The 55340-nt window shown below is 73.8% G+C and carries 53 protein-coding genes and 1 riboswitch (2 of these 54 only partly in view); of the genes, 27 read left to right on the top strand and 26 right to left on the bottom strand.

What is annotated here, in order from left to right; genetic code table 11:
- The 6 genes in view from sufD to KV205_RS21260 are tightly spaced (at most 9 nt apart) and all read left to right on the top strand, a layout consistent with a single transcriptional unit that may run on beyond the window.
- Positions 1–812: the 3' portion of a Fe-S cluster assembly protein SufD gene (gene sufD / locus KV205_RS21285; RefSeq protein ID WP_265866088.1), read on the top strand. Its footprint begins 367 nt before the window's first position; only the last 812 of its 1179 coding nucleotides appear in the window; its start codon lies beyond the left edge, outside the window; the stop codon is at positions 810–812.
- Positions 812–1129, top strand: coding sequence for a non-heme iron oxygenase ferredoxin subunit (locus tag KV205_RS21280; RefSeq protein WP_128984892.1), 318 nt, complete (start codon positions 812–814; stop codon positions 1127–1129). Before sufD ends, KV205_RS21280 begins: the two co-directional genes overlap by 1 nt.
- A 7-nt stretch (positions 1130–1136) precedes the next feature.
- On the top strand, positions 1137–1901 hold the full coding sequence (gene sufC / locus KV205_RS21275) for a Fe-S cluster assembly ATPase SufC (protein WP_265866087.1): 765 nt from the start codon (positions 1137–1139) through the stop codon (positions 1899–1901).
- Positions 1898–3166: a cysteine desulfurase gene (locus KV205_RS21270; protein ID WP_265866086.1), complete on the top strand. Its 1269-nt coding sequence runs from the start codon at positions 1898–1900 to the stop codon at positions 3164–3166. The genes sufC and KV205_RS21270 overlap by 4 nt, the downstream gene beginning before the upstream one ends.
- A 9-nt stretch (positions 3167–3175) precedes the next feature.
- Positions 3176–3640, top strand: a complete 465-nt coding sequence (sufU, locus tag KV205_RS21265; protein WP_265866085.1) for a Fe-S cluster assembly sulfur transfer protein SufU — start codon at positions 3176–3178, stop codon at positions 3638–3640.
- Positions 3637–3993: a metal-sulfur cluster assembly factor gene (locus KV205_RS21260; protein ID WP_265866084.1), complete on the top strand. Its 357-nt coding sequence runs from the start codon at positions 3637–3639 to the stop codon at positions 3991–3993. The genes sufU and KV205_RS21260 overlap by 4 nt, the downstream gene beginning before the upstream one ends.
- Before the next feature lie 107 nt (positions 3994–4100).
- Here the strand turns inward: KV205_RS21260 and KV205_RS21255 are convergent, their stop codons facing one another.
- On the bottom strand, positions 4101–5168 hold the full coding sequence (locus KV205_RS21255) for an oxidoreductase (protein WP_265866083.1): 1068 nt from the start codon (positions 5166–5168) through the stop codon (positions 4101–4103).
- Between the two features lie 62 nt (positions 5169–5230).
- Here KV205_RS21255 and KV205_RS21250 point away from each other — a divergent pair, with 62 nt between their 5' ends.
- The 3 genes from KV205_RS21250 (at position 5231) to dapD (ending at position 7203) form a co-directional block, all read left to right on the top strand.
- Positions 5231–5551, top strand: coding sequence for a multidrug efflux SMR transporter (locus KV205_RS21250; protein ID WP_265866082.1), 321 nt, complete (start codon positions 5231–5233; stop codon positions 5549–5551).
- Positions 5551–6096 carry a TetR/AcrR family transcriptional regulator gene (locus KV205_RS21245; protein WP_265866081.1) on the top strand — a complete coding sequence of 182 codons (546 nt, stop codon included), beginning with the start codon at positions 5551–5553 and terminating at the stop codon, positions 6094–6096. Before KV205_RS21250 ends, KV205_RS21245 begins: the two co-directional genes overlap by 1 nt.
- 123 nt (positions 6097–6219) lie before the next feature.
- Positions 6220–7203 (top strand): 2,3,4,5-tetrahydropyridine-2,6-dicarboxylate N-succinyltransferase, encoded by a 984-nt coding sequence (gene dapD / locus KV205_RS21240; RefSeq protein WP_265866080.1) that lies wholly within the window; start codon positions 6220–6222, stop codon positions 7201–7203.
- A gap of 72 nt (positions 7204–7275) precedes the next feature.
- Here dapD and KV205_RS21235 read toward each other — a convergent pair whose 3' ends face one another.
- The gene (locus tag KV205_RS21235) at positions 7276–7722 is read right to left on the bottom strand and encodes a GNAT family N-acetyltransferase (RefSeq protein WP_265866256.1); all 447 of its coding nucleotides are present in this window, start codon (positions 7720–7722) and stop codon (positions 7276–7278) included.
- 37 nt (positions 7723–7759) lie between these two features.
- Entirely contained in the window at positions 7760–9601 is a 1842-nt protein-coding gene (locus KV205_RS21230; RefSeq protein WP_265866079.1) for an endonuclease/exonuclease/phosphatase family protein, read from the bottom strand.
- 246 nt (positions 9602–9847) lie between these two features.
- Here KV205_RS21230 and KV205_RS21225 point away from each other — a divergent pair, with 246 nt between their 5' ends.
- Positions 9848–11317: a hypothetical protein gene (locus tag KV205_RS21225; protein WP_265866078.1), complete on the top strand. Its 1470-nt coding sequence runs from the start codon at positions 9848–9850 to the stop codon at positions 11315–11317.
- Between the two features lie 29 nt (positions 11318–11346).
- On the opposite strand, the gene KV205_RS21220 is transcribed toward KV205_RS21225, so the two are convergent.
- Positions 11347–12117: an SDR family NAD(P)-dependent oxidoreductase gene (locus tag KV205_RS21220; protein WP_265866077.1), complete on the bottom strand. Its 771-nt coding sequence runs from the start codon at positions 12115–12117 to the stop codon at positions 11347–11349.
- 88 nt (positions 12118–12205) lie between these two features.
- Between KV205_RS21220 and KV205_RS21215 the strand changes: the two genes are divergently transcribed.
- Genes KV205_RS21215 through KV205_RS21205 form a run of 3 tightly spaced genes read left to right on the top strand, consistent with a single transcriptional unit; the run spans position 12206 to position 15475 of the window.
- Positions 12206–13639 carry an alkaline phosphatase PhoX gene (locus tag KV205_RS21215; protein WP_265866076.1) on the top strand — a complete coding sequence of 478 codons (1434 nt, stop codon included), beginning with the start codon at positions 12206–12208 and terminating at the stop codon, positions 13637–13639.
- 43 nt (positions 13640–13682) lie between these two features.
- Positions 13683–14429, top strand: a complete 747-nt coding sequence (locus tag KV205_RS21210) for a GntR family transcriptional regulator (protein WP_265866075.1) — start codon at positions 13683–13685, stop codon at positions 14427–14429.
- Positions 14430–14455: 26 nt separating this feature from the next.
- Positions 14456–15475: a 1-aminocyclopropane-1-carboxylate deaminase gene (locus tag KV205_RS21205; RefSeq protein WP_265866074.1), complete on the top strand. Its 1020-nt coding sequence runs from the start codon at positions 14456–14458 to the stop codon at positions 15473–15475.
- Positions 15476–15504: 29 nt separating this feature from the next.
- Here KV205_RS21205 and KV205_RS21200 read toward each other — a convergent pair whose 3' ends face one another.
- Together KV205_RS21200 and KV205_RS21195 are read right to left on the bottom strand one after the other, a co-directional pair.
- Positions 15505–16695 (bottom strand): TerD family protein, encoded by a 1191-nt coding sequence (locus KV205_RS21200; RefSeq protein ID WP_265866073.1) that lies wholly within the window; start codon positions 16693–16695, stop codon positions 15505–15507.
- 36 nt (positions 16696–16731) lie between these two features.
- Complete coding sequence (locus tag KV205_RS21195; protein ID WP_265866072.1) at positions 16732–16971, bottom strand: hypothetical protein; 240 nt, start codon at positions 16969–16971, stop codon at positions 16732–16734.
- Positions 16972–17025: 54 nt separating this feature from the next.
- Between KV205_RS21195 and KV205_RS21190 the strand changes: the two genes are divergently transcribed.
- The gene (locus KV205_RS21190) at positions 17026–17991 is read left to right on the top strand and encodes an AraC family transcriptional regulator (RefSeq protein WP_265866070.1); all 966 of its coding nucleotides are present in this window, start codon (positions 17026–17028) and stop codon (positions 17989–17991) included.
- 198 nt (positions 17992–18189) lie between these two features.
- Here KV205_RS21190 and KV205_RS21185 read toward each other — a convergent pair whose 3' ends face one another.
- The gene (locus KV205_RS21185) at positions 18190–19038 is read right to left on the bottom strand and encodes an NAD(P)-dependent oxidoreductase (RefSeq protein WP_265866069.1); all 849 of its coding nucleotides are present in this window, start codon (positions 19036–19038) and stop codon (positions 18190–18192) included.
- A gap of 180 nt (positions 19039–19218) precedes the next feature.
- Here KV205_RS21185 and KV205_RS21180 point away from each other — a divergent pair, with 180 nt between their 5' ends.
- Both KV205_RS21180 and KV205_RS21175 read left to right on the top strand, forming a co-directional pair.
- Positions 19219–20151, top strand: a complete 933-nt coding sequence (locus KV205_RS21180) for a 5-dehydro-4-deoxyglucarate dehydratase (RefSeq protein WP_265866068.1) — start codon at positions 19219–19221, stop codon at positions 20149–20151.
- Positions 20148–21296, top strand: coding sequence for a hypothetical protein (locus KV205_RS21175; RefSeq protein ID WP_265866067.1), 1149 nt, complete (start codon positions 20148–20150; stop codon positions 21294–21296). Before KV205_RS21180 ends, KV205_RS21175 begins: the two co-directional genes overlap by 4 nt.
- Here the strand turns inward: KV205_RS21175 and KV205_RS21170 are convergent.
- Positions 21230–22207 carry a DUF2867 domain-containing protein gene (locus KV205_RS21170; protein ID WP_265866066.1) on the bottom strand — a complete coding sequence of 326 codons (978 nt, stop codon included), beginning with the start codon at positions 22205–22207 and terminating at the stop codon, positions 21230–21232. The genes KV205_RS21175 and KV205_RS21170 overlap by 67 nt on opposite strands.
- A 55-nt stretch (positions 22208–22262) precedes the next feature.
- On the opposite strand from KV205_RS21170, the gene KV205_RS21165 reads away from it, so the two are divergent.
- Positions 22263–22865, top strand: a complete 603-nt coding sequence (locus KV205_RS21165) for a TetR/AcrR family transcriptional regulator (RefSeq protein WP_265866065.1) — start codon at positions 22263–22265, stop codon at positions 22863–22865.
- Here the strand turns inward: KV205_RS21165 and KV205_RS21160 are convergent.
- The 5 genes from KV205_RS21160 to KV205_RS21140 all read right to left on the bottom strand — a co-directional run bounded on the left by KV205_RS21160 (position 22855) and on the right by KV205_RS21140 (position 27862).
- On the bottom strand, positions 22855–23289 hold the full coding sequence (locus KV205_RS21160) for a hypothetical protein (RefSeq protein WP_265866064.1): 435 nt from the start codon (positions 23287–23289) through the stop codon (positions 22855–22857). The two genes, KV205_RS21165 and KV205_RS21160, sit on opposite strands and share 11 nt — an antisense overlap.
- 80 nt (positions 23290–23369) lie before the next feature.
- On the bottom strand, positions 23370–24821 hold the full coding sequence (locus KV205_RS21155) for a penicillin-binding protein 2 (protein WP_265866063.1): 1452 nt from the start codon (positions 24819–24821) through the stop codon (positions 23370–23372).
- A 91-nt stretch (positions 24822–24912) separates the two neighbouring features.
- Complete coding sequence (locus KV205_RS21150; RefSeq protein WP_265866062.1) at positions 24913–25587, bottom strand: response regulator transcription factor; 675 nt, start codon at positions 25585–25587, stop codon at positions 24913–24915.
- Positions 25584–26852, bottom strand: coding sequence for a histidine kinase (locus tag KV205_RS21145; RefSeq protein ID WP_265866061.1), 1269 nt, complete (start codon positions 26850–26852; stop codon positions 25584–25586). The genes KV205_RS21150 and KV205_RS21145 overlap by 4 nt, the downstream gene beginning before the upstream one ends.
- Complete coding sequence (locus tag KV205_RS21140) at positions 26849–27862, bottom strand: hypothetical protein (RefSeq protein ID WP_265866060.1); 1014 nt, start codon at positions 27860–27862, stop codon at positions 26849–26851. Before KV205_RS21140 ends, KV205_RS21145 begins: the two co-directional genes overlap by 4 nt.
- A 106-nt stretch (positions 27863–27968) precedes the next feature.
- On the opposite strand from KV205_RS21140, the gene KV205_RS21135 reads away from it, so the two are divergent.
- Positions 27969–28565 (top strand): hypothetical protein, encoded by a 597-nt coding sequence (locus KV205_RS21135; protein ID WP_265866059.1) that lies wholly within the window; start codon positions 27969–27971, stop codon positions 28563–28565.
- Positions 28566–28587: 22 nt separating this feature from the next.
- Here the strand turns inward: KV205_RS21135 and KV205_RS21130 are convergent, their stop codons facing one another.
- Positions 28588–29358 (bottom strand): IclR family transcriptional regulator, encoded by a 771-nt coding sequence (locus tag KV205_RS21130; protein ID WP_265866058.1) that lies wholly within the window; start codon positions 29356–29358, stop codon positions 28588–28590.
- A 122-nt stretch (positions 29359–29480) separates the two neighbouring features.
- Here KV205_RS21130 and KV205_RS21125 point away from each other — a divergent pair, with 122 nt between their 5' ends.
- From KV205_RS21125 to KV205_RS21115, 3 genes are all read left to right on the top strand, one after another.
- Entirely contained in the window at positions 29481–31028 is a 1548-nt protein-coding gene (locus KV205_RS21125) for an aldehyde dehydrogenase (NADP(+)) (protein WP_265866057.1), read from the top strand.
- Between the two features lie 209 nt (positions 31029–31237).
- Complete coding sequence (locus KV205_RS21120) at positions 31238–31942, top strand: DsbA family oxidoreductase (RefSeq protein WP_265866056.1); 705 nt, start codon at positions 31238–31240, stop codon at positions 31940–31942.
- A 140-nt stretch (positions 31943–32082) separates the two neighbouring features.
- Entirely contained in the window at positions 32083–33171 is a 1089-nt protein-coding gene (locus tag KV205_RS21115; protein WP_265866055.1) for an aminotransferase class V-fold PLP-dependent enzyme, read from the top strand.
- Positions 33172–33198: 27 nt separating this feature from the next.
- Here the strand turns inward: KV205_RS21115 and KV205_RS21110 are convergent, their stop codons facing one another.
- Positions 33199–33705: a MarR family winged helix-turn-helix transcriptional regulator gene (locus tag KV205_RS21110; protein ID WP_265866054.1), complete on the bottom strand. Its 507-nt coding sequence runs from the start codon at positions 33703–33705 to the stop codon at positions 33199–33201.
- 157 nt (positions 33706–33862) lie between these two features.
- On the opposite strand from KV205_RS21110, the gene KV205_RS21105 reads away from it, so the two are divergent.
- The gene (locus tag KV205_RS21105) at positions 33863–34930 is read left to right on the top strand and encodes an alkene reductase (RefSeq protein WP_265866053.1); all 1068 of its coding nucleotides are present in this window, start codon (positions 33863–33865) and stop codon (positions 34928–34930) included.
- Between the two features lie 18 nt (positions 34931–34948).
- On the opposite strand, the gene KV205_RS21100 is transcribed toward KV205_RS21105, so the two are convergent.
- A complete protein-coding gene (locus KV205_RS21100) occupies positions 34949–36052 on the bottom strand; it encodes an aminotransferase class V-fold PLP-dependent enzyme (protein ID WP_265866255.1) in 1104 nt (367 codons plus the stop codon).
- 138 nt (positions 36053–36190) lie between these two features.
- Between KV205_RS21100 and KV205_RS21095 the strand changes: the two genes are divergently transcribed.
- On the top strand, positions 36191–37282 hold the full coding sequence (locus KV205_RS21095; protein ID WP_265866052.1) for an amidohydrolase family protein: 1092 nt from the start codon (positions 36191–36193) through the stop codon (positions 37280–37282).
- A gap of 57 nt (positions 37283–37339) precedes the next feature.
- Here KV205_RS21095 and KV205_RS21090 read toward each other — a convergent pair whose 3' ends face one another.
- Positions 37340–37906, bottom strand: coding sequence for a GNAT family N-acetyltransferase (locus KV205_RS21090; RefSeq protein WP_265866051.1), 567 nt, complete (start codon positions 37904–37906; stop codon positions 37340–37342).
- A complete protein-coding gene (locus KV205_RS21085) occupies positions 37893–40211 on the bottom strand; it encodes a penicillin acylase family protein (protein WP_265866050.1) in 2319 nt (772 codons plus the stop codon). The genes KV205_RS21090 and KV205_RS21085 overlap by 14 nt, the downstream gene beginning before the upstream one ends.
- Positions 40212–40630: 419 nt before the next feature.
- Here KV205_RS21085 and KV205_RS21080 point away from each other — a divergent pair, with 419 nt between their 5' ends.
- On the top strand, positions 40631–41632 hold the full coding sequence (locus KV205_RS21080; protein ID WP_265866049.1) for an SCO1860 family LAETG-anchored protein: 1002 nt from the start codon (positions 40631–40633) through the stop codon (positions 41630–41632).
- 69 nt (positions 41633–41701) lie between these two features.
- Here the strand turns inward: KV205_RS21080 and cobC are convergent, their stop codons facing one another.
- Positions 41702–43339, bottom strand: coding sequence for an Rv2231c family pyridoxal phosphate-dependent protein CobC (cobC, locus tag KV205_RS21075; RefSeq protein WP_265866048.1), 1638 nt, complete (start codon positions 43337–43339; stop codon positions 41702–41704).
- Between the two features lie 6 nt (positions 43340–43345).
- On the opposite strand from cobC, the gene KV205_RS21070 reads away from it, so the two are divergent.
- A complete protein-coding gene (locus KV205_RS21070) occupies positions 43346–44101 on the top strand; it encodes a ZIP family metal transporter (protein ID WP_265866047.1) in 756 nt (251 codons plus the stop codon).
- A 2-nt stretch (positions 44102–44103) separates the two neighbouring features.
- Here KV205_RS21070 and KV205_RS21065 read toward each other — a convergent pair whose 3' ends face one another.
- From KV205_RS21065 to KV205_RS21035, 7 genes are all read right to left on the bottom strand, one after another.
- Positions 44104–45471 carry a cobyrinate a,c-diamide synthase gene (locus KV205_RS21065; RefSeq protein ID WP_265866046.1) on the bottom strand — a complete coding sequence of 456 codons (1368 nt, stop codon included), beginning with the start codon at positions 45469–45471 and terminating at the stop codon, positions 44104–44106.
- Entirely contained in the window at positions 45465–46073 is a 609-nt protein-coding gene (gene cobO / locus KV205_RS21060; RefSeq protein WP_265866045.1) for a cob(I)yrinic acid a,c-diamide adenosyltransferase, read from the bottom strand. Before cobO ends, KV205_RS21065 begins: the two co-directional genes overlap by 7 nt.
- On the bottom strand, positions 46074–48128 hold the full coding sequence (locus tag KV205_RS21055; RefSeq protein WP_265866044.1) for a putative cobaltochelatase: 2055 nt from the start codon (positions 48126–48128) through the stop codon (positions 46074–46076).
- A 49-nt stretch (positions 48129–48177) separates the two neighbouring features.
- Entirely contained in the window at positions 48178–49686 is a 1509-nt protein-coding gene (locus KV205_RS21050; protein ID WP_265866043.1) for a cobyric acid synthase, read from the bottom strand.
- The gene (locus KV205_RS21045) at positions 49683–50687 is read right to left on the bottom strand and encodes a cobalamin biosynthesis protein (protein ID WP_265866042.1); all 1005 of its coding nucleotides are present in this window, start codon (positions 50685–50687) and stop codon (positions 49683–49685) included. The genes KV205_RS21050 and KV205_RS21045 overlap by 4 nt, the downstream gene beginning before the upstream one ends.
- A 54-nt stretch (positions 50688–50741) precedes the next feature.
- A riboswitch (cobalamin riboswitch) is annotated at positions 50742–50817 on the bottom strand.
- A 152-nt stretch (positions 50818–50969) separates the two neighbouring features.
- Positions 50970–51191, bottom strand: coding sequence for a hypothetical protein (locus KV205_RS21040; protein ID WP_265866041.1), 222 nt, complete (start codon positions 51189–51191; stop codon positions 50970–50972).
- A 20-nt stretch (positions 51192–51211) separates the two neighbouring features.
- On the bottom strand, positions 51212–52498 hold the full coding sequence (locus KV205_RS21035; protein ID WP_265866040.1) for an inorganic phosphate transporter: 1287 nt from the start codon (positions 52496–52498) through the stop codon (positions 51212–51214).
- 403 nt (positions 52499–52901) lie between these two features.
- Between KV205_RS21035 and KV205_RS21030 the strand changes: the two genes are divergently transcribed.
- Positions 52902–54029 (top strand): alpha/beta hydrolase, encoded by a 1128-nt coding sequence (locus KV205_RS21030; RefSeq protein WP_265866038.1) that lies wholly within the window; start codon positions 52902–52904, stop codon positions 54027–54029.
- Between the two features lie 150 nt (positions 54030–54179).
- Positions 54180–55340, top strand: partial view of a hypothetical protein gene (locus KV205_RS21025; RefSeq protein WP_374214703.1) — the 5' portion only. 219 nt of this gene lie beyond the right edge of the window; the window shows 1161 of its 1380 coding nt (coding positions 1–1161); its start codon is at positions 54180–54182; its stop codon lies beyond the right edge, outside the window.

Raw genomic sequence — 55340 nt, 5'->3', positions numbered from 1 at the left:
AGGCCGTGCTCACCGAGCCGATCCGGATCTCCGTGCACGGCCAGGGCGGCGTCGCCTTCGGCCACCAGGTGATCGAGCTCGGCGCCTTCGCCGAGGCCCTGGTCGTCCTCGACCACACCGGCGACGCGGTGCTCGCCGCCAACGTCGACTACGTGCTCGGCGACGGCGCCAAGCTCACCGTGGTCTCCGTCCAGGACTGGGACGAGAAGGCCGTCCACGTCGCCCAGCACAACGCGCTGCTCGGCCGCGACGCCTCCTTCAAGTCCGTCGTCGTCACCTTCGGCGGCGACCTGGTGCGCATCCACCCGCGCGTCGAGTACGCCGGGCCCGGCGGCGAGGCCGAGCTGCTCGGCCTCTACTTCACCGACGCCGGCCAGCACCAGGAGCACCGCCTCCTGGTCGACCACAACACCCCGCACTGCACCTCCAACGTGGCCTACAAGGGCGCGCTGCAGGGCCAGGACGCGCACGCGGTGTGGATCGGCGACGTGCTGATCCAGGCCGCCGCCGAGGGCACCGACACCTACGAGCTCAACCGGAACCTCGTCCTCACCGACGGCGCCCGGGTTGACTCCGTGCCGAACCTGGAGATCGAGACCGGCGAGATCGCCGGCGCCGGCCACGCCTCCGCCACCGGCCGCTTCGACGACGAGCAGCTCTTCTACCTGATGGCCCGCGGCATCCCGGAGAAGGAGGCCCGCCGCCTCGTCGTGCGCGGCTTCTTCGCCGAGCTGGTCCAGCAGATCGGTCTGCCGGACGTCGAGGAGCGCCTGATCGCCAAGATCGAGGCCGAGCTGGAGGCTTCCGTCTGATGGCCTTCGTCCGCGCGTGTGCGCTGAGCGAGCTGGAGGAGGACACCCCGAAGCGGGTGGAACTCGACGGCACGCCGGTGTCCCTCGTCCGCACCGAGGGCGAGGTGTTCGCGATCCACGACATCTGCTCGCACGCGAACGTCTCCCTCTCCGAGGGCGAGGTCGAGGACTGTCAGATCGAGTGCTGGCTGCACGGCTCCGCGTTCGACCTGCGCACCGGCAAGCCGTCCGGCCTTCCCGCGACGCGCCCCGTCCCCGTATACCCCGTAAAGATCGAAGGGGACGATGTGCTCGTCTCCGTCACCCAGGAGTCCTGAGTCACCCATGGCAACGCTTGAAATCCACGACCTGCACGTCTCCGTCGAGGCCGAGAACGGTCCGCGCGAGATCCTCAAGGGTGTCGACCTGACCATCAAGCAGGGCGAGACCCACGCCGTCATGGGCCCGAACGGCTCCGGCAAGTCGACCCTGGCGTACTCGCTGGCCGGCCACCCGAAGTACACGATCACCGGCGGCACCGTCACCCTCGACGGCGAGGACGTCCTGGAGATGTCGGTCGACGAGCGCGCCCGCGCCGGCGTCTTCCTGGCCATGCAGTACCCGGTCGAGGTCCCCGGCGTCTCGGTCTCCAACTTCCTGCGCACCTCCGCCACCGCCGTCCGCGGCGAGGCGCCCAAGCTGCGCCTGTGGGTGAAGGAGGTCAAGGAGGCCATGGAGAAGCTCCAGATGGACCCCGCCTTCGCCGAGCGCAACGTCAACGAGGGCTTCTCCGGCGGTGAGAAGAAGCGCCACGAGATCCTCCAGCTCGAGCTGCTCAAGCCCAAGATCGCCATCCTCGACGAGACCGACTCCGGCCTCGACGTCGACGCCCTGCGCATCGTCTCCGAGGGTGTCAACCGCGTCCGCGAGACCGGCGAGGTCGGCACCCTGCTGATCACGCACTACACGCGGATCCTCCGCTACATCAAGCCCGATTTCGTGCACGTCTTCGCGAACGGCCGCATCGTCGAGTCCGGCGGTGCCGAGCTCGCCGACCAGCTGGAGAACGAGGGCTACGACAAGTACGTGAAGGGTGGCGCATCCGCGTGACTTCCGCCCATCAGGGGCTGACCGGCCTCCTCGACACCGAGGCGATCCGCAAGGACTTCCCGCTCCTGGACCGCACGGTCCACGACGGCAAGAAGATCGTCTACCTGGACTCCGCGGCGACCTCGCAGAAGCCGCGCCAGGTGCTCGACGCGCTCAACGCCTACTACGAGCGGCACAACGCCAACGTGCACCGCGGCGTCTACACGGTCGCCGAGGAGGCCACCGCGCTGTACGAGGGCGCCCGCGACAAGGTCGCCGCCTTCATCAACGCGCCGAGCCGCGACGAGGTGATCTTCACCAAGAACGCCTCCGAGTCGCTCAACCTCGTGGCCAACATGCTGGGCTGGGCCGACGAGCCCTACCGCGTGGACCACGAGACCGAGATCGCCATCACGGAGATGGAGCACCACTCCAACATCGTGCCGTGGCAGCTGCTCGCGCAGCGCACCGGCGCGAAGCTGAAGTGGTTCGGCCTCACCGACGACGGGCGTCTCGACCTCTCGAACATCGAAGAGGTCATCACCGAGAAGACCAAGATCGTCTCCTTCACCCTGGTGTCGAACCTGCTCGGCACGTTCAACCCGGTCGAGACGATCATCCGCCGGGCCCAGGAGGTCGGTGCGCTGGTCTGCATCGACGCCTCCCAGGCCGCCCCGCACATGGTGCTCGACGTGCAGGCGCTGCAGGCCGACTTCGTGGCCTTCACCGGCCACAAGATGTGCGGCCCGACCGGCATCGGCGTGCTGTGGGGACGCCAGGAGCTCCTGGAGGACCTGCCGCCGTTCCTCGGTGGCGGCGAGATGATCGAGACCGTCTCGATGCACTCCTCCACCTACGCGCCGGCCCCGCACAAGTTCGAGGCGGGTACGCCCCCGATCGCCCAGGCCGTCGGCCTCGGCGCGGCCGTGGACTACCTGTCGGCGATCGGCATGGAGAACATCGCGCGTCACGAGCACGCGATCACCGAGTACGCCGTCCGCCGCCTCCAGGAGGTGCCGGACCTGCGGATCATCGGCCCGACCACGGCCGAGGACCGCGGCGCGGCGATCTCCTTCACGCTCGGCGACATCCACCCGCACGACGTGGGTCAGGTCCTCGACGAGGAGGGCATCGCGGTCCGGGTCGGTCACCACTGCGCGCGGCCGGTCTGCCTGCGGTACGGAATTCCCGCGACCACGCGAGCGTCGTTCTATCTGTACTCCACTCCGGCCGAGGTCGACGCCCTGGTCGCGGGCCTGGAGCACGTCCGTAACTTCTTCGGATAGGGCTGACCTGTGAAGCTGGATTCGATGTACCAGGACGTCATCCTGGACCACTACAAGCACCCGCACGGCCGGGGCTTGCGGGACGGCGACGCCGAGGTGCACCACGTCAACCCGACGTGCGGCGACGAGATCACGCTCCGCGTGAAGTACGCCGGTGAGCGCATCGAGGACGTCTCGTACGAGGGCCAGGGCTGCTCCATCAGCCAGGCCTCCGCCTCCGTCCTCAACGAGCTGCTCGTCGGCAAGGAGCTGGCCGAGGCGCAGAAGATCCAGGGCACCTTCCTGGAGCTGATGCAGTCCAAGGGCCAGATCGAGCCGGACGACGCGATGGAGGAGATCCTGGAGGACGCGGTCGCGTTCGCCGGTGTCTCCAAGTACCCGGCCCGGGTGAAGTGCGCGCTGCTCAGCTGGATGGCGTGGAAGGACGCGACGGCCCAGGCGCTGGGCTCCGACGCGGAGAGGAAGTCGGCATGACCGAGAACGCGACCGAGACCGAGACCGCCGAGGCCACGATCAAGCCGGCCTCCGAAGAGGAGATCCGCGAGGCGCTGTACGACGTCGTCGACCCCGAGCTGGGCATCGACGTCGTCAACCTCGGCCTGATCTACGGCATCCACATCGACGACTCCAATGTCGCGACGCTGGACATGACCCTGACGTCGGCGGCCTGTCCGCTGACCGACGTGATCGAGGACCAGGCGAAGGCCGCCACCGACGGCATCGTCAACGAGCTGAAGATCAACTGGGTCTGGATGCCGCCGTGGGGCCCGGACAAGATCACCGACGACGGCCGCGAGCAGCTGCGGGCGCTCGGCTTCAACGTCTGATCTCCGACGCCGCAGGCGTACGCGAAGGGCCGCACCCCCGTGCCGGGGTGCGGCCCTTCGTGCTGCTCGGACGCCCGCTGCTCAGCCGGCCTGCTCAGCCGGTCTGCTCAGCCGGTCTGCTGGGCCAGGAGCGGGGCCAGGTTCTCCCTGCGGATCCGCTGGTCGACGTAGACCAGGCCCATGACCAGCGGCTGGAAGGGGGCGATGAGCGCCTGGGTGATCACTCCCGCGATCGAGAGGATCAGCAGCACGCCGCCGAAGGCGGACAGCGCCTCGCCCGGGGTGATGTCGTCGCCCGGCGCGAGGGCCAGCATCGGGACACCGGCCACGGCCTGGATCACCTGCTGGACGGCGAAGCTGACCATGCCGGCGATCAGGCCGGCGGCGAGCAGAAAGCCGAAGGTGCGCCACCAGGAGCCCTTGACCAGGGCGGAGGAGCGGCGCAGCGAGGCCATGGCGCCCTGCTGCTCGATGACGGCGACCGCCGGGGCCAGGCTGAACTTGATCTGCAGCCACAGGGCGAACGGCACGGTCGCCAGCATGCCCAGGAGGACGAGACCGCCGACGATGGCGAGCCCCTGCCCGTTGTCGAGGGTGCTGTTCTCACTGGCCGCGATGGCCGAGAAGATCGCCGCCATCAGGAGGCCGAAGCCGACCAGGGCGAGCAGCATCGGCACCATGACGGCCAGGAAGGTGAGGAAGACCGAGCCGATCACGGCGCCGAGCCGCGAGCAGGCGCGCCGCCAGACCTCGCCGAAGCCGATCGGGCGGCCGAGGACGGCCTCCTGGAGCACGGCCGGGGCGGCGGCGGAGACCAGCCCGTTGGCGACCACCGCCACGATCACGGCGGCCAGCCAGACGATGCCGAAGGCGACGAACAGCGGCGCCGGGTCCGAGACGTCGGGCGTCTGACCGGAGGGTGTGTCGAAGATCCGGGTCAGCGTGTCACCGGCGACGGCCCAGGCGGCCAGGAGCGCCCCGCCCACCACCGCGGCGAAGCCCGTGTAGGCGATCAGGGCCACGCCGACCAGCGGCTTCCAGTAGCGGCCGTAGGTGCTGAAGGCGCCGGTGAGGATCTCGCTGAAGCCGAGCGGCGCCAGGGGTATGACGCCCGGCTTCGGCGGCGGAGGCGGGGGTGGGTAGCCGTATCCGTACGGCCCCGAGGGGTATGTCATGCGCACACCGTATAGGCAGCGGCTGTGTACGGGCGTACACAGCGATGCGTACACTCGTACACATGGGATACGGACTGCTCGCGGGGGCCATAGCGGCCGAGATCGCCGCCACCACCTCCATGAAGTACAGCGAGGGCTTCACCAGGCTCGGCCCCTCCCTGATCACCGGCGCCGGCTACCTCCTCGCCTTCGCGCTGCTCGCCCGCGCCCTCAAGACCCTGGAGATCGGCACCGCCTACGCCATCTGGTCCGGCATCGGCACCGCCGCCGTCGCCGCCATCGGCGCCCTCTTCCTCGGCGAGTCCATGAACCTCGCCAAGATCACCGGCCTCGTCCTCATCATCGCCGGGGTCGCCGTGCTCAACCTCGGCGGAGCCCACTGATGGCACGCCCCCGGCGCCACGACCCCGAACGGCGGGACCGGATCGTCGACGCCGCCCTGCGGGTCGTCGGCCGCGCCGGGATCGCGGGCCTCAGCCATCGCACGGTGGCCGCCGAGGCCGACGTGCCGCTCGGCTCCACCACGTACCACTTCGGCTCCCTCGACGAACTCCTCGTCGCCGCCCTGCGCCGGGTCAACGGCACCTTCGGGGCGCGGCTCCGGCAGGGCCCCGAGATCGCCGCGCCCGACCTGGCCGCCGGTCTCGCCGCGCTCATGGGGGAGTGGCTGGCCGCCGAACGCACCGGCGTGGAGCTGGAGTACGAGCTCTACCTCGCCGCCCTGCGCCGCCCCGCCCTGCGCCCCGTCGCCGCCGAGTGGTCCGACGAGGTCGTCACCGCCCTCGCCCCGCGCACCGGACCCGTCACCGCGCGGGCGCTCGTCGCGCTCATGGACGGCATCTCCCTCCAGGTGCTGCTGACCGGCGCCCCGTACGACGAGGGGTACGCGCGCGAGATGCTGGCCCGGATCCTGAACCCCGGATCCTGAACCCGGGATCCTGAACGAAGGCCCGAAGAGCCGCTCCCCGGGCTTGTCGGAAGGCACGGACGGCACGACCGGCACCTGAGACCGGTTGGCCCGCGCGGGGGCCCGACCGTTAGGTTTTCCGTCATGACCACTGCTCCCCGCTCCACCGGCGCCGTCGCCGCCGGCCTCGCCACCATCGCCGGCGACGGCACCGTTCTCGACACCTGGTTCCCCGCCCCCGAGCTGATCGACGCCCCCGGCCCGGCCGGCACCGAGCGCCTGGACGCCGACGCGGCCGTCAACGCCCTCGGCGAGGGCGCCGCCAAGGCCCTCGGCGTGGACGCCCGCCGCGGTGTCGAGGTGGTCGCCGTGCGCACGGTCATCGCCTCGCTCGAGGACAAGCCGCTCGACGCCCACGATGCCTACCTGCGTCTGCACCTGCTGAGCCACCGCCTCGTGCAGCCGCACGGCCAGAGCCTCGACGGCCTCTTCGGCCTGCTCGCCAACGTCGCCTGGACCTCGCTCGGCCCGGTCGCCGTCGACGACATCGAGAAGGTGCGGCTCAACGCCCGCGCCGACGGCCTGCAGCTCTCGGTCACCTCGATCGACAAGTTCCCCCGCATGACCGACTACGTCGTGCCCGCCGGCGTCCGCATCGCCGACGCCGACCGGGTCCGCCTCGGCGCCCACCTCGCCGCCGGCACCACCGTCATGCACGAGGGCTTCGTCAACTTCAACGCCGGCACCCTCGGCACCTCCATGGTCGAGGGCCGCATCTCCGCCGGCGTCGTCGTCGGCGACGGATCCGACATCGGCGGCGGCGCCTCCACCATGGGCACCCTGTCCGGCGGCGGCAACGTGATCATCTCCATCGGCGAGCGCTGCCTGATCGGCGCCGAGGCCGGCGTCGGCATCGCGCTCGGCGACGAGTGCGTCGTCGAGGCCGGTCTGTACGTCACCGCCGGCACCCGGGTCACCATGCCCGACGGCGAGATCGTCAAGGCCCGTGACCTCTCCGGCGCCGACAACATCCTCTTCCGCCGCAACTCGGTCACCGGCGCCGTCGAGGCCCGCCCGAACAACGCGGTCTGGGGCGGCCTCAACGAGATCCTGCACAGCCACAACTGAGCCGCAGCACGGTGAAGAGCGGCCCGTCGCCTCGGTGGTTCACCGCCCGGGGCGGCGGGCCGCTCCGCGTGCTCAGAGCGCGAGCTTGAAGCCGTCGTGGCTGCGGGCGAAGCCCAGCGAGGCGTAGAAGCGGTGGGCGTCGGTCCGGGACTTGTTGCTGGTCAGCTGGACGAGCGCGCAGCCGCGGGCCCTCGCCCGGTCGATCGCGGCGTCCATCAGCGCCCGGCCGAGCCCGCCGCCGCGCCGGTCGGCCCGGATCCGGACCGCCTCGATCAGGGCGCGCTCGGCGCCGCCCTTGCCGAGGCCGGGGATGTAGGTGGCCTGGAGACAGCCGAGGACGAGACCCTGCTCGTCCACCAGCACCAGCAGCTCGTTGCGCGCGTCGGCCTCGATGTCCGCGAACGCCCGCTCGTACGCGGGGCTCACGGTCACCGAGGCCGGGTCGGTCACCCGCTCCTCGTCGGCGAGGAGCGCGAGGACGGCGGGCAGCTCGGCACGGGTGGCGGGACGCAGCACGATCACGGCCGCAGTCTCGCACACCCGTGCTAGCGGATGATCACGGACGGAAGCGCAGCACCTGCGGGTCGTGGTCGCTGTTCTGGTCGGCGAACTCCGCGTTGATGTGCACGCTGTCGTACTCGAAGTGGTGCACCCCGGGGCTGGTCAGGATCTGGTCGAGGACCTGGCTGTTGCCCTGGTAGACGTACGAGTAGCGCTCGCTCACCGGCAGGGACTTGACGGCCGGGTACAGCGCGCCGCCCGCGGTCAGCGCCTGCGTGGCGCCGGAGAACTCGAAGTCGTTGATGTCGCCGAGGACGAGCACGTCCGCCTGCTTGTCGACCGCCAGGACGTCCTTGACGAAGGCGTTGACGGCCTGGCCCTGGAGCAGCCGCTTGACCTCGGAGGACCGGGTCGGCGGCTGGTGGTGCGAGACGATCGACTCGTCGCCGCCCTTGGAGCCGAAGTGGTTGGCGACCACGATGACCGTCCGGCCGCGGAAGCGGAACTCGCCCGCGAGCGGCTTGCGGCTGTCCTGCCAGGCGGCGTTCGACGGGTCGATCCGGCCGGGGGAGACGGTCAGGTGCGCGTCGCCCTTGGTGCCGGTCACCGCGGTGGCGGTGGTCGCGTCGCCGCCCGGGCGGTCCACGAAGGAGACCCGCGCGGGGTTGAAGAGGAAGACCTGACGGATGTTGCCGCCGGGCTCGCCGCCGTCCTTGAGGTTCTCCGGGTCGATCGAGCGCCACTCGTACGCCGGACCGCCGGCCGCCGCGATCGCCGCGGTGAACTTCTTCAGCGTCTCGCCGGCCGTCACCGTGCCGTCGTTCTTGGCGCCGTTGTCGTCCTGGATCTCCTCCAGGGCGACGATGTCGGGGGAGGCCAGGTTCTCCACGACCGCCTTGGCGAGCGCGTCGAACTTCGTCTGCGGGTCGGACGGGTCGAGGTTCTCCACGTTGTACGTGGCGACCGCCAGCTCGTTCTTGTGCTGGCGCTCGGTCACCTCCCGCTCCAGACCCAGGTCCACGCTCCGGCCGAGCGTGTTGGCGACCAGGGTGTAACCGCCGTACTGGTTGAAGTCCAGCGGACCCTCGGTGGTGCCGGCCAGCCAGTCGCCGACGTTCAGCTTGGGGAAGGGCTGCTGGGCGACCGGGGCGAGCTGCTGGATCTGCAGCCGGCCGGTGTTCTGGGACTCGTACGAGCCGTAGAGCGTGCCGCCGCGGCGGTTGTCGTTCTCGAACGGCTTCACCGTCACCCACAGCTCGTTGTACGGGTCGGTGGCGCCGACCACGCGCGAGGAGCCGATCCGGACGTTGGTGCCCTCCAGGGACTCGTAGTAGTCCAGGGCGTACTTCTCCGGGTCCAGGGTGAGCCCGTTGATCGAGCCGCCGGCCGCCGGGTCGCCCTCGGGGGCGTACGCGCCGGGGACTGAGCCGGACCAGACGGTGACCGGGGCCGGGACCTGGTTGCCCTGGGACAGGACGGTGATCACCGGCTTGGAGATCTGGGTCAGCGACTGGTTGCCCGAGTTCAGACCGCCCGGGACGTACTCGGTGACCGAGCCGTTGACGCTCACGGCGTCGCCGACGGCCACGGTCGGCACCGAGCTGGTGAAGACGAAGATGCCCTCGCTCGTGGCCGGGTCGTCGTCCGCCTGCGGGTCCTGCATCCAGAAGCCGCGCGAGCCGAAGGTGCGCACGCCGGTGACGACGCCGGTCACGCCGGTGACCGGCTTGCCGGCCAGCGGCGAGACGCGGGTGGTGCCCTGGATGTCGTGGATCCGGACGGGGGCCGCGGTGGTCGCCCCGTCGGCCGCGGCGGCCGAGCCGCCGAGCAGGCCGGCGGCGAGGGCGGCGGAGACGACGGCGGCGACGGCGGCCGATCTCGGTATGGAGGAAGACATCAAGGTGCTCCGTGAGGGTTTGGACGAACGGTCGAACGATCTACGCGCGTCAATTTCCTTGGAGAGCCGTTGTCTTGTCAAGGGTCGACGGGTGTACGAAGGCTGACGCCGGTGTGAACCGACGGACCGCCCCCGGAATGCGTCTACGCTGAAGGCCGCCCGAGGCAGCACCGGAACGCTGCCCGAAGCTCCGCCCGCAACACGGCCCGCACACCGCCCGCACACCCGCCGAGGAGAACACCCGAGATGGCACCGGACCGCCCGACCCTTCCCCCCGTTCGGCTGCGCGCGGACGCGGAACTCGCGCGGGACGCCCTGGCGGCCCCTCTCCTCACCCGCGCCGTCCGGCTCGCCCGCTGGGCCGGCCCGGACACCCGGGTGGGCGCGGGCGGCGAGCTCGTCGACGAGCAGCTGCCCGTCGCGGCGGAGTTGCTCGGCCTGGCCGACGACGAGGACGGCGAGGCGTACGCGAGCGAGGCGTGGCGGGTCGCGGTCGACACCGGTCTGGTGGAGGTCGAGGACCCGGCGGAGGAGGGCTCGGCGGACTCGGCGGACGGTGACGCCGGGACGGCTCGGCCCGGCGCGAACCTGGCGCTGCTCACCGGCGGCTCGCCCCACGACGTCCTGTCCATCTGGCTCGACGCCCTGGAGACCGCCTTCGCCGACGCCACCGCGCCGTACGTGGACGACCTGGAGGCGCTGGTCGGCGAGGACGGCACTATCGACTTCGAGGCCCTTGACTGGGACCCGGAGGGCGAGGCGGACTTCCTGGAGGGCGTCCTCGGCAACCTCTATCTGCTGACCGTCAGCGAGGGCGGCCCGGGCGAGGGCCCGGTGCCGCTGCCCGCGCTCGCCGCGTCGATGGTCGTCCCCGACGACATGGGGGAGCCGACCGACGACGTCCTGGAGCAGGTCTCCGACGCGATGATGCGGCTCGACGAGCAGTTCCGGATCCTGGAGCCGATCGGCCTCGTCGCGTACGCGCCGGTCGACGAGGCGCTGATGGTGGAGGCGGGGGCGGAGGGCGCCGCGTCGGAGGTGCCGTTCGACGAGGAGGACGTCAGCCGGTACGGCATGGTCCGGCTCACGCCGCTCGGTCTGTACGGCGTGCGCGCCCGCATGCTGGAGGCCGGGCTCGTGGTGCCCGCGGTCGGCGAACTCGCCGACAAGGGCGCCGAGGTCCTCCTCGACGGCATCGCCCACTACCCGCAGGAGGCGGCGCGCGCCGAGACCACCGGCTGGCTCGCCGGCCGCGAGGCCCCGGCCGCCGCGCGCGAACTCCTCGACGCCGCCCGCGGCTCCGACCCCGGTGCCCCGCTGCGCCGCCTCCACGCCCAGCAGGCCCTCTCCCTCGTCGGCCCCGACGCGGAGCCGGCCGTCCGCGAGGTCCTCGACGACCGCGAACTCGGCGGCCTCGCCCGTGTCTGGCTCGCCGAGCGCGGCGCCGCCGACATCCCGGCGCCGCCCGAGTCCATGATCTTCTGGCTCGCCGTCGACACGATCGCCGCCCACCTCGACGCGGAGGGCGACCCCGAGGAACTGCAGGACCTGATCCAGGGCCTCACCGCCGGCCACGGCGGCTTCTTCGAAGCGGCCTGGCGCGTCGACCACCCGGCCACCGCCGACGTCCTGGACGCGATGGGCCGCCTCCACCCCGACAAGCCCTCGGCGAAGGAGGCCCGCAAGGCGGCCTTCAAGGCGAGGTCCCGCGCCTGAGCCCCGGTGGCCCCCGCCCCGGCGGGCCCTCACGTCCGCAGGTGCGACGCCCCGTTCATGTCCAGGACCGTGCCCGACGCCCACTCCGCCGCCGGCGAGGCCAGCCACAGGACCGCCGCGGCGATCTCCTCCGGCGTGGCCACGCGGCCGAAGGGGCTCTGGGCCAGGATGGCCGCGCCCTCCGGGCCGGTGAGACGGGGGGCCACGCGTTCCGTGGTGAAGAAGCCGGGGGCGACGGAGGCGACGGCGATGCCGTGCGGGGCCAGGGCGATCGCGAGGGACTGGCCGAGGGCGTGGACGGCGGCCTTGGTGGCGCCGTAGGCGGGGTGGTCCGGTTCGCCGCGGAAGGCGCCGCGGGAGCCGATGTTGACGATGCGGCCCGGGGCGCCCGCGGCGATCATGCGACGGGCGGCGAGCTGGCTCACGTACGCCGTGCCGAGCAGGTTCACGGAGACGTGGCGCTGCCAGAGCTCCACCCACTCCTCGTACGGCGTCGTCGCCGGCGGGTGCGGCAGGTTGACGGCCGCGTTGTTGACCAGGACGTCGAGCCGGTCGCCCAGGCCCTCCGCCGCGCCGGAGACGACGGCCTCCGCCGCGGCCGGGTCGGAGAGGTCGCCGGAGACCAGGACGTGGCCGGTGCCGTCCAGGGACGCCAGGGTCGCGCGGGCCTCGTCGGCGCGGGAGCCGTAGTGGACGGCCACCCGGTCGCCGTTGGCGGCGAAGGCGCGCGCGACCGCGCGGCCCAGACCGCGCGAGGCACCGGTGACGAGGACGCTGCGTCCGGAGGCAGGCAGGTTCATAAGGGGTCGCCTTTCTGTTCAAGCGCCGTTTATACGGGGGCGCGAGCGTGTGCCGCGACACCGGGTGACGACAGGAAGAAGAACCGTCATGTCCCTCAACCGCAGAGAGTTCACCAAGCACTCCGCCGCCGCGGGCGCCGCACTCGCGCTCACCGGCGCCGTCGGCGCGCTCGCCACCGCCCCGCAGGCGCTGGCCTCCGAGGACCACGACCACGGCGCCGACAACGGGCACGGCCACGGCAACGGCCACCGTCTCGGCTACGGCGAGCTGATCGCCGACCCCGAGGGCATCCTCGCCCTGCCCGAGGGCTTCACCTACCGCGTCATCACCCACAGCGGTGTCACCCGCCTGGAGTCCGGCGAGTTCACGCCCTCCAACCACGACGGCACCGCCACCTTCGCCGGGCCGCGCGGCACCACGTACCTCGTGAACAACCACGAGCTCAAGGGACCCCGCTCCAAGTGGGCCCACCCGGTCCCGCTCGCCGAGGGCCTGGTCTACGACCCGGCGGCCTCCGGCGGCTGCACGGTCGTCGAGGTGCACCGCGACGGCACCGTCGCCGAGTGGGTCGGCATCGCCGGCACCTCCACCAACTGCGCGGGCGGCAGCACCCCCTGGGGCACCTGGCTCACCTGCGAGGAGAACTCCGACCTGGCCGGGGTCAACGGCATGACCAAGGATCACGGCTACGTCTTCGAGGTCGACCCGCACGACCGCCGCGCCAACCGCGCACCGAAGCCGATCAAGGCCTTCGGCCGCTATGACCACGAGGCCGTCGTCATCGACCCCAAGCGCGGCCACGCCTACCTCACCGAGGACGCCGCCGGCCCCAACGGCCTGTTCTTCCGCTGGGTTCCGCCGCAGGGCTTCGAGCACGGCCGCGGCCGCCTCGCGACCCTCGCCGACGACGCCGGCCGGCTCCAGGCCCCCAAGTGCTACGACTCCGCCGGCACGTTCGTCGACGACCTGTCCCGTGCCACGAAGATCGGCACCGTCTACGGCGTCGACTGGGTCGACGTCCGGGACCGCGACGGCCGCACCACCCCGGTCCGCAAGCAGTTCGGCGCGGCCGACGTCACCCGCGCCCGCAAGCTGGAGGGCATGTGGTGGGCCGACGGCGGCGCCTACATCGTCTCCTCGTACGCCCGTGAGGAGAGCCCCGGCGCCCCGCACGACGGCCAGGTCTGGTTCTACGACCCCAAGCGCCGCACCCTCACCCTCAAGGTGCTGCTCGGCGTCAACGCCAACCCGGACGTGGACGGCGCCTACGACGGCCCGGACAACATCACCGTCTCCCCGTACGGCGGCCTCGTCATCGCCGAGGACGGCGAGGGCGTGCAGCACCTCTTCGGCGCGACCGACAGCGGCCGCACCTACCCGATCGCCCGCAACGAACTGAACGACAGCGAGTTCACGGGCGTGACCTTCTCGCCCGACGGCGACACCCTCTTCGCCAACATCCAGACCCCGGGCATCATGCTCGCGATCACCGGCCCGTGGCGTCGCCAGCCGCGCCGCTGACGCCCCTGTCGCGTCCATGAGCTGACATCTAACATGTCAGTTCATGGACGCCTTGCGGCCCGTGGGCCGGACCCTGCTGCGTGACCGGGCGTACGAGACGCTGCGCGACGCCATCGTGCGCGGCGACCTCGCGCCGGGTTCCGTGGTCAAGGACACCGAACTGGCCGAACGGCTCGGGCTCTCGCGCGCACCCGTGCGCGAGGCCCTGGCCCGGCTCGGCGACGAAGGCCTCGTCGAGACCAAGCCGCAGAGCTACACCCGGGTCACCCGGCTCGTCAGCCGGGTCGTCCGGGACGCCGCCTCCGTGGTGCGGGTGATGCACGAACTCGCCGCGCGCACCGCCGTACCGCTGCTCGGCCCCGAGGGCATCCGGGCCATGCGCGAGGCCAACGAGCGGTTCGCCGCGGCCGTGCGCGCCGCCGACGTCGACGCCGCCCTGCGCGCCGACGACGAGCTCCACCAGGTCCTGGTCGGCGCGAGCGGCAACCACGCCGTCGCCGCCACCGTCGAGCGGTACACCCCGCTGATCCGCCGCGTCGAGCGGCACCTCTTCGGCGACGCGGGCACCTGCGTCTCCGCCGCGCTGCACACGCTCCTCATCGACGCGTGCGAGGCGGGCGACACGGAGGAGGCGGTGCGGGTGACGACGGAGATATGGCGGGCCCTGGAGGAACTCGCGGACGAGGCGACGGAGCCGAGGAATGCGGCGACCAGCCCCACGGGCCCCACGGGCCTCGCAGGTCCCACCGGCCTCGCGACCGGGCCCAGGACCCCGGCGTCCACGACCTGACCCGTCACCTCACCCCGGGAGCCCGTATGCCGACGATCGCCGACCACGACCGCTACCCGCTGCTCTTCGGACCCTCGCCCGTGCACCCGCTGCGTCGGCTCACCGACCACCTCGGCGGCGCCACCCTGTGGGCCAAGCGCGAGGACTGCAACTCCGGCATCGCGTACGGCGGGAACAAGACCCGCAAGCTGGAGTACCTGGTCGCCGACGCCCTCGCCCAGGGCTGCGACACCCTGGTGTCTATCGGCGGCGTCCAGTCCAACCACACCCGCCAGGTCGCCGCCGTCGCCGCCCACGCCGGCCTGAAGTGCGTGCTGGTCCAGGAGAGTTGGGTGGAGTGGCCGGACTCCGTCTACGACAAGGTCGGCAACATCCTGATCAGCCGGCTCGCCGGCGCCGATGTGCGCCTGGTGAAGGCCGGGTTCGGCATCGGGTTCAAGGAGAGCTGGGAGCAGGCGCTGCGCGAGGTCGAGGAGGCCGGCGGGAAGCCGTACGCCATCCCGGCCGGCGCCTCCGACCACCGGCTCGGCGGACTCGGCTTCGCCAACTGGGCCTACGAGGTGGCCGAGCAGGAGCGCGCGCTCGGGGTCTTCTTCGACACGGTCGTGGTCTGCTCGGTGACCGGCTCCACCCAGGCCGGGATGGTCGCGGGCTTCGCCGCGCTCGCCGAGGACGGCGGCCCGGCCCGCCGGGTGATCGGCATCGACGCCTCCGCCGAGCCGGTCCGGACCCATGAGCAGATCACCCGGATCGCCCGCGACACCGCCGCCCTGATCGGCGTCGAGCGACCGCTCACCGCCGCCGACGTGGAGCTGGACGAGCGCTACCACGCGGGCGTGTACGGCGTCCCGGACGAGGCCACCCTGGCGGCGATGCGGCTCGCCGCCCGGACCGAGGGCATGGTCACCGACCCGGTCTACGAGGGGAAGTCGATGGCCGGTCTGGTCGACCTGGTGGAGCGGGGCGAGATCGGCCGCGACGCGACCGTCCTCTACGCCCACCTGGGCGGCCAGCCGGCCCTCAACGCGTACAGCGCGCTGTTCTAGCGCCGTCCGCACACGGGGAGCACCGCGGCTCAGAGCGCCTGGGCCGCGGGCTTCACCATGCCCCGCACGGTGCGGGACTTCACGAACTCGCCCATCGCCGTCATCTCCCACTCGCCGGAGAACTGCTTGATGAGCTTGGCCATCATCACGCCGGTCTGCGGCTCGGCGGTGGTCAGGTCGAAGCGGACCAGCTCCTCGCCGCTGGCGGCGTCGATGAGCCGGCAGTAGGCCTTGGCGACCTCGGTGAACTTCTGGCCGGAGAAGGAGTTGACGGTGAAGACCAGGCCGGTGGTGTCGGCGGGCAGCCGGCCCAGGTCGACCACGATCACCTCGTCGTCGCCCGCGCCCTCGCCGGTCAGGTTGTCGCCGGAGTGCTTGATCGCGCCGTTGAGGATCGACAGCTTGCCGAAGTAGCAGCTGTCGATGTGGTTGCGCTGCGGGCCGTAGGCGATGACGGAGGCGTCGAGGTCGATGTCCTTGCCGCGGTAGGCCGGCTCCCAGCCCAGGCCCATCTTCACCTGGGAGAGCAGCGGGCGGCCGCCCTTGACCAGGGACACCGTCTGGTTCTTCTGGAGGCTGACCCGGCCCTTGTCCAGGTTGATCTTCCCGCCGCCGGCGGGCGGCGCGGGCGGGGCCGGGGGAGCCGCCGGCGGGGCGGCGGGCATCGGGGGAGCGCTGACCGGCGCGGCCGGAGCGGCGGCGGGCGCCGGGGTCGGCTCCTCGTCCACGCTCACGCCGAAGTCGGTGGCGATCCCGGCCAGCCCGTTCGCGTACCCCTGGCCGACCGCGCGGGCCTTCCACTGCCCGTTGCGCAGATAGATCTCCATGACCACGAGCGCCGTCTCGGTGGCGAGCCGCGGCGGCGTGAAGGTGGCGAGCACGCTGCCGTCGTCGGCGTTGCGCAGGGTCGCGGTGGGCTCGATGCCCTGGAAGGTCTGGCCGGCCGCGTCCGGGCTCGCGGTCACGACGATCTTCTCGATGCCGGCCGGCACGGCGGCGGTGTCCACCAGGATGGCGTCCGGCGCGGCGCCGCCGCCCGAGCGGTAGGTGACACCGGGGCCGGCGGGCTGGTTGTAGAAGATGAAGTCGTCGTCGGAGCGCACCTTGCCGTCGGCGCCGAGCAGCAGGCCCGAGACGTCGAGCCGCACCGGGGCGGCGACGTCCACCGCCACGCGCGCGACGGTGAGAGGGATGTTCGAGCCGGGGGTCATAGCGGTCATGACCGGGGTAACGAACGAGACGCCTTTGCCGTTCCCTTACCTTCCCCGGGTTCGGCCACCTTGATTACGCGGGTGGTTCCGGGCCGTCCGCTCGTTGCCGATCTTGTACGCGCCGGTCCAGCGCGCCATCACCAGCTGTTGGTCCCCGGACTCGACCTCGGCCAGGAACTTCTGCGCGCGGGCGCCGCGCAGGGTGGCGGCGGTCCGCCCGTGATGGACGACGACGACCGTGCCGTCGGTGTGCTGCTCGTACGTGAATCCCCGTGGTGGTGGCATGACCGGCATCCTCCCGTTCCCGGTCACGTCCGTCATATGAATATTCTTTCGAACGTGGGTGGGAGCTCTTTCCGGACGCGGGACGTGGACGAGGCGCGCGAGGAGATCGACGCGCGCTATTACGCCAACTTCATGGATGTGATCGACACGCGCGGCCGGCCCTTCGCGGCCCGCTTCGACACCGTCGGCCTCGGTCCGCTGATGATCGGCGACCTCGGCTGCGGGGCCGACGTCCGGATGCGCTTCGGCGAGCTCGGCGCCTTCCATCTCAACGCCCCGCAGAGCGGCACCATGGAGCTGCGCCAGGGCCGGAGCGGGCGGCGGCTGCTCGCCACCCCTGAGGAGGCGGTGCTGCTCGACCCGTCGGGCGACACCTGTCTCGACCGCTGGAGCGGGGACTGCCGCACGCTTTCGGTCAAGATCGACGCGGCGGCGCTGCGGGACCGCCTGGCGGGGCTGCTCGGGCGCTCCCCGGACCGCAGGCTGGTCTTCGAGCCGCGCCTCGACATCACCCGGGGGCCCGGACTGAGCTGGGTGACCTTCGCCCGGCAGGTGGCCGCCGGGGCGCTCGCCGGGGACGGGCTCGCCACCCACGAGCTGGTGTCACGGCCGCTCCAGGAGGCGCTGCTCAACGGGCTGCTGCTGGCCGCCGAGCACCCCTGGCGGGACGAGCTCGCGGACCCCGCGGGACCGGTCAGGCCCGCGCCGGTGAAGCGGGCCACGGACGCGGTGCGGGCCCGCCCCGAGCACCCCTTCACCACCTCCGAGCTCGCGGCCCTCGCCCGGGTGAGCGTGCGCCGACTCCAGGAGTCCTTCCGGCAGTACGTGGGGATGTCGCCGATGGCGTACGTGCGCGAGGTGCGCCTGGAGCGGGTCCACGAGGAGCTCCGGGCGGGCGACCCGGACGGGCTGAGCGTCGGCGAGGTGGCCTGGCGCTGGGGCTTCACCCACCCGGGCCGCTTCGCGGCCCAGTACCGGGCCCGGTACGGCGAGACGCCCTCGCGCACCCTGCGCGGCTGAGCCCAGGACCCCTCGGGTGTCCGGCATGCGAACACGTCGCGTTTTGCGGACAGTTGCCGCGCTCCGCGGATCGCGGCGATCTTGACCGAAACGTATCGTCGGTTCCGTCCGCGGGCGTCATGCGTCGCCCGCGTCGATCCGGGTCCCGGCCGGCTCCCCCGCATAGTCCGGCCGGGCCTGTGTTCTCCCCGCTCGGCCTCAGTGCGGCCAGCGCGGCGGGTTCTCGCAGAAGTGGCCGCCCAGATAGCGGTCGTCGGCGCTGCCGGGGGCCGGCAGCCCGTGCTCCGAGACGATCTTCTCGGCCCAGGCTTCGGAGTCGTCCTTCGGCTCGTAGCCGAGCGCCCGGGCCGAGGAGAGGTCCCACCACTCGCGGGTGTTGGCGGAGGCGCCGTAGACCACGGTGTGGCCGACCCCGGGCGCGGTGAGCGCCGCGTGGAACAGCCGCGCGCAGTCGCCGGGGCTGAGCCACAGGGACAGCATCCGCACCGAGGTGGGCTCGGGGAAGCAGGAGCCGATCCGCACCGAGACGGTCTCGACGCCGTGCTTGTCCCAGTAGAACTGCGCCAGGTCCTCGCCGAAGGCCTTGGACAGGCCGTAGTGGGTGTCGGGCCGGTGCGGGATGTCGACCGGGAGCGGCGGCTCGCCGGGGCGCGGCCGGGGCGTGAAGCCGACGGCGTGGTTGCTGGACGCGAAGAGGACCCGGGGGACGCCCTCCTCCCGCACCGCCTCGTAGAGGTGCTGGAGACCCACGATGTTGGCCGCGACGATCTTGTCGAAGTCGGCCTCCAGGGAGATCCCGGCGAGGTGGATCACGGCGTCGACACCGCGCACGGCCTCCCGCAGCGCCGCGCGGTCGGCGAGGTCGGCGAGGATCGCGTCCGGCGCGCCGGGGACCGGGACCATGTCGAGCGACCGGATCGTGTAGCCGTACGCGGGCAGCAGTTCGCGCATGAGGGTGCCGACGCCGCCGGCGGCCCCGGTGAGCAGGACGGTGCGGGGTGCGGGGTTCAAGGGAGTGATCTCCGTCCGTAGACCGTATTCACGCATGTGGAAGGCCCGTCACGCTAGATACTGCCGGTCGCAGCGTCAAGAACGCCGCCAGTAAAGGGATTTCGCTTCTTGACCGCTCCATTGGAGCTGCCTTAGCGTGCTGCTGTTCAAGAATATGGACGGTAGTCAGAATCCTGTACAGCATCTTGTACGGAATCCGTACCACAGGGAGTGCCCGTGACCACACCCCCGCTCGCCGACCGGCTCGACGGACTGCTCTTCTTCCCCGTCACCGCCTTCGGTCCGGACGGCGCCGTCGACCTCGACGTCTTCCGCGCCCATGTGCGCGCCGGGATCGACGCCGGCGCGGGCGCCGTCTTCGCCTGCTGCGGCACCGGCGAGTTCCACGCCCTGACCCCCGAGGAGTTCCGCGACTGCGTGGCCGCCGCCGTCGACGAGGCCGCCGGCCGGGTTCCCGTGCTCGCCGGCGCGGGCTACGGCACCGCCCTCGCGATCCGCTACGCCCGGCTCGCCGAGGAGGCCGGCGCCGACGGACTGCTCGCCATGCCCCCGTACCTCGTCGTCGCCGACCAGGCCGGACTGCTCCGCCACTACACCGAACTCGCCGCCGCCACCCGGCTCGACGTCATCGTCTACCAGCGCGACAACGCGATCCTCACCCCCGACACGGCCGTCGCGCTCGCCCGCACCCCCGGCGTCATCGGCCTCAAGGACGGCTACGGCGACCTCGACCTGATGCAGCGGATCGTCAGCGCCGTCCGCTCCGCCGGCCTCGGCCTGCGCTACTTCAACGGCCTGCCCACTGCCGAGCTCACCGGCCTCGCCTACCGGGGCATCGGCGTCAGCCTCTACTCCTCCGCCGTCTTCTGCTTCGCCCCCGACCTCGCCCTCGCCTTCCACCGCGCGCTGACCACCGGCGACGACGCCACCGCCGAGCGCCTCATCGACGCCTTCTACCGCCCGCTCGTCGAACTGCGCTCGCGCGGCCGCGGCTACGCCGTCTCCCTGGTCAAGGCGGCGGTCCGGATGAACGGTCTGGACGTCGGCGAGGTCCGCCCGCCGCTGAGCGAGCCGCACCCCGAGCATCTGAAGGAGCTCGCCGCGATCCTCGACCGCGGCCGGGCCGCACTCGCCGAGGGGGCCCGGTGAGAGCGGGCGCGCCGAGGACCGGCGCCTTCCTCTACCCCTGGGACGTCACCGGCGACCCCGCCGCCCCCGGCCGGCTCGCCGCGCTCGGCCTCGACCGGATCACCCTGGCCGCCGCCTACCACTCCACCCGCGCCCTGACCCCGCGCCACCCCCGCCACCGGATCGTCACCGCCGGGCACGCCGCCGTGCTTTACCCGCCGGACCCGGCGCGCTGGCGGGGCCGCGCCCTCGCCCCGTACCCGGCGGGGGACTGGGCCCCCGGCGACGCCTTCGGAGCGGCCGCCGACGCCCTGGCCGACACGGGTCTCGCGCTGCACAGCTGGGTGGTCCTCGCGCACAACTCCCGGCTCGGCGCCGAGCATCCGGAGACCTCCGTGGTCAACGCGTACGGCGACGCCTACCCCTGGGCGCCCTGCATCGGCCAGGACGCCGTGCGCGCCTTCCTGACGGACCTCGCGGCCGAGGCGGCGGTACGGCCCGGGGCGGCCGGCACCGAGCTGGAGTCCTGCGGCTGGTACGGCCTGGCCCATCTGCACGCCCACGACAAGACCGCCGGCGTCCCGCTCGACGCCGGCGCCCAGTACCTGATGTCGCTGTGCTTCTGCCCCTCCTGCCGGGAGGGGTACGGCAAGCGGGGCGCCGACCCGGACGAGCTCGCCGCGGCGGTCCGCGCCGCCCTGGAGCCGGTCTGGCGCGGCGAATCCGCCGCACCGCTCCCGGCCCCGCTCGCGGACGCCGCCCTCGCCTGGCGCCTCGCCGCCGCCCGCACCCTCCAGGAGGCCGCCGTCGCCGCCGTCCGGGCCGCCGCCCCGCCCGGCTACCGGGTTCTGCTGCACGCCGACCCCGTCCCGTACCACTGCGGCGCCAACGCCGGCACCGACCCGGCCCAGGTCCTCGCCGTCGCCGACGGCGTGGTGACCCCGGCGCCGCACGTGGCCGCTTTCGCGGCCCACGCGCGTGTGGGGACGGTCGTCGCCGCGAACCTCACCGTCGTGGGCGGGATGGGCGGCTCACCGGGCACCCTGGCCGCGGACGCCCGCCGGGCGGCGGACCAGGGAGCCACGGAACTGAGCCTGTATCACGCGGGCCTGGCGTCCGACGCCGACCTGGCGGAGGTCCGGGAGGCGCTGGCCGGGCTGCGCTGATCCCCGGCCGGGACCCGGTTGCGCTCGCCGGCCGGGCGGGCGCCGAAGGCGATACGGCGGTGCGCCCGGCGCAGGATCAGCCGGGTCAGCAGGGGGTGGACGCGGCGGACGACCGCGAAGTAGAGCCGGCCGCGCGCGTTGTGCAGCCGTACGGCGGTGGCCAGGGTCACCGCGTCCTCGTCGATCACCACCGAGGCGCGGAAGTCCAGGTGCGAGGCGTCCTCGCCGAGCATCAGCTCGGTGTCCGACACGCCGCGGACCGGGAACGGCAGCACCTGCCGCCAGGCCAGCGGGCCCCGGGGCATGCCGGGCGGGAGCGGCATCCGGTAGGCGTCGGCGTAGTCGGGGGCCGGGACGGCGGCGTGCAGCAGCGCGGCCTCCGGCGGTACGGGCACGGTGGCCGGGCGCGCCCAGAACAGGCGGTTGACCAGGAGGGCGCGGACCGGGCGGCGGGCCGGCGGGTGGGGCAGGTCGCCGCCGAGCGCGGCCCGCTCGGCGTTGTCGAAGGCCTCCTCGACCATCGTGTCGTGCACGGGCTCGATCGCCAGCTTGAAGAAGGCGAACGCCCGGGCCCCCATGGTCACTTCGAGGACGTGGGAGATCCGGCAGCGGCCGGGACCGAGCGGCTCGACGTCGAAGCGGTGGTAGCCGCTGCCGAGGCCGTCGCCGGTGGTGTCGAAGCGGACCGAGCGGCCGGGCTGGTGGGCGCCGACCCGGTAGCGGACCCGGCCGTGGCCGCCGTCGGCGCCGACGCCGAGCGGCCGGTCGAGCACCATCGCGGGCCAGACGGGGGTCGGGAAGAGCGGGTCGTCCGGCGCGGAGAGCCGGTCGAGGAGGGCGCCGACGGTCTCGGCGGGGGCCTCGACGACCCTCTGGTGGACGTTGCGTACCGTGCGCGTTCCGGATGACATGACCGGACCTCCATACGGGAGCGTATGTTCCAACCGTACGGTACCGTACGGAAACATGCACGAGACCCCGGCCCCGGACTCCCCGGCCCGCACCGCGCGCCGCGGCGCCCGCAAGCGGCTCACCGCCGACGACTGGGCGGACGCGGCCCTCGCCGCGCTCGCCGAACGAGGCCTCGCCGGGGTCGCGGTGGAACCCCTCGCCGCCCGCCTGGGCACCACCAAGGGCAGCTTCTACTGGCACTTCGCCAACCGCGACGCGCTCGTCGCCGCGGCCCTCGCGCGCTGGGAGGAGCGGTCCACCGAGCGCGTCATCCGCGCCATGGAGGCCGCCGAACCCGACCCCGCCGCCCGCCTGGGCGCGCTGCTGCGCGGTGCGACCGCCATGGCCGCCGAGGACCCCCTGGAGGTACGGCTCTTCGCCGCCGGCGACCACCCCGAGCTCGCGGCCGCCCTCACCCGCGTCACCGAGCGCCGCGTGAACTACCTCGCCCACCTCTTCGAACTGCTCGGCTTCCCCGCCGAGCAGGCCCGCCACCGCGGCCTGCTCGCCTACACCAGCTACCTGGGCCACGCCCAGCTCGCCCACGCGACCCCGTCCGCCGTCCCGGCGGACCCCGCCTACCTCGACGCGGTCATGGAGGCCCTGCTCAGGCCGTGACCCGCGCCGCCCGCCGGGATTCGACGCGCAGGGCGATGCCCGTGACCAGGGCGCCCAGGCCCTCCCAGAGGCCGACGCCGAGGAAGCCGGCGGGGGCGCGGTCGGTGAGGACGGCGAGCGTGAAGACCGAGAAGGTGAGGAAGCGGAAAGGGACCGTCCAGCGGAAGAAGGCCTTCCAGTCGGCCAGGGCCGCCAGGACGTAGTAGACGCCCATGTTGAGGGCCGCCATGGAAGAGGCCGTCAGGAAGAGCAGGGTGTGGTCGTCCGCCGCCCGGTCCGCGCCGGGGACCGGGGTCAGACCCATGAGGCGGATCGTGGTGTCGGGGGAGACCAGGCCCACCACGCCGAGCGCCGCGGCGAGGACGCCGAAGACGCCCATGGTCCAGCCGGACGGGGAGCGGGGCAGACGCACGTTCGAGAGCATGCACCCTGCATACCGTGCGGCGGGGACCGGGCACCAACCGGCCCCCGCCGTCCGTCACTTCGGGCAGCCGATGCGGCTCGTCACTTCAGCGCGGCCTTCATCATCTTCTGCGCCACCGGCGCCGCGAGCCCGTTGCCGCTGACCTCCGAGCGCGCCGCGCCCGAGTCCTCGATCAGCACCGCGACCGCGACCTCCTTGCCGGACGCCGGATCCTTCGCGTACGAGGTGAACCAGGCGTACGGCGTCTTGCTGTTGTTCTCGCCGTGCTGCGCCGTGCCCGTCTTGCCGCCGACCTCCACCCCGCCGCCGAGCGCCGCGTTGGTGCCGGTGCCCTCCTCGACCACCGTCCGCATCGCGCTGCGCAGCTGCTTCGCGGTGTCCGCCGACACCACCCGCTCGGTCGCCCCGTCCTCGTACGACTGGAGCGCGTCGCCGTCCGCGTCGACCACCTGCGAGACCATGTGCGGGCTCGCCAGGAGGCCGTCGTTCGCGATGGCCGCCGACACCATCGCCATCTGCAGCGGCGTCGCCGTCACGTCGAACTGCCCGATGCCGCTCAGCGCCGTCTGCGCCTTGTCCATCCCCGACGGGTACACGCTCGGGTACGCGCGGACCGGCACGTCCAGCTCCTTGTCGTCGAAGCCGAACCTCTCCGCCATCGCCCGCACCTTGTCCTGGCCGAGGTCGACCGCCATCTTCCCGAAGACGTTGTTGCAGGAGTAGCGCAGCGCGGTGCGGATCGTCGCGTTCTCGCAGGGCGCCGACGCGTTCTCGTTCTTCAGGACGGTCCGGGTGCCCGGCAGCGTGTACGGGGTCGGGCTGTCCGTCGCCGTGTCGACCGAGCCGTAGAGACCGTCCTCGAGCGCGGCCGCCGCGACCACCAGCTTGAACGTCGAGCCCGGCGGCAGCGGCTGCCGCAGCGCCCGGTTCACCAGCGGCTTGTCCTCGTCCTCCGTCAGCCGCTGCCACTCCTTCCCGTCCGTCAGCCCGGCGATCTTCGACGGGTCGTACGACGGGGTCGACACCATGCCGAGGATCCGGCCGGTCTTCGGGTCGATGGCGACGGCCGCGCCCTTCTTGTTCCCGAGCGCCTCGTAGCCGGCCTTCTGCACCGCCGGGTCGATCGTCGTCAGGACCGTGCCCGGATCCGCCCGCTTGCCGGTGAGCGCGTCCAGCGGGTTCTTCAGGCGGGTGTCGGTGCCGTCCAGGACGCCCGCGTAGATGCCCTCCAGCTGGGTCGCCCCGTAGGCCTGCGAGCTGTAGCCGGTGACGGCCGCGTACAGCTCGCCGTCCGTGTAGCTCCGCTTGTAGGCGAGGTCGCCGCCCTTGGTCTCCTTCGATCCGGTGACCGGCGAGCCGGCCACGACGATGTTCCCGAGCGGCGCCGCGTACTGCGCGATGGTCTTCCGCCGGTTGTTCTTCTCGTTCGCGAGGGCCTTGCCTTCGTACGCCTGCACCCAGGTGGCCCGCCCGAGGAGGGCGAGCACCAGGAGGAGCACGAAGACCGCGCCGCGCCTGATCGTCTTGTTCATCCCACTCAGCGGGACGACCGGGACGGCGGCGATCGTTCCTGATGTGTCCGGTTTCTCAGCGAACCTTCATGTGAGGACCGGTCAGGCCGGGTCAGGTGTTCGGTGTGATGAAGCCCGACTCGTACGCCGCGATCACCGCCTGCGTGCGGTCCCGGGCGCCCGTCTTCGCGAGCACCGCCGCCACGTGCGACTTCACCGTCGCCGCGCCCACGCCCAGGCCGGCCGCGATCTCCGCGTTCGTCAGGCCCTTCGCCATCCGGCGCAGCACCTCCGCCTCCCGGTCGGTGAGCCGGGCCGCCCAGGGCGGCGCCGCCGGGTGCCGGCGGGCGTGGTCGGCGGCCAGCGCCCGGACCGCCGCCGGGTAGAGCAGCGAGTCGCTGCGCGCCACCAGGCGGACCGCGCTCACCAGCTCCTCCGGCGCCGCTCGCTTCAGCAGGAAGCCCGCCGCGCCCGCGCGCAGCGCGTCGTACACATAGGCGTCGTTCTCGAAGGTGGTCACCACCAGGATCCGGGGCGCGTCGGGGCCGTCCGTCCGGTCCGCGGTGGCCAGGATCTGCCGGGTCGCCCGGATCCCGTCGATCTCCGGCATCCGCACGTCCATCAGGACCACGTCCGGCCGCAGCTCCCGCACCACCGACACCGCCTCGGCGCCGGTCGCCGCCTCCCCGACGACCTCAAGGCCGTCCTCCGCGTCGAGGATCACGCGCAGCGCGGTGCGCACCATCCGCTCGTCGTCCGCCAGGACGACCCTGATCGCGTCGCTCATCGCGCACCCCCGACCGGCAGCCGGGCGGCGAGCCGCCAGCACCCGTCGACCGGGCCCGTCTCGGCGGCGCCGCCGAGCAGCCGGGCCCGCTCCGCCACGCCGCGCAGACCGCGCCCGCCGTCCGGGCGGGCCACCGGCGCCGGGCCGGCGGCCGGCAGTGGATTCTCCATGATGATCTCCAGTTCGTCCCCCGACAGCGCGATCCGCGCCGTCACCGTCTCGTCCCGCGCGTACCGCACCGCGTTCGTCAGTCCCTCCTGCACGATCCGGTACGCCTCCCGGGACACCGCCTCCGGCAGCCCGGACAGATCCCCGCGCACCGTCAGCGCCACCCGCCGCCCGGCGCCCCGCACCAGTGCGTCCAGGGCCTCAAGACCGGGCGCCGCGAGCTCCCCGTCGTCCTCGCCGCTGCGCAACAGACCGAGCACGGCGTCGAGTTCGCCGACCGTGCGCCGGGTCGTCTCCTCGATCGCGGTCAGCGCCTCCCGTACGAAGCCGAGATCGCCCGCCCCGGTGCCGAGCACGCCGTCGACGACCCGGCGGGCCGCCCCCGCCTGAAGGGTGACGGCGCTCAGCGCGTGTCCCACCGAGTCGTGCAGCTCCCGGGCGAGCCGGTTGCGCACCGCGAGCTCGGCGGCCCGCCGCTCGGCGGCCACGAGCCGGTCCGCCGGGCTCGGCCCGAGCAGCCGGGGCGCCGCCGCCGCGAGCAGCGCGCCCGCAGCCGCGGCCGCCACCGCGAGGGCGAGCAGCATCAGCAGGCCGAGCGGCAGCCCGGCCCAGGCGAGCCACGGCCGGTCCAGGTGCCAGAAGCGGCCGAGCTCCGACTCCCGCAGGGCGGCCGAGAACGGCAGCGCCGCCACCGAGAGCGCGAACGGCGGCAGCGCCAGACTGGCCCCGCTGACCAGGGCGCCCGCGCCCAGGTGAAGCACGAACCAGCCGGCCGTGCGCGCCTTGGCCTCCGCCCCGCGCGCCGGACCCTCCGCGAACCGGCCGGGCGCCACCCCGCACAGCGCCCGCGCCACCGCCACCGACATCGGCCGGGTCAGCGGGAACAGCGCGGTGACCGCGGCGAGCGGCAGCCCCACCCCGTACGCGCCGAACTGCACCAGCAGACTGCCGCCGAACGGCCCCCCGCCGTCCGTCAGCGGCCCGAGCACCACGGTGCCGACCAGCCAGTAGGGCATGAACAGCGCGCCGCCCACGATCAGATGGAGCCAGCGCCGCCGGGCCCGCTGCCCGAACAACGCCTGCCAGGCGCGCCTCATCCGGTCGCGGCCCGGCGGCGCAGCACCACGGCCAGGCAGCCGGCCAGCAGGAATCCGGTGATCATCTCGCCAGCGTAGGCGGCGGTCATCAGACCCGTCGGCTCTTTTCCGGGATCGGCAAGGGGCAGCAGCGACACCAGCGACATGTACGCGCCCCAGCAGCCGGCCGCACCCGAGGACACCCAGGCCAGGGCCATCACGGTGCGGGTCCGCGGCCCGGCCGGCCGGCGCAGCACGAGAGCGAGCACGGCGGCGGCCGCGACCAGCAGGAAGACCGTGCGCGCGGCGTCCACGACGGCCTTGTCGGCGTCGTACACGGAGGCCAGGTCGGGGGAGAGGCCGCGGGTCATGCCGCAGGCCCACAGGGTGTGCAGGGCGGCCGGGACGAGGGCGAGGACGGACCCGGCGACGGCGCAGCCCCGCACGACCGGGCCGCTCACGGCGGCCGGCAGCTCGCCGAGCCGCCCGCGCCAGACGTGGGCCCAGCGGTCCCGGGCGTACAGGACGAAGAGGATGCCGAGGTTCAGGCCCTGGACGATGAAGCCGCCGTAGACGACGGGGAAGACCCACGCGTCGAGGAAGGGCTCGTCGGGCGGACCGGCGGAGCCGCCGTCCTGCCCGGTGACGAGGGCGACGACCACCTGCGCCGGGTAGGCCACCATGATCGGGGCGAGCAGCCCGATCGCCGCCCACACCGGGAAGGCGAGCAGCCAGGCACGCACCCGCAGCCCCCACGGCCGGGTGAGGAGCATCGCGAGCAGGACCACCATCGCGTCGGCGAGCACGGAGATCCCGTTGACGACGGCCATCATCGTCGGGTGGTCGAGCAGCACGCTGCCGTCGGGGATGCCGATCCTGCTGCCGGCCACCCAGGCGACCTTGATGACGATGTACGGCAGGGTGCCGAGCACGGCGAGGACGCGCAGCGTCCGGCGGAAGCGGCTCACGGGCGTGGGCGCGGGCCCGGCCGAGGTGGTGGGAGCGGGGGTGGGGAGTGTCGGTGTCGTCATGCCCTCACGCTCCCGCGCGTCCCGGCCCCGGCGCGTCCTGCCGGACGGCGAACCGCCTCCGCCGCGCGGGGGAGAGGGAGGTGGACCGGACGTAGCATCGGCACTCATGGGGATTTTCATCGACGGGGTGATCGAGGCCCGAACGCCCGGTGGAGACTGGGGCATGGCGGTCGATCTGCTGGACTTCGACCTCGGCAAGCAGAGCTACGCGCGCGAGGTCCTGTTCGGGTGTCCCGGGGGCCTCGGGACCGTCCGGGCGCTGTTCGACCAGCGTGGACTGCCCGCGGACGCCACCGCCGAGTACATCCTGGACGACGAGGTCAACCACAGCCACTCGTACGCCACCTGGGCGGAGATACTGGCCGCCGACTGGGACGCGCCGCTCTGCGACGGCCCGGTCGGCCCCTGGGTCGGCGAGTGGCGGCCGGGCCCGGACGGCGAGCTGGTCTTTCACGACATCGTCTGGATCCCGGACGAGGTGGATCGCGCGGCCGACGAGGTCTTCGGCGAGGAGCTGTGCGCGTGGGAGTGGCCGGAGGGCGGTGAAGTGCCGCTGAACGGCTCCGTGTACCGCCCGGTCGTCATCACGGCCCGGATGTTCGTCCCGGCGGACGGAGACTGGGCCCCGGTGTGGGACGCCATGCGCACGCTGGCCGCCGGGCACGGGGACGACAACGTGCGCCTGGTGGTCTGGTTCGGCTGAGACCGCCGGACCCTTCCGTGCGTCAGAGCCGGCGCGTCGCCAGCGTCAGCCGGTCGCGGGCGTCGAACAGCGCGTCCTTGATGAGCTGTTCGTGCCCAGGGGTGAGCCGGGCCACCGGCACCGAGCAGCTGATGGCGTCGCGGGCCGGGGTGCGGTAGGGGATGGCGATGCCGAAGCAGCGCAGGCCGAGGGTGTTCTCCTCGCGGTCCACCGCGTAGCCCTGCTCGCGGATGACCTGCAGCTCCTGGATCAGCTGCTCGCGGTCGGTGATGGTGTGCTCGGTGAGCGCGGGCAGGGTCTCCGGCAGCAGCTTGCGGACCTGCTCGTCGCTGTGGGTGGCGAGCAGCGCCTTGCCCAGGGAGGTCGAGTGGGCCGGCAGCCGGCGCCCCACCCGGGTGAACGGCCGCAGATAGTGCTGGGACTGACGGGTCGCCAGATAGACCACGTTGGTGCCGTCGAGGCGCGCCAGGTGGATGGTCTCGGTGGTGTCGTCGGAGAGCCGGTCCAGGGTGGGCCGGGCGGCGGCCACCACCTCGTCGCCGTCGATGTAGGACGTGCCGACGAGCAGCGCGCGCACCCCGATGCCGTACCGCGTGCCGGTCGCGTCGGTCTCCACCCAGCCCAGCTCGACCAGGGTGCGCAGCAGCATGTACAGGCTGGACTTCGGGTAGCCGACGGCCTCCTGGACGGCGGCGAGCGAGTGCATGCCGGGCCGCCCGGCGAAGTACTCCAGCAACTCCACCGTCCGCACCGCGGACTTGACCTGCGCCCCACCGGCGTCGCTCGTCGCCATCGCCCCTCGCCCCTCGTCGTCCCTCGCCCTTGGTTCCGGACCTCGGTCCCGCGCGGTCTCCTGCTCCGCGCGGCCTTGCGGAACCCCCTTGTGGAGACGGCTCGGCCGTCCCTAGAGTCCCGATGTCGGATTCACCTACAGGGACCGCGTTCAGAATAGCGAACAACGTGGGCGAGGGGCGTGTCGTGGCAGCACCAGTGTGGAGTGTGGACCCCCGGACGGGGAAGGCGCGGGAACAGGTCGCCGTGGAGGCCGACGCGGCCGAGGTCGACGCGGCCGTACGGGCCGCGTACGCTACCCGCGAGGCGCTCGCCGACCGAGGGGCGCGGGCCCGGCTGCTGCGCGCCGCCGCCGATCTCCTCGACGCGGCCCGCGACCGGGTCGTCGAGGCCGCCGACGCCGAGACCGCCCTCGGCCCGGTCCGGCTCACCGGCGAACTCGCCCGGACAACCGCCCAGTTGCGCTACTTCGCCGGCATCGTCGAGGACGGCGCCTTCCTGGACGTACGGATCTCCCGGCCCGACCCGGCGACCACCCCGCCCACCCCCGACCTGCGGCGCATGAAGGTCCCGCTCGGCGTCGTCGCCGTCTACGCGGCCAGCAACTTCCCGCTCGCCTTCTCCGTCCCCGGCGGCGACACCGCGAGCGCGCTCGCCGCCGGCTGCCCCGTGGTCGTCAAGGCGCACCCCGACCACCCGGCCACCTCCGAACTGTGCGCCGCGCTGCTGCGCAAGGCCGCCGCCGAGAGCGGACTGCCCGAGGACGTCGTCCGGCTCGTGCACGGCTTCGGCGCGGGCACCGAACTGGTCCGGCACCCGCTGGTCGCCGCCGCCGGCTTCACCGGCTCGGTACGGGGCGGCCGGGCGCTCTTCGACGCGGCCGCCGCCCGCCCCGTACCCATCCCCTTCCACGGCGAACTCGGCTCGCTCAACCCCGTGGTGATCACCGAGGCGGCGGCCGCGGAGCGGGCCGAGGAACTCGGCGCGGGCCTCGCGGCCTCCATGACCCTGGGGCAGGGGCAGTTCTGCACCAAGCCCGGCTTCGTCCTGGCGCCGGCCGGCGAGGCCGGCGACCGGTTCGTGTCCGCGCTCACGGACGCCGTGAGCGAGACCGAGCCCGGCGTGATGCTCGACCACCGGATGCGGGACGCCTTCCTCGACGGCGTACGCGAGCGGGCCGCCCTCCCCGGCGTCACCGTGACCGTCACCCCGGGCGCCGGCGGCGAGCACACCGTCAGCGGCGGGGTCCTCGTCACCGACGCGGGACCGCTCGCCGAGGGCGGCCACGCGGCCCTCCTGGAGGAGTGCTTCGGCCCGGTGACCGTCGTCGCCCGCTACGCCTCGCGCGAGGAGGCCGGCACGGTCCTCGGCCTGCTGCCCGGCAACCTCACCGCCACCCTCCAGACCACCGACGAGGACCCCGAGGCCCCCGGCCTGCTCGCCGACCTCACCCCGCTGGCCGGCCGGATCCTCGTCAACGGCTGGCCGACCGGCGTCGCCGTCGCCGACGCCCAGCACCACGGCGGCCCCTACCCGGCCACCACCTCCCTCTCGACCTCGGTCGGCGGGACGGCGATCGAGCGCTGGCTGCGCCCGGTCACGTACCAGTCGACGCCGCAGCACCTGCTGCCGCCGGAGCTGCGGGACGCGGCGGAGGCCGGGGAGGGCTGATCGCCCCCGAGCGCCTACCGCGCCTGCTTCAACCGGCTCTCCGGCGCCGGTACCGGTATCGGCGCCGGAGGGCGGGCGGAGGTGCGCCCGGAGGTGCGCCCGCTCACACCGGCGGCCGCGGCGGAATGAAACCGGCGGGCCGGGGCGTTCCCGTCACGGAACACCCTGAACACCCGCACCACCGAGCCCCCTCGTAGGAGAAGCCCCCCATGCGCGTCGAGATCTGGAGCGACATCGCCTGCCCCTGGTGCTACATCGGCAAGGCCCGCTTCGAGCAGGGCCTCGCGGCCTTCGCCCACCGGGACGAGGTCGAGGTCGTGCACCGCTCCTTCGAGCTCGACCCGCACCGCGCCAAGGGCGACACCGGCCCGGTCCTTCAGATGCTGGCGCAGAAGTACGGGCGCAGCCTCGACGAGGCCCGCGCCATGGAGGCGCACGTCGCCGACAACGCCCGCTCGGAGGGCCTCGGCTACCGCACGGAGGGCCGCGACCACGGCAACACCTTCGACATCCACCGTCTGCTGCACCTGGCCAAGGAGCGCGGCCGGCAGAGCGAGCTGCTGGACCTGGCCTACCGGGCCAACTTCGCCGAGGAGCGTTCCGTCTTCGACGACGAGACCCTGGTGACCCTCGCGGTCGAGGCCGGTCTCGACGAGGCCGAGGCGCGCGCGGTGCTCGCCGACCCCACCGCGTACGCCGACGCCGTACGGGCCGACGAGCGCGAGGCGGCCGAACTCGGGGCGAACGGCGTGCCGTTCTTCGTCCTCGACCGGCGCTACGGGGTGTCCGGCGGCCAGCCCGCCGAGGTCTTCACCCAGGCCCTGGAGCAGGCCTGGCAGGGCCGCGTCCTGCAGCCGGTCGGGGGCGGCGACGCCGCTTCTGCTGCCTGCGACGTCGACGGCGGAAACTGCTGATCCGGCCTTCCCCTGCCGGTGCCCACGCCGGTGTCCCTGCCGGTGTCCACGTCGCTGTCCAGGTCTTATAAGTCAGGCTTGCAGATTCCCCATGATCTCTCTCAATTGACGTGAGATCGTGGGGAATCCAGTCTTGTCCCATGGAATCCGTGGAACACCACCTGGACCGTCCGGACCGCCTGGAGCCGCTGGGCGGCGCCGAGTTCGCCCCCAAGCAGACCTATCTCAACACCTCCGCCTGCGCGCTGCTGCCCCGCCGCACGATCGACGCGGTCGTCGCACTCGCCGAGGAGACCGCCGACGGGCGCCCCGGCGGCGCCGGCGACTTCGAGGTGGCCGACGAGGCCCGGGCCGCCTTCGCCCGGCTCGCGCACACCACCCCCGACCGCGTCGCGCTCGGCAGCTCCGTCTCCGTCCACGTCGGCATGGTGGCGCAGTCCATGCCGCCCGGGGCCGAGATCCTCTTCCCCGAGGGCGACTTCTCCTCCGTCAGCACGCCCTTCACGGTGCGCGGCGACCTGAAGACCCGGTTCGTGCCGCTGGACCGGCTCGCCGAGTCCGTACGGCCGGAGACCGCGCTCGTCGCCTTCTCCGCCGTGCAGTCGGCGGACGGCCGCACCGCCGACTTCGCGGCCGTCCGTGCCGCGGCGGCGGCGCACGGCGCCCGTACTCTGCTCGACGCCACCCAGTCCGCGGGCTGGCTGCCGCTGCACGCGGAGGAGTGGGACTTCACCGTCTCCGGCGGCTACAAGTACCTGCTCTGCCCGCGCGGGGCGTCCTTCCTCACCGTCACGGCCGAGGCGCAGGACGCGCTGCTGCCCATCCACGCGGGCTGGGTCACCGGCGAGGAGCTGTGGTCCAACAGCTACGGCCCGGTGCGCGAACTCGCCCGCTCCGCCCGCCGGTTCGACGAGCCGCCGGCCTTCCTCTCGTACCACGGCGCGGCCCGCTCGCTCGCCCTCCTGGAGGAGATCGGCATCGAGCGGATCGAGGCCCACAACAAGACCCTCGCGGCCCGCTTCCGGGCCGGCCTCGCCGCGCTCGGGCACCCGGCGGTCGCGGACGACTCGACGGTCGTCGGCGTGCCCGGCATGGGCGAGCGCGCGCAGGCGCTGCGCGCGGCGGGCGTCCTGCTCTCGGCCCGCGCCGGGAACCTGCGGGCCTCCTTCCACCTCTACAACTCCTCGGCCGACGTCGACCGGGCCCTGGAGGTCCTCGCCGCCGGCTGAGCCGGGCGTGATCCGGAAAGCGGTGCCTCAGCGGTTCTCCGGCCCGCACTCGCCCGCCTCGCCGCACAGGTTCTCCTCCAGGCGGGCGAGCAGCCGGGTCAGCTGTGCGCGGTCGTCGGCGTCGAGCCCGGCCAGGGTGCGCTCCTCCAGGGTCGCCCAGGCGGCCTCGACCCGGGACCGCAGGGCCTCGCCCTCCTCCGTCGGCTCGACCAGCACGGCCCGCCGGTCGTCCGGGTCCGGCCGGCGGCGCACATGGCCGCACTGCTCCAGGCGCTGGAGCATCTTCGTGACCGTCGACGGGTCGAGCCCCAGCGACTGGATCAGCGCCGACTGGCGCACCGGCCCGCAGTCCCACAGGGCCATCATCAAGAACTCCTGGCCCGGATAGAGGTCCGCCTCCTTGAGCAGGCGCGCCGCCGCGATCCGGTGCAGCCGGGCCACCCGGGACAGCGCGTGGCTGGCCGGCCCGCCGCGGGCCGCCGACGGCAGGCCGGCGGTGGCGGGGTAGGTACAGAAGGGTTCGGTTCCGGACACGGGGCTCTCCTCCAGGGTGCAGGTCTCCAGATTAGCTTGGTCGGCCAAGGAATGCGTTACAGTGGGCTCGCCAGCAAATCATTGGCCGACCACATGTTTATGGTTGGCCGACCACATAAATGCTTGGTCGACCACATATGCCCCCGGGAGGGCCGTCATGACCACCGCCTTCGACCCCATCGACCTCGCCGGCGCACGCCTCGCCAACCGCATCGCCATGGCGCCCATGACCCGCAGCCGGGCCGAGGCCGAGCGCCGCATCCCCACCCGGCTCACCGCCGAGTACTACGCCCAGCGCGCCTCCGCCGGCCTGATCATCACCGAGGGCGTGCAGCCCATCGCCGTCGGCCAGGGCTACCCCAACACCCCCGGACTGCACAGCGCCGAGCAGATCACCGCCTGGCGCGAGGTCACCGACGCCGTCCACGCCCGCGGCGGCACGATCTTCGCCCAGCTCATGCACGCCGGCCGGATCAGCCACCCCGAGGTCCTCGGCGACGGCCTCCACCCGGTCGGCCCGTCCGCCGTCACCCCGGCCGGACAACTCTTCGCCGGCCCCGGCATGAAGGACTTCACCGCCCCGCGCGAACTGACCGGCGACGAGGTGCGCGAGACGATCGAGGGCTTCGCGGCCGCCGCCCGCAACGCCGTCGAGGCCGGCTTCGACGGAGTCGAGATCCACGGCGCCAACGGCTATCTGGTGCACCAGTTCCTGGCCACCAACACCAACCACCGCACCGACGAGTGGGGCGGCCCCGTCGAGAACCGCATCCGCTTCGCCGTCGAGGTGGTCCGCGCCGTCGCCGACGCCATCGGCCCCGAGCGCACCGGACTGCGGATCTCCCCGGCCAACCGGTACAACGACATCGCCGAGACCGACACCGACGAGGTCTACCTCGCCCTCGTCGCCGCGATCGACCCGATCGGCATCGCCTACCTGCACGTCACCGAGCCGGTGGCCGAGGTACGGGACCTCACCCTCGCGCTGCGCAAGCGCTTCTCCGGCACCTTCGTGCTCAACCCGGCCACCGAGGGCCCGACCGGCCCCGAGGCGCTCGGCCTGATCGAGGACGGCACCGCCGACATCCTGGCGTACGGTGCCCTGTTCCTCGCCAACCCCGACCTGCCGGCCCGTCTCCGGGCCGACGGGCCGTACAACACCCCCGACACCGCCACCTTCTTCGGCGGCGACCACCGCGGCTACACCGACTACCCGGCGCTGTAGCGGCACGAGGGGGAGGGGTCAGGCGGTCCAGGCCGCCGTGACCGCCCGGCCTGCGCCCTCCAGGTCCACGGTGCGGCCCGTCTCCGCGAGGGCCGCACCGAGCGCCGCGAGCGAGGACCGCACCGCGCCGGGCGTCGCGTCCACCCCGTAGTGGTTGACCCGGATCATCTCCTTCGCCAGCGCCCCGCCGCCCGCGATCAGCGGCAGCGACGGGTCGGCGGCCAGCGCCTTCGCGACGAGCTCGGAGGCCTCCACCCCGGCCGGGGAGCGCAGCGTCGTCGCGACCGGCGCCGCGTCCTTCGCCTCGTGCACATACGGCTCCAGGCCGCCGCCGAGCGCCAGCGCACCCGCCCGGGTCGCCGCCGCGGCCGCCGCGTGCCGGGCCGTCAGCGCGGCCAGGCCCTCGGTCTCGATCCGGTCCAGGCAGGCCTCCAGGGCCAGCATCTCCAGCTGCGCCGGGGCGTGCAGCAGCGCCTTGCGGCCGCCGTCGATCCAGCGCTCCTTCCAGTCGAGGAGCGAGAGGTACGAGCGGCGCGGCGCCGCCGGGTTGGCCGCGAAACGCTCCCAGGCCCGCTCGCTCACCGACACCGCCGACACCCCGGCCGGGCCGCCCATCGCCTTCTGCGCGCCGATGATGCACATGTCGACGCCCCAGGCGTCCGGCAGCACCGGCTCCGCGCCGATCGACGCCACCGCGTCCAGGTAGAACAGCGCGCCGTGCGCCCGCACGACCTCGCCGATCTCCGCGACCGGGTTGGTGTTCCCGGTCGCCGCCTCCGCGTGCACCAGCGACACGAACTCGATCTCCGGGTGCTCCGCGAACGCCCGCGCCACCTGCTCGGCGGTCACCGCCGCGTGGAACGGCACCTCCAGGTCGACCACGGTCGCCCCGCAGTCGCGCAGCCAGTTGCCGAAGGTCTGCCCGTACGGGCCGGTGACGATGTTCAGCGCCGTCGAACCCGCCCGCGCGCCGCTGCGGATGCAGCCCTCCAGCGGCAGCAGCGCCTCGCCCTGGGTGATCACCACGTCCTGCTCGGTGGAGAGCAGCGTGGCGACCCGCCGCTCGATCGACGCGAAGCGGGCGGCGGTCAGCGGGGCCAGGTCGAGGAGCGGGTGCGTCACGGTCACGGTGGTGCCTTCTTCGGTTCGGATGCGTGTGTTCGGATACGTGTGGGGGACACGTAGATCGGGATGCGTACGGGCAGGGCCTGGCTCAGGGTACCCAGGGACCCCGCCCCAGGGGCCTCGTAGAGTGCGGGTATGAGCGATGACGTGGTGCTGCATGTGAAGGGGCGGGTGCTCGTCGGCCCGGAGGACGTACGCGACGAACTGTGGTGCCTCGACGGGAAGATCACCTTCGAGCGGCCCGCCGGGCGGACGGAGACCCTGACCGTCGAGGGCTGGGCGCTGCCCGGCCTGGTCGACGCACACTGCCACGTCGGGCTCGACAAGCACGGCCCGGTCGACGAGGCCACCGCCGAGAAGCAGGCGCTCACCGACCGGGACGCCGGCACGCTGCTCATCCGTGACGCGGGCTCGCCGTCCGACACCCGCTGGATCGACGACCGCGAGGACCTGCCGAAGATCATCCGGGCCGGCCGGCACATCGCCCGCACCCGCCGCTACATCCGCAACTACGCCCACGAGATCGAGCCCGACGAGCTCGTCGCGTACGTCGGGCGGGAGGCCCGGCGCGGCGACGGCTGGGTGAAGCTGGTCGGCGACTGGATCGACCGCGACCTCGGCGACCTCTCCCCGTCCTGGCCGCGCGCCGAGGTCGAGGCCGCCATCGCCGAGGCGCACCGGCTCGGCGCCCGGGTCACCGCGCACTGCTTCGCCGAGGACTCGCTGCGCGACCTGGTCGAGGCGGGCATCGACTGCGTCGAGCACGCCACCGGCCTGACCGAGGACACCATCCCGCTCTTCGCCGAGCGCGGGGTCGCCATCGTCCCCACCCTGGTCAACATCGCGACCTTCCCGCATCTCGCGGACGGCGGCGAGGCGAAGTTCCCGCGCTGGTCGGCGCACATGCGGCGGCTGTACGAGCGGCGGTACGACACCGTGCGCGCCGCCTGGGACGCGGGCATCCCGGTCTTCGTCGGCACCGACGCGGGCGGCTCGCTCCCGCACGGCCTGGTCGCCGCCGAGGTCGAGGAGCTGACCCGGGCCGGCATCCCCGCCCTGGACGCGCTGTCCGCGACGGCCTGGCGGGCCCGCGACTGGCTGGGCCGCCCCGGCCTGACCGAGGGCGCCCCGGCCGACCTCGTCGTCTACGGCGAGGACCCGCGCGCGGACGTCCGGGTCCTCGCGGCCCCGCGGCGGGTGATCGTCGACGGCCGGGTGATCGGCTGAGCCCCGGCCCCGGCACCGGCCTCGGGACCGGGGCCGGTCAGCCCTTGGCGTGGCCGGTCAGCCCTTGGTGTAGAAGGCGAGCCGCGCCCGCTTCTCCGGGATGAACACCTCCGGCAGGTCCACCTCGGGCAGCACGACCTCCGGGCCCAGCTCGAAACCGGCCCGAACCAGCCGGGCGACCGCCTTCTCGTTGGCGGCGTCCGGCTCGCCCACGATCCGGCTGCGGCCGGTGAGCGCGAAGTCGAGCAGGGCGACGAGCAGCGCACTCGTGAAGCCCTGCTCGGGCGCGGCGGCCGAGGGGGCGAGGAAGAGGTGCACGCCGATGTCGCCCGGCCGGACCTCGTAGCACTCGGAGACCCGGTCGGCCTCGGGGTCGTACGTCTGGAAGATCCCGACCGGCACGTCGTCGCGGCGCACCAGGAAGCCGTGGTGGGTGGTGAGCGAGTCGAGGTGCGCGTAGATCTCCCGGACCTGCTCGACGGTGGTGCCGTTCATGCCCCAGAAGCGGGCCCGCTCCTCGTTCACCCAGGCGTGGATCAGCGGGGCGTCGGCGTCGGGGTCGATCCGGTCGACGCGGACGGTGCCGAAGCCCTCGACGTCCCGTATGTACTCAGTCCTGCTCATCGTCTGTGTCTTCCTTCACGAGGTGGGTCCAGTTCGTGGTGACGGGGGCGAGTTCGCCGCGCAGCCACAGGGGGAGCTGGTCGCGGTGGTGCGGGTCGCCGGGCACGCCGGAGGCGCCGAACGGCACGATCCACCGGCTGCGTTCGCGGTCCGCCAGGTCCCAGACGTAGCGGGCGGCGGAGGCCCGGGCGCTGCGGTCGGTGTACCCGGGCACGCTGGAGGAGGAGAGCACGCAGTCCTGGTCGCCGGCGAGGCCGGGCCAGGACGCGTCGTCCTCGTCCGGCAGCGCCTGCCAGGGCGCCAGCCGGTGCGTCACGCCCCACGCGGGCGGCGGGTCCCCGGCGCCGACCTCCTCCAGGGCCTCCCGCACGATCCGCGCGAGCTCGGCGGCCGGCACCGGCCCGGCGCCGGTCAGCAGCGTCTCCAGGGCGAGCCCGACCCTCGGGCCGAGCGCCAGCCAGGGCTGGAACAGTTCGGGGTACGGGGCGGGTTCGCGCAGCTCCGCGAAGGCGTCGTGGGCCGTGGTGCGCCGTACGACCGCGCCCCGCACCGCCGCGTAGAGCCCGGCGTCCGTGCTGTCGGCGGCCATCCGCCGGTCCCAGCCGAGCAACGTCGCCCGCACCCGGCGGGCGGCGGGGGAGAGCGCCGCCTCGTCGGTGGCGCCGATCCGCTCCAGGAGCCGCCGGGCGGACGGGTTGTCGGTGTCGGTGTGCACGGCGGCGGTCGCGGCCGGGGTCCAGGCGTCGGAGGCCGCCAGGAGCGCGCCGATCCGCTCGGCGCGGTGCGGCGGCGCGAACTCGACGCCCAGCGGCGCGGCCAGCCCGCGCGCGTTGGCCATCACGGCGTACCCCTCGGCCCCGACCTCGGCGCGCGGCAGCGGCGCGGGCGCGTCCGCCCAGGCGTGCCGCGCCTCCCACGCGGGCACCACCCGCAGCGCGTTCGCCCGGTCCCGCACCGGGACATGCCCGGCGACCCGGTGCAGCAGCCCCCCGTCCACATCGGCGGCCTGCACCACATTCACCGGCTCCACCCACGCCCCGAGCGCCCGATCCACCTCCCCGACACTCCGCGCCCGCAGCAACGCGGGCAGCGAGGCAAAGCCCAACTCCCCGGTGACCCGGGGCGGGTGTCGCAGGCTGATGGCCTCCCACTCGACGGTGTCGGGGCCGTCCGCCCCGGTGCCGTCCGCCCCGGTGTCGTCAGGCTGGGCGGCATCGCCCACGCCGCCGGCCTCGGCGCCGAAGGCGCCTGCCGCGCCGTCCGGCTCGGTGGCTTCGCCCGCGCCCGCGCCTGCGCCCTCGCCCGTGCCGGCCTCGCGGCGCCCACCGCCGCCCGCGGCGTGGGCCCCGGCGCCGCCGGCCGCGCCCGCCCCGCCCCCGGCGCCGAAGGCGCCCTGCGCGCCGATGATCACCGGACCGCGGGCCGTCTCCACGACCTCGACGCGGACCGGGGCGGCGGCGCCCCGTACCCGTACCGTCTCGGTGTGCGCGGTGGCCGGTTCCCAGCCGGTCGGGCCGAGGGCCTCGATGCGGCCGTCGGGCAGGCGGCGCAGGCGTTCGCGGTAGAGGTCCTGGTAGTCGGCCATGGCGTTGGTGATGGCCCAGGCGACGCGGCCGGCGTGGCCGAAGTGGGGGAGGCCGGGGACGCCGGGGACGGCGAGGCCGAGGACGTCGTAGTCGGGGCAGGAGAGGCGGATCTGCTGGTAGACGCCGGGCGCCTCGATGAAGCGGTGCGGGTCGCCGGCGACGAGCGGGGCGCCGCTCGCCGTCCGCGCGCCGGAGAGCAGCCAGCCGTTGGAGCCGGCCGTGCCCGGGCCGTCGGCGGCGAAGAGCTCGGTCCACTCCTCGCCGAGCCGGGCGGCGACCCGGTCGCGCCACAGCTTGGTGGGGAAGCCGGCGAAGAGGATGTGGGTGGAGAGCCAGACGGCCAGCGGCGTCCAGGGCTCCCAGCGGCCCGGCCGCAGCCCGGTCGCCGCGAACTCGGGTGCTCGCCGGGCGCCCTCCGCGAGGCCCTCGTTGACCCCGTCCACGTACGCCCGCACCCAGGCCGCGGTCTCGGCGTCCAGCCGGTCGTGGCAGCGGCGCGCGGTGTCGGCGAGCCGGGCCTGCCGTACGAAGACGTCCCAGCCGGCCTCCGCCGCGCCCAGGAAAGTCGCGCTGGTGCCCTGTGCCCGGTGCCGCTCGACCTCCAGCTGCCAGGCCCGGTCCCGGGCGGTCACCAGGCCCTGGGCGCGGGCCAGTTCCCGGGGGTCGGCGGCCCGCAGATGGGGCACGCCCCAGGCGTCCCGGAAGACCTCGATGCTCACGCGTACGACCCCGATCAGGTCAATGACCCTTGGATTGGCTCTCAGGTTCTTAGGTTAGGCTGGCCTAAATTAACCTACAGGATCCCCGGGGGTCGATCGCGGGGTGGACGCGGCGGCAGGTTGACGAACCGTTACGCCGGGCCGGCGCACATCGTTCTCACCCTTCCCGAACACCCCCGAGCGTGCCCCCGTGCGCTCGCACACCCTGCGACGGACGGGGCGGCCGAGAACGTCTGTGCCGAAAGATTCGAATATGGGCACGGAAACCACCCTTTGGAGTGAACTCACGCCAGGTGTCTGTCAGTTCACCCACAGTGCGTAAAGATTCCGGTGTCTCGAGTCGCCGGCGCCGCAGTGACCCACAGTCCCCGTGGCGAGCGGCCTGGCGACGCCATGTCTCCCGTGGGGGTTCCACCGTCTTGAACAGCAACACCTTCCGCCTGCCCGCACGCCGTACCGCCGCCGCGACCGCCGTCGCCGCCCTCGCCGTCGGACCCCTGGTCCTCGCGGCCCCCGCCGCCCACGCCACCGGCGGCAACGGCGGAAACGGCGCGCAGGGCGGCGAAGGCCACGCCACCGCCGTTGTCCTGCGCACGAGCCTCGACGTCAACCTGCTCAACAAGGCGGTGAGCGTCCCCGTGCGCGCCTCCCTCAACGAGGTCGAGGCCCCGGCCAGCGCCGAGAAGACCGCGCTCAGCGTCAAGGTGGAGGGCGCCGAGAACGGCAAGCCGGTCAGCGTGCTCAAGGCGGACGTCGCCACCTCCGAGGCGACCGTCGAAGGAAAGACCGCCCGGGGCTACGTCAACCTCGCCAAGGCCCGGCTGCACGTCCCCGGCCTGCCGCTGCTCTCCCTGGTCGAGGTCGAGAAGGTCACCTCCAAGGCCGTCTGCGAGGCCGGCAAGCACCCGGTCGCCGAGTCCAACCTGCTCGGCCACGTCACCGTGCTCGGCAAGAAGACCACCCTGTCCACCGGCGGCCAGACCAAGGTCACGGTGCCGGGCGTCGGTGAGGTCGTCCTCGACCTGTCCCGTACCTCCACCACCTCGAACACCGCCGCCGCCACCGCCCTCGAACTGTCGGTGGAGGTCAACCCGCTCAACCTCAACGTCGCCGAGGTCAAGGGCAAGGTCACCCTCGCCGAGGCCACCTGCGCCACCCCGCACGGCGACGAGCCGACGAAGGAGCCGACGCGGCAGCCGAGCGAGCAGCCCTCGCAGCAGCCCACGGACCAGCCCTCCACCGAGCCCAGCCGCGACACCGGCGTGACCACCCAGAACGGCGGCAGCACCCCGACCCAGAACCTCGCCGAGACCGGCGGCAGCTCCATGACCCCGTACCTCGCGGGCGGCGCGGTCGTACTGCTCGGCGTGGGCGGCGGCGCCCTGGTCCTGGCCCGCGGCCGCGCCCGCGCGCGCGGCTGACCGGCCCGAGGGGGAACGACCAGGGGGCGACGGAAGGGGGTGCCGCACCGGCACCCCCTTCTTCGATGTCTACCCCAGCAGCAACAGGGCCTGGTCCAGCGCCTGCAGGAACCGGTTCGTCGTCACCCGGTCCCGCACCGCGATCCGCAGCCAGTGCCGGTCGAGCCCCGGGAAGGTGTCCCCGCGCCGCACCGCGAAGCCGAGCAGCCGCAGCCGGTCGCGCACCGCGTCCGCGCCCTCGATCCGTACGAGCACGAACGGGCCCTCCGCCGCCGCGACCACCCGCACCTCGTCGAACTCCGCGAGCCCCGCCAGCAGGTGCGCCCGCTCCACCCCGATCCGCAGCGCCGCGTCCTCGGCCTCCATCAGCGCCACCGGCGCCATGCACGCCTCGGCCGCCACCAGCGCCGGCGTCGACACCGGCCACAGCGGCTGTACGCGTTCGAGCGCGGCGACCGTCTCCGGCTCCGCCAGTACGTAGCCGATCCGCAGCCCCGCGAGACCCCAGGTCTTCGTCAGGCTCCGCAGCACCACCAGACCCGGCACGTCCGTCCGCGCGGCGAGCGACTCCCGCTCGCCCGGCACGGCGTCCATGAACGCCTCGTCGACCACCAGCCACCGCCCCGGCCGGGCAAGCGACGCGATCGCCGCCGCCGGGTGCAGGACGGAGGTCGGATTGGTCGGATTGCCGATGACGACCAGATCCGCGTCCTCCGGCACCTGCGCCGGATCGAACCGGAATCCGTCCTCCGCGCGCAGCAGCACCCGCTCCACCGTGTGCCCGGCGTCCCGCAGCGCCGCCTCCGGCTCGGTGAACTGCGGGTGCACCACCACCGCCCGCCGCGCCGGCAGCGCCCGCGCGAGCAGCACGAACGCCTCCGCCGCGCCCGCCGTGAGCAGCACCCGCCGGGCCGGCAGATCATGCCGGTCGGCGACCGCGGCCCGCGCCGCCCGCCCGTCCGGATAGGCCGCCAGACCGGTCAGGGACTCGGCGATCCGCTCCCGCAGCCAGTCCGGCGGAGTGTTCGTCCGCACATTGACCGCGAGGTCGATCAGCTTCTCGTCCCGGACCTCGGCGTCGCCGTGGTGTCTGAGGTCGTGCGCGTCAGCGTCAGCGGAGGTGCCCGCAGGAGTGTCGATGTCCATGGCCGCCGTCGTGTGGGGGGTGGGGATGGGAGTGGTGCCGGTGGGGTGAGTGTGGGGCTCGCCACCGATGTACCCGTGAGTATCGGGCAACAACCGTGCGCCTGGGGAGACTTCGTTCGGATGAAGTGGTACGGAACGGGCAATGGCGCAGGTCACACGCCTGGTTTTCCGCTTCGGCACCACCAGCACCGCCCCCGGCCCCGCCGCCCGCAGCGCCGCCGCCTCCGCCACCGACGCCGTGCCCGTCGCGGCCAGCGGCCGCTCGGAGGGATGCGGTACGGCCACCCCGGCCAGCTCCGCCCTCCCGAACCCCCGCACCGGCACCCCGGCCCCGGCCCCGGCACCGAGCCGTGCCGCCGCACCGACGATCCCCGGCTCGCCCGCCCGAACGTCGAGCGTCGCCAGCGCCGTCACCGCCGCGCCCGTGAGCCCCGCCTCCCGCAGCGCCGCACCGACGAGACCGAGCACCTCGTCCGCCGTGACCCCGGACCGGGCCCCCACCCCCACGATCACGTCGACGACCACGTCGAGGTGCGCGGGGGAGGCCGCATCGGATAGCAAAGGCCCATGGCTGTAGTCGTCGCGCTCGGCGCGTTCCTGATGACGCTCTTCGGCGGCTGGGTCGCCGGACGCGTCACCGACCGCCGCCATCTCGTCCTCGGTCTCGCCGGCGGCCTGATGCTCGGCGTCGTCGGACTCGACCTGCTGCCCGAGGCCATGGACGCCGCCGGAGAGGCTGTCTTCGGCGTCCCGCAGGCCCTGCTGCTCTTCGTCGGCGGCTTCCTCTTCGCCCACGTGGTGGAGCGTCTCCTCGCCACCCGCCGCGCCTCCTCCCACGGCGCCGAGAACGGGGGCGGGGAAGGCGGGAAGCCGGGGGAGCGGACCCCGCAGGTCGGACTCGTCGCGGCCGCCGCCATGGTCCTGCACAGCCTCATGGACGGCATCGCGCTCGGCGCCGCCTTCCAGGTCAGCGGCGGCATGGGCGCCACCGTGGCGCTCGCCGTCATCACCCACGACTTCGCCGACGGCTTCAACACGTACACGCTCACCAGCCTGTACGGGAACGACCGCCGCAAGGCCGTCGCCATGCTCGTCGCCGACGCGGTCGCCCCGATCGCCGGCGCCGGCCTCGCCACCCTCCTCACCCTTCCGGAGGAACTGCTCGGCAGCTATCTCGGCTTCTTCGGCGGCGCCCTGCTCTACCTCGCCGCCGCCGAGATCCTGCCCGAGGCCCACCACGAACACCCCGCCCGCACCACCCTGCTGTGCACGGTCGCGGGCGTGGCCTTCATCTGGCTCGTGGTGGGCCTCTCCGGCGGCTGAACTCACGCCGTCGGACCGCCGGTGCAGTGCGCCACGAACCGGGCGGCGGCCTGCGGGGCCCCGGCCCAGTGCGTGTGCACATAGCTGGCGTGCACCCCGCCCCGTACGAAGCCCTCCACCCTCATCTCCGGCTGGCGCAGGCCCCAGGCCGGCTGCTCACCGGCCCCCGGCTCGATCACCGTGCGGTGGAACTCGTGCCCCCGCATCCGCGTCCCGGCCGCCGCGAGCACGCTGTCGCCGACGGCCACCGCGTCCCGGTAGCCGAGCGTGAGCCGCGGCGACATCCGCGCGTCCGCGTCGAGCACCCCGCACATCGGCCGTCCGTCGAGCGAGCGCGCCAGATAGAGCAGCCCGGCGCACTCGGCCGCGATCGGCGAGCCCGAGGCGGCGAGCTCCGCCACCGCCGCCCGCAGCTTCGCGTTCGCGGACAGCTCCTCCCCGTACACCTCGGGGAACCCGCCGCCTATGACCAGCCCACGGGTCCCCTCGGGGAGGGACTCGTCCCGGAGCGGATCGAAGGTGACGACCTCGGCGCCGGCCGCGGTGAGCAGCTCGGTGTGCTCGGCGTACGAGAAGGTGAACGCGGCCCCGCCGGCGACGGCGACGACCGGCCGGCCGCCCTGAGCCGGCCCCGCCATCTCGGTGGACCCCTCCGCCGACCACGGCTCGTCGCGCAACGCCGGCGCCGACCGCGCCAGGGCCAGCAGCCCCTCCAGGTCGCAGCCGGCCCGCACCTGCTCCGCCTGCGCCGCCACCGCCTCGACCGCCGCGGCCTGCCGCTCCGCCACCGGAACCAGACCCAGGTGCCGCGAGGGTGTCTCCACGGCGGGCGCCCGCCGGAGCACGCCGAGCACCGGCACCCCGGACTCCTCCAGGGCCTCCCGGAGCAGCGCCTCGTGCCGGTCCGTGGCGACCTTGTTCAGGATCACCCCGCCCAGCCGCACCTCCGGGTCCCAGGACGCGAAGCCGTGCACGAGCGCGGCCACCGACCGCGACTGCGACGAGGCGTCCACGACGAGCACCACCGGCGCCTTGAGGAGCTTCGCCACCTGCGCGGTGGACGCCAGCTCGCCCTGGCCCGCGGCCCCGTCGTACAGGCCCATCACGCCCTCGACGACCGCCAGGTCGCAGCCCCGCGCCCCGTGCAGGAACAGCGGCGCGATCCGGTCCGTGCCGCACATGAACGCGTCGAGGTTCCGGCCCGGGCGGCCGGTGGCGAGCGCGTGGTAGCCCGGGTCGATGTAGTCCGGGCCCACCTTGTGCGGCGAGACCGCGAGCCCACGGCCGGCGAACGCGGCCATCAGACCGGTCGCGACCGTGGTCTTGCCCGCGCCCGACGACGGCGCGGCGATGACGAGACGTGCTACCACTCGATGCCCCGCTGGCCCTTCTGACCCGCGTCCATCGGGTGCTTCACCTTCGACATGTCCGTCACCAGGTCCGCGAAGTCGACCAGCTCCTGTGGCGCGTTGCGGCCGGTGATGACGACGTGCTGCTGCCCGGGACGGTTCGCGAGCACCTCCACCACCTCGGCCGTGTCGATCCAGCCCCAGTGCAGCAGATAGGCGAACTCGTCGAGGACGTAGAACTTGTACCTCTCCTCGGCCAGGTCCCGCTTGACCTGCTCCCAGCCCTCGCGCGCCTTGTCCTCGTGCGACTGCTCGCCCTCGGCGACCTCGCGCTGGATCCAGGACCAGCCCTCGCCCATTTTGTTCCAGACGACCGTGCCGCCCTTGCCGGTCTCGCCGAGCGCCTTCAGGGCGTTCTCCTCGCCGACCCGCCACTTGGCGGACTTCACGAACTGGAACACCCCGATCGGCCAGCCCTGGTTCCAGGCGCGCAGCGCCATGCCGAAGGCGGCCGTCGACTTCCCCTTGCCGACGCCCGTGTGCACCATCACCAGGGCGCGGTTGCGGCGCTGACGGGTGGTGAGACCGTCGTCCGGAACGACGGTCGGCTGTCCCTTGGGCATTTACGCGGCCCTCCTGGTCGCAGAGTGATTGTTCTGTCCCTGTACGTCCCTGACCAGGCCGGCGATCGAGTCGGCGCGCAGCTCGTCCAGGGTGACGGCGGTGCCGCCGAGTTCACGCGCGAGGTTCCCGGCGAGGCCGAGCCGCACCGGTCCCGTCTCGCAGTCCACGACCACCGCGGCCGTGCCGTCGGCGGCGTGCAGCCGCGCCGCCCGCGCGGCGAGCGCCACCGGGTCCGCGCCGCCGCCGGTCGCCCGCCCGTCGGTCACCACGACGAGCAGCGGGCGCCGCGAGGGGTCGCGAAGCCGCTCCACGCGCAGCACGTCGTGTGCCTTGAGCAGCCCGGCCGACAGCGGGGTCCGGCCGCCCGTCGGCAGCTGTTCGAGCCGGGTCGCCGCCGCGTCCACGGACGAGGTCGGTGGCAGGGCGAGGTCCGCGGTCCGGCCCCGGAAGGTGACCAGACCGACCTTGTCGCGCCGCTGGTACGCGTCGAGCAGCAGCGACAGCACCGCGCCCTTCACGGCGCCCATCCGCTGCCGCGCCGCCATCGACCCGGACGCGTCCACCACGAACAGGACCAGATTGCCCTCCCGGCCCTCACGGGTCGCCTGCCGCAGATCGTCCCGCCGCACCACCAGACCCCGGCCGCTGCGCCCGCGCGCCTGCTGGTGCGGGGCGGCGGCCTGCACGGTCGCCGCCAGATGCAGCTTGGTCAGCGCGCCCCGGGGGCGGGTCGCGCCGGTCGTCCGCCCGTGCTCCGTACGGGCCCGGGAACGGCGCCCGGCGGCGCCCTCGCCGAGCCCGGGCACGCTCAGCATCTTCGTACGGAAGGGCTCACCGGCCTTGACGGCGGCCCGCTCGCCGGCGCCGCCGCCCTGCGGTGCGGGGGCCTTGTCCGGCGCGGGGGCCGGGGCCTCCTCGGCCTCGGCCTCGGCCTGGGGCGCGTCCCCCTGCGGCGGAATCCCACCGCCGTCATCGGGTCCGCCCCCGCCGGGCCCGCCCTCGCCCGGGCCGTCCGGCTCCGGGTCGTCGTCGGGCTCGTCCTCGCCCTTGAACTGCTCCAGGGTCTCGTCGAGCTTGTCCTCGTCGAGGCCGGGCGCGTCGAAGGGATTGCGCCGGCGCCGGTGGGGGAGTGCGAGCAGGGCCGCCTGCCGTACGTCCTCGGAGGTGACCTCCGTCCGCCCCGCCCAGGCGGCGAGCGCGGTCGCCGTCCGTGCCATCACGATGTCGGCGCGCATGCCGTCCACCTCGAACGCGGCACAGGTCGCCGCGATCTGCAGCAGCACCGCGTCGCCGAGCACCACCTCCGGCAGCAACTCCCGTGCGGCGACGATCCGTTCGCGCAGCGCCCGCTCCTCGCCCGCCCAGCGCGCGGCGAACGCCGCCGGATCGTCCTCGAACGCCAGCCGCCGCCGCACCACCTCGACCCGCTGCTCCGGCTCCCGGGAGGCGGCCACCTCCACGGTAAGACCGAACCGGTCGAGCAGCTGCGGCCGCAGCTCGCCCTCCTCGGGGTTCATCGTCCCGACGAGCAGGAAGCGGGCGGCGTGCCGTACGGAGACGCCTTCACGCTCGACGTACGAGGAGCCCATGGCGGCCGCGTCGAGCAGCAGGTCGATGAGGTGGTCGTGCAGCAGATTGACCTCGTCGACGTACAGAATCCCCCGGTGCGCGTCGGCGAGCAGCCCCGGCTCGAAGGCCTTCACGCCCTCGGCGAGCGCCTTCTCGATGTCCAGCGCCCCGACCAGCCGGTCCTCGGACGCACCCACGGGCAGCTCGACCATCCGCGCCGGCCGCGCCTCGTCCGCCCCCTCGGCGTGCGGCCCGTCCGGGCACCCCGGATCGGGCGCCCCCGGATCACAGCTGAACCGGCAGCCCACGACGACGTCCACCGCCGGCAGCAGCTCGGCGAGCGCGCGCACGGCGGTCGACTTGGCCGTCCCCTTCTCACCCCGGACCAGCACGCCGCCCACCGCCGGACTGACGGCGTTCAGCAGCAGCGCGAGCCGCAGGTCGTCCATGCCGACGACGGCGGTGAACGGATAGCGGTTGCTCATCGGTCGGTCGCTCCTTCGGGTCGTACGGAAGTGACGGTGGCGACGGGGCTCACGGCGCACCCGGCGGTACGAACGGCAGCCCCACCGGCGCGCCCTTCTCGATCAGCCGCAGCAGCGCGTCCGTGTCGGCGTGCTCCTCGATCAGGTCGCCGAGGCGGTCGAGCTGTTCCTCGCGCAGCGCGCCGAAGCTGGTGTCGGGCGCGGGCACGAAGGCCCGCCCGGCCGCGGCCGCCACCTCGCGCAGGAAGGCGCGGCGGAAGCCGTCGCTCTCCAGGGAGCCGTGCCAGTGGGTGCCCCAGACGGCGCCGACCCGGCACCCGTCCAGGAACGCCTCCCCGCCCCGTACGTCCGCGACGCCGTGGTGGATCTCGTACCCCTCGACCCGCTCGCCGAGCGCCTCGCCGACCGGCCGGGCGAGCGTCTTCTCGGGCGCGAACCGCACCCGTACGGGAAGCAGCCCCAGGCCCGCCACCGCGCCCGCCCGGGACTCGACCTCGTCGTCGATGTGCTCGCCGAGCGCCTGGAAGCCGCCGCAGATGCCGAGGATCGGGCGGCCCTCGGAGGCCCGCCGGACGAGCGCGTCGGCGAGGCCGCGCTCGCGCAGCCAGGCGAGCGCCTTGACGGTGCCGCGCGTGCCCGGCACCACGACCAGGTCCGCGTCGGCGAGCTCCTCCGGGCGGTCCACGAAGCGGACCACGACGCCCGGTTCGGCGGCCAGCGCGTCCACGTCCGTGAAGTTGGACATCAGCGGTACGGCGCAGACGGCGACCCGCAGCACGTCCGCGCCGACCGGCGGCGCCACGACCGACTCGCGCACCGCGCCGCGCAGCGAGACCCGCAGGCCGTCCTCCTCGTCGATGCCGAGCCCGTGCGCGTACGGCAGGACACCGAACGTACGGCGCCCGGTCAGGTCGTACAGCATGTCGAGGCCCGGTTCGAGCAGCGTCACGTCGCCGCGGAACTTGTTCACCAGGTAGCCGGCGACCAGCTCCTGGTCCTCGGGCGCGAGCAGCGCCGTCGTGCCGAAGAACTGGGCGAAGACCCCGCCCCGGTCGATGTCGCCGACCACGACCACCGGCAGCCGCGCGGCCCGCGCGATGCCCATGTTGACGATGTCGGTGCGCCGCAGATTGATCTCGGCCGGGCTGCCCGCGCCCTCGCAGATCACCGCGTCGTGCGTGGCGCGCAGTTCCTCCAGGCAGGCGAGGACCGGCTCGAACAGCTCCTTCTGCCGCCCGCCGTGGTAGCCGCGGGCGCTCAGCTCCCCTACCGGCTTGCCCATCAGGACGACCTGGCTGGACCGGTCGCTGCCGGGCTTGAGCAGCACCGGGTTCATCAGCGCGGTCGGCTCGACGCGCGCGGCCTGCGCCTGCATGGCCTGCGCGCGGCCGATCTCCGCGCCTTCCCGCGTCACGAAGGAGTTGAGGGACATGTTCTGCCCCTTGAACGGCGCCACCTTGACGCCCTGCCGGACCAGCCACCGGCAGATGCCGGCCGTCACGACGCTCTTGCCCGCGTCGGAGGTCGTTCCGGCGACGAGCAGCCCCCCACCCCTCACTTCGTCCTCCGCTTCACCGTGTCCTTGAAAACGCTGTCCTTGAAAACGCCGTCCGTCAGGATCCGGCCGCCCACACAGACGGCCAGGGTCAGCCAGGTCACGCGGCGGGAGAGCCGGACGGCCCGCTCGATGTCGGCGACCTCGACGGGCCGTCCCTCGCCGTTCAGGACGGGCCGGTGCTCGACCCGTCCGCCGTACGAGAGGGTGCCCCCGAGTCGTACCCCGAGCGCCCCCGCGAACGCCGCCTCCACCGGCCCCGCGTTGGGGCTCGGGTGCTTGCCCGCGTCCGCCCGCCAGGCGCGCACGGCGCCCCGCGGGTCGCCGCCGGCGACGGTCGCGAGGACGGCGGTGAGCCGGGCGCCGGGGGCGCCGGCCAGGTCGTCGAGGCGGGCCGAGGCCCAGCCGTAGCGCCGGTAGCGCGGCGACTTGTGGCCGACCATGGCGTCCAGGGTGTTCACGGCGCGGAAGCCGAGCAGCCCGGGCACACCGGCGACCGCGCCCCACACCAGCGCGCCGACGACGGCGTCGGAGGTGTTCTCCGCGACGGACTCGACGACCGCGCGGGCCATCGCGGGCCCGTCGAGCGCCTGCGGGTCGCGGCCGACCAGGTGCGGCATGCGTTCCCGGGCGACCTCCAGGTCGCCGGCGGCGAGCGCCCCGCCGATCGCGCGGGCCTCCCGGCCCAGGGTCGTACCGCCGACGACGGCCCACACGGAGGCGGCGGTCAGGGCGGCGGTGGCGGCGCGGCTGCCCCGTACCGTACGGGCGGCGAGGGCGCCGAGCGCGACGGCGCCGCCCGCGCAGACGGCGGTGTGCAGGGCGCCCCGGCCGCGGTCGTCGCGGTACAGGCGCCGTTCGACGGCGCTCGCGGCCCGGCCGAACGCGGCGACGGGATGGCCGCGGCGCGGATCGCCGAGGAGCAGGTCGACGGCGAGGCCGGCGGCCGCTCCGTACGCGAAGAGGGACGTGCGGGCGGACGGTCTGGAGCCGCGGCCGGGCATGACGCTGTGTCCTCACTCAGGGTCCGCGCCCTGGATCGACGTGACCGGCGGCGAGAGTTCCTGGCTCCCGGCCCCTCGGGGGCCGGTCACAGTGGCGGGACCGCGCCGGAATCGCACCGGACTTCCTCTTCTTGCCGCCGTAATGGCCCCGGCAGTCCACCACGCCCCGCGAACACCCGTCAACTCACCCTTGACCTGCGACGGGTCACTGTGCGAAGCACCACAAACACGGCAGTGGGGTCCCCACCCGAAGGTGCGGACCCCACTGCCGTGAACGTTCCGTCAGGCGACGATCAGATAGATGCCGTACGCCACGGCCGCCGCGCAGAGCGCGAAGCAGGCGTAGGCGCCGGTACGGGCCAGGGTGGCGGAGCCACCGGCCGCCGCGGCCTGCTCCTGCTTGCCGAGGCCGACGATGCCGAGGGTGAAGAGGCCCACGAGGGCCACGGTGGCCACGAGGCTGACTCCGAACACGGAGCCGAGGGCTGCCCAGTCGATCTTCATGCTGTTCCGGTTCCTCTTCCTCAGACCGCGGCGGCGGGGGCCGCGGGAGCGGCGGGGTCCGCGGGGTTGGGGGCGGGGATGGTGGTCTTCAGGTCCGGGTCCGCGACGGCGGCGACGGAGCCGGCGGCCGGCGGCGGGGTGACGGCGGCGATGGCGGTGGTGACGACGCCCGCGGGCTCGGCCGCGGTGTCGGTGCCGGCACCGGACTCGACGTCGTTGACGTTGGTGTGGTCGACCACCTGGCGGCGCGAGACCAGCCAGATGCCGACGCAGGAGGCGACCAGGAAGGCCGCGACCACGTACACGCCCCACTGGCCCTGGTCGGCGACGAACTCGGCACCGGCGCCGACCAGGCCGGCGGCCGGGAGGGTCAGGCCCCAGGCGACGAACATCCGGGTGGCGGTCGACCAGCGGACGACACCGCCCTTGCGGCCCAGGCCGGCGCCCATCACGCCGCCGGAGACGACGTGGGTGGTGGAGAGGGAGAAGCCGAGGTGGGCGGAGGCCAGGATGGTGGTGGCCGCGCTGGTCTGGGCGGCGAAGCCCTGCTGCGGCTGGAGGTCCGTGAGGCCCTTGCCCATGGTGCGGATGATGCGCCAGCCGCCGAGGTAGGTGCCGAGCGCGATGGCCGTACCGGCGGAGACGATGACCCAGACGGGCGGGTTGGAGCCGGGGGCGAGGACGCCGCCGGCGACCAGGGCGAGGGTGATGATGCCCATCGTCTTCTGGGCGTCGTTGGTGCCGTGGGCGAGGGAGACGAGACCGGCGGAGGCGATCTGGCCGGCCCGGTAGCCCTTCTCGGTCGTCCTGGCGTCGGTCTTCTTGTCCAGGCGGTACGTCAGGCGGGTGGCGAGCATCGCGGCCAGGCCGGCGACGATCGGCGCGGCGACCGCCGGGATGAGCACCTTGGTCACGACGCTCTCGCCGTTGACCCCGCTGAAGCCGATCGAGGCGACGGTCGCGCCGATGAGGCCGCCCATCAGGGCGTGGGAGGAGCTGGACGGCAGTCCGACCAGCCAGGTCACCAGATTCCAGAGGATCGCGCCGACGAGCGCGGCGAGGATGACTTCGGGCTGGATGCCCTCCTCGTTGACGAGCCCCTTGGAGATCGTCTTGGCGACCTCCACCGACAGGAACGCGCCGACCAGGTTCAGCACGGCGGACATGGCCACCGCCGTCTTGGGCTTGAGTGCACCGGTCGAGATGGTCGTGGCCATCGCGTTGGCGGTGTCGTGGAAACCGTTCGTGAAATCGAACACGAGAGCTGTCACGACCACAATGGCGAGCAGCAGCGTGATGTGTTCCATTTACCCAGGCAATCGTTTGACGTCAGTGGCTGCTTGAACGTACGCAACCTGGGTGAACGGAAGGTGAACTGGGTCGGGCGCAGTGGTGTCCCTATCCGGAGTGCGGAGGGTCCGCTTCCGTTTGTGTTCGTACGGATGTCCACGATGTGGTCAGGGTGCGACCCCGGGTAATCCGGGCGTTTCCGGGCCTCGCGCAACGCGCGTAGCGTCCTCCGCTCCCGCCCCGTATCGCCCCGTGGACCACGTCAGCCGCACGGAGGACCCGGCGGACGAGACCCACGTCACTCGGAGGAGTCACTCGGGGGCTCGGGGGAGCCGCTCGGAGTGGGCCCGCCGGGCCGCGCGGGACCCGCCGGGGGTCCGCCCGGTGGCAGGGCGCGGGCAGGCTGCCGACACTGGGAGCGTGCGCCCGGCTACAGCGACGGCAGCGGCCGTCACCACAGTGACAGTCCTCGGCGCGGCCGCGGTGGCGGCCGGCCGCTACGCCAGCGACGCCGCCCTCGGGGTGCCCTCGGGCCGCCCCTTCCCCGGCGATCCACGGCTCACCGTGCATGCCACCGGCCCCGGCCGGATCACCCTCACCCGCGCCCTGGCCTCCCTGCGGCCCGGCACCTACGGGATCGAGGCGGACGGCCTGCACGCGGTGATCGGCCCGGTCCTCGACCGGGTCCCGCACGCCGCCGACACCGTCGTCCGGCGGCTCGAACGGGTCGAGCTCGGCACCCTCGGCCCCGGCGCCAAGGTCCGGCTCACCCCGCAGCTGCACTGCGGCACCCCCGAGACCGCGCTCGGCCTGCGGTACGAGGACGTCGAGATCCCCGGCGAGCTCGGCAACCTGCCCGGCTGGCTCGTGCCCGGCGCGCGCGGCACCTGGGTGATCGCCCTGCACGGCCTCGGCACCACCCGCGAGCACCCGCTCAACCTGGTGCCCTTCCTGCAGCGGCGCCAGGTGCCCGTCCTCATCCCCGCCTACCGCGGCGACGCCGGCGCGCCGCCCGCCCCCGACGGGCTCGCCCACCTCGGCGACTCCGAGTGGCGCGACGTCGACGCCGCCATCCGCTACGCCGTCCGGCGCGGCGCCACCGGCGTCGTCCTGCACGGCTGGGGCACCGGCGCCTCGATGGCCCTGCACGCCGCCGCCGGCTCCGGGGTGCGCGACCGGATCCGCGGCCTGGTCCTCGACTCCCCGGTCCTCGACTGGGAGACCACCCTGCGCAACCTCGCCGCCGCCCGCCGGGTCCCCGCCGTCCTGCTCCCGCTCGCCGTCCGCGCCGCCCAGGGCCGCACCGGACTGCACGGCGACCGCATCCAGGAGGCCGCCGACCCGGCCGCCCTGCGCGTCCCGGTCCTCCTCTTCCACGGCCCCGACGACACCATCGCCCCCTGGGAGCACTCCCGCCGCCTCGCCGAGCTCCGCCCCGAGCTGGTCACCCTCACCCCGGTCACGCGCGCCCCGCACGCGGCCATGTGGAACGCCGACCCGGTCCGCTACGAGGAGGCGGTACGGCGGTTCGTGACCCCGCTCGTCTAGACGCCCCTCCGGACACCCCTCTGGAAGCCCCTCCGGACACCCCTCGTCCGGACACGGGCCCAGGGCCCGTCAGGAGCCCCGGAGGGCCCCGGCGGCGGGGTCGCCGATTCCGATTGGGCTTTCGGGCCGTCAGCGGGAAGACTGCCCTCCGTGACGTCTCGAAAGCCCGATGAACCCTTCGCGCGCAACTCCAGACTCCGACTCGTCCGTCCGGGGGCCCTCGCCACCGCACGAAAGGCCGTGACGGCCCGGCGGACCCGGCCGGCGCCGCGGCCGCCCGAGGGGACTCCGCCCCGCGCGGAACTCGCCCTACAGGCACGCGCGGTGCTCGCCGACGCGGTACGGATCGCCCGCTGGGCCGCCGTCGGCCGGCGGCCCGAGACGGCACCCCCGGACGGCGAACGGGCCGCCGCCGCACTGGACCTGACCCCCGGACAGGTCCGGGCCGGCTGGGACCGGGCGCGGCTCGCCGGGCTCGTCGAACTGCACGGCGAGACCGCCCGCCCCGGCTGGCGGCTGCAGGCCTGGGACCGGGACGACTCCGCCGTCCTTCGCGGCTGGGTCGCGCTGTTCGACGCCTGGTCGCTGGTGCACCCGGCGCCCGAGGGCGTCGCCGCCGGCGCCGTCGCCGAGGTCGTCGAGGCCGTCCCGCAGGTGCTCTCGCTGCTCCAGCTGTCCGCCGGGCCGGTCGCCGTCAGCGGACTGCTCGACCTCCTGGAGCAGCGCGTGGACGAGCTCCGCGAGGAGCGCTGCGAGGTGCCGGACCCCGGCGAGGCCGTCGAACAGGCCCCCGCCGAGGGGCTGCCGCCGCTGCTCGACTGGGCTCTGGAGGGCCTGGCCGCCGTCGGCGCGCTCACCCTCGCCGCCGCCCCCGGCGACCGGCACGCCACCCTCACCCCGCTCGGCAACTGGGCGGTCTGGGTCAAGCTGGAGCAGATCTGCGTCGCCGCGCAGAGCCCGGCCGGCAACATCGAGCAGTCCGCCGAGGACATGCTCCGCGGCTGCGCCCGGCTCACCCCCGGCCCGGCCCGCGACGAGTACCGCGCCTGGCTCGCCGCCCGCACCCTCACCAGTGCGGTGGCCGAACTCCTCGCCGTCGCGCGCGGCGAGGACGCCCTGCTGCGCGGCCTCGCCTTCGAGGCCCTGCGGGTCGTCGGCGCCCCGGCCGAGCCCGAGGTCCGCGCCGCCCTCGCGGACGCCTCGCTCCGCCCGTACGCCCTGCTCTGGCTCGCCGAGTACGAGGGCGCGGACCCGGACGAGGCCCCCGAGGTGCTGACCCGCGAGGAGGCCACCTGGCTGTGGGTGGACACC

It is taken from the genome of Streptomyces sp. SKN60 (assembly GCF_026236535.1).
Taxonomy (GTDB): Bacteria; Actinomycetota; Actinomycetes; order Streptomycetales; family Streptomycetaceae; genus Streptomyces.
This window is presented reverse-complemented; position numbering and strand designations above follow the sequence as displayed.

Excerpts from the sequence above, each read along its gene's own strand:
- KV205_RS21280 (WP_128984892.1), top strand. The coding sequence starts at position 812 with ATGGCCTTCGTCCGCGCGTGTGCGCTGAGCGAGCTGGAGGAGGACACC.
- sufC (WP_265866087.1), top strand. The coding sequence starts at position 1,137 with ATGGCAACGCTTGAAATCCACGACCTGCACGTCTCCGTCGAGGCCGAG.
- KV205_RS21260 (WP_265866084.1), top strand. The coding sequence starts at position 3,637 with ATGACCGAGAACGCGACCGAGACCGAGACCGCCGAGGCCACGATCAAG.
- KV205_RS21255 (WP_265866083.1), bottom strand. The coding sequence starts at position 5,168 with ATGACATACCCCTCGGGGCCGTACGGATACGGCTACCCACCCCCGCCT.
- KV205_RS21250 (WP_265866082.1), top strand. The coding sequence starts at position 5,231 with ATGGGATACGGACTGCTCGCGGGGGCCATAGCGGCCGAGATCGCCGCC.
- KV205_RS21245 (WP_265866081.1), top strand. The coding sequence starts at position 5,551 with ATGGCACGCCCCCGGCGCCACGACCCCGAACGGCGGGACCGGATCGTC.
- dapD (WP_265866080.1), top strand. The coding sequence starts at position 6,220 with ATGACCACTGCTCCCCGCTCCACCGGCGCCGTCGCCGCCGGCCTCGCC.
- KV205_RS21230 (WP_265866079.1), bottom strand. The coding sequence starts at position 9,601 with ATGTCTTCCTCCATACCGAGATCGGCCGCCGTCGCCGCCGTCGTCTCC.
- KV205_RS21225 (WP_265866078.1), top strand. The coding sequence starts at position 9,848 with ATGGCACCGGACCGCCCGACCCTTCCCCCCGTTCGGCTGCGCGCGGAC.
- KV205_RS21220 (WP_265866077.1), bottom strand. The coding sequence starts at position 12,117 with ATGAACCTGCCTGCCTCCGGACGCAGCGTCCTCGTCACCGGTGCCTCG.
- KV205_RS21215 (WP_265866076.1), top strand. The coding sequence starts at position 12,206 with ATGTCCCTCAACCGCAGAGAGTTCACCAAGCACTCCGCCGCCGCGGGC.
- KV205_RS21210 (WP_265866075.1), top strand. The coding sequence starts at position 13,683 with ATGGACGCCTTGCGGCCCGTGGGCCGGACCCTGCTGCGTGACCGGGCG.
- KV205_RS21205 (WP_265866074.1), top strand. The coding sequence starts at position 14,456 with ATGCCGACGATCGCCGACCACGACCGCTACCCGCTGCTCTTCGGACCC.
- KV205_RS21200 (WP_265866073.1), bottom strand. The coding sequence starts at position 16,695 with ATGACCGCTATGACCCCCGGCTCGAACATCCCTCTCACCGTCGCGCGC.
- KV205_RS21195 (WP_265866072.1), bottom strand. The coding sequence starts at position 16,971 with ATGCCACCACCACGGGGATTCACGTACGAGCAGCACACCGACGGCACG.
- KV205_RS21185 (WP_265866069.1), bottom strand. The coding sequence starts at position 19,038 with ATGCGTGAATACGGTCTACGGACGGAGATCACTCCCTTGAACCCCGCA.
- KV205_RS21170 (WP_265866066.1), bottom strand. The coding sequence starts at position 22,207 with ATGTCATCCGGAACGCGCACGGTACGCAACGTCCACCAGAGGGTCGTC.
- KV205_RS21165 (WP_265866065.1), top strand. The coding sequence starts at position 22,263 with ATGCACGAGACCCCGGCCCCGGACTCCCCGGCCCGCACCGCGCGCCGC.
- KV205_RS21160 (WP_265866064.1), bottom strand. The coding sequence starts at position 23,289 with ATGCTCTCGAACGTGCGTCTGCCCCGCTCCCCGTCCGGCTGGACCATG.
- KV205_RS21155 (WP_265866063.1), bottom strand. The coding sequence starts at position 24,821 with ATGAACAAGACGATCAGGCGCGGCGCGGTCTTCGTGCTCCTCCTGGTG.
- KV205_RS21150 (WP_265866062.1), bottom strand. The coding sequence starts at position 25,587 with ATGAGCGACGCGATCAGGGTCGTCCTGGCGGACGACGAGCGGATGGTG.
- KV205_RS21145 (WP_265866061.1), bottom strand. The coding sequence starts at position 26,852 with ATGAGGCGCGCCTGGCAGGCGTTGTTCGGGCAGCGGGCCCGGCGGCGC.
- KV205_RS21140 (WP_265866060.1), bottom strand. The coding sequence starts at position 27,862 with ATGACGACACCGACACTCCCCACCCCCGCTCCCACCACCTCGGCCGGG.
- KV205_RS21135 (WP_265866059.1), top strand. The coding sequence starts at position 27,969 with ATGGGGATTTTCATCGACGGGGTGATCGAGGCCCGAACGCCCGGTGGA.
- KV205_RS21130 (WP_265866058.1), bottom strand. The coding sequence starts at position 29,358 with ATGGCGACGAGCGACGCCGGTGGGGCGCAGGTCAAGTCCGCGGTGCGG.
- KV205_RS21125 (WP_265866057.1), top strand. The coding sequence starts at position 29,481 with ATGTCGGATTCACCTACAGGGACCGCGTTCAGAATAGCGAACAACGTG.
- KV205_RS21120 (WP_265866056.1), top strand. The coding sequence starts at position 31,238 with ATGCGCGTCGAGATCTGGAGCGACATCGCCTGCCCCTGGTGCTACATC.
- KV205_RS21115 (WP_265866055.1), top strand. The coding sequence starts at position 32,083 with ATGGAATCCGTGGAACACCACCTGGACCGTCCGGACCGCCTGGAGCCG.
- KV205_RS21105 (WP_265866053.1), top strand. The coding sequence starts at position 33,863 with ATGACCACCGCCTTCGACCCCATCGACCTCGCCGGCGCACGCCTCGCC.
- KV205_RS21095 (WP_265866052.1), top strand. The coding sequence starts at position 36,191 with ATGAGCGATGACGTGGTGCTGCATGTGAAGGGGCGGGTGCTCGTCGGC.
- KV205_RS21090 (WP_265866051.1), bottom strand. The coding sequence starts at position 37,906 with ATGAGCAGGACTGAGTACATACGGGACGTCGAGGGCTTCGGCACCGTC.
- KV205_RS21070 (WP_265866047.1), top strand. The coding sequence starts at position 43,346 with ATGGCTGTAGTCGTCGCGCTCGGCGCGTTCCTGATGACGCTCTTCGGC.
- cobO (WP_265866045.1), bottom strand. The coding sequence starts at position 46,073 with ATGCCCAAGGGACAGCCGACCGTCGTTCCGGACGACGGTCTCACCACC.
- KV205_RS21055 (WP_265866044.1), bottom strand. The coding sequence starts at position 48,128 with ATGAGCAACCGCTATCCGTTCACCGCCGTCGTCGGCATGGACGACCTG.
- KV205_RS21045 (WP_265866042.1), bottom strand. The coding sequence starts at position 50,687 with ATGCCCGGCCGCGGCTCCAGACCGTCCGCCCGCACGTCCCTCTTCGCG.
- KV205_RS21040 (WP_265866041.1), bottom strand. The coding sequence starts at position 51,191 with ATGAAGATCGACTGGGCAGCCCTCGGCTCCGTGTTCGGAGTCAGCCTC.
- KV205_RS21035 (WP_265866040.1), bottom strand. The coding sequence starts at position 52,498 with ATGGAACACATCACGCTGCTGCTCGCCATTGTGGTCGTGACAGCTCTC.